The organism is Speluncibacter jeojiensis (assembly GCF_029589495.1).
In the GTDB taxonomy this organism is placed as follows: domain Bacteria; phylum Actinomycetota; class Actinomycetes; order Mycobacteriales; family Mycobacteriaceae; genus Speluncibacter; species Speluncibacter jeojiensis.
In genome coordinates this window covers 226,519-283,288 of the sequence record NZ_JAAIVF010000006.1, presented here as the reverse complement: position 1 = coordinate 283,288, position 56,770 = coordinate 226,519, and the positions used below count along the sequence as shown (strand labels likewise).

Sequence of the window (56,770 nt, the reverse complement as noted above, 5' to 3'; positions counted from 1 at the left end):
CGAGTTCGATGTCGACCTCGGTGGCGAAGTCGTTCGGCCCCTTGGGCACCGCGCTCGGGGCGCCGAGCCCACTCCGGAAGCGTCCGGCCGCGGCGTCGAGCAGGCCCGTGGCCACGGCCAGCAACTCACCCGGATCCGCCGGCAGATCCGTGGGGATCTGCCCGGAGATCTCCGGGGGGTCGATGGCCGGGCTCACGTGGCTGCCATTGCTCAGGCGGAGACCGCGGCCAGCGCCTCGGGCAGGGTGAACCGTCCCGCGTACAGGGCCTTGCCGACGATCGAACCCTCCACGCCCTGACCGGTCAGCCTGGCGATCGCGCGCAGATCGTCGATCGTGGACACGCCACCGGAGGCGATCACCGGTGCGTCGGTCGCCGCGCACACCTGCGCGAGCAGGTCGACGTTCGGTCCGGTCAGCGTGCCGTCCTTGGAGACGTCGGTGACCACGTAGCGGGCGCAGCCGTCGCGGTCGAGGCGCGCGAGCACCTCCCACAGGTCGCCGCCGTCGCTGACCCAGCCGCGGCCACGCAGCCGCCACTGCCCGTCGATGTTCTTCACGTCCAGGCCGACCGCGATCCGCTCGCCGTGCCGGGCGATGGCCCGCGCGCACCACTCGGGGTCCTCGATCGCCGCGGTGCCGAGGTTGACGCGCGCGCAGCCGGTCGCCAGCGCCGCCTCGAGCGAGTCGTCGTCGCGGATGCCGCCGGACAATTCCACCTTCACGTCCAGTTCGCCGACGACCTCGGCGAGCAGGTCGCGGTTGGACCCGCGGCCGAACGCCGCATCCAGGTCGACCAGGTGCACCCACTCGGCGCCGTCGTGCTGCCACTGCAGCGCGGCCTCACGGGGCGAACCGTAACCGGTCTCGCTCCCCGCCTCTCCTTGGACGAGACGGACCGCTTGTCCGTCGGCGACATCGACTGCAGGCAACAAAACCAGGCTCACGTGCACCAACCCTAATGGTCGCCGCGGCGAGGACGCGCCGCGGGTGCGGCACGGTTCACCGGGTGTGCCGCCGATCCCGTCACAGGCTCTGCACCCAGTTGCGCAGCAGTGCGGCCCCGGCGTCGCCGGACTTCTCCGGGTGGAACTGGGTGGCCGAGAGCGGACCGTTCTCCACCGCCGCCAGGAACGGGCCGCCGTGCTCCGACCAAGTCAGCTTCGGCGGGGTCAGCAGCTCGGACGGCTCCATCTCCCAGCGCTGCACCCCGTAGGAGTGCACGAAGTAGAACCGGGTGTCCGCATCCATGCCGGCGAACAGCACACTGTCCGCCGGCGGCTGCACGGTGTTCCAGCCCATGTGTGGCAGCACCGGCGCGCTGAGCTGCTCGACGGTCCCGGGCCACTCGCCGCAGCCCTCGGCCTCGATGCCGTGCTCGACGCCGCGATCGAACAGGATCTGCATGCCCACGCAGATGCCCAGCACCGGCCGCCCGCCCGCGAGGCGCTCGCCGATGATCCGTTCGCCGCGCACCGCCCGCAGGCCCTCCATGCAGGCGGCGAACGCGCCGACCCCGGGCACAACCAGCCCGTCGGTGGCCAACGCGACCCGCGCCTCGGAGGTGACCTGCACCTCCGCGCCGGCGCGGACCAGCGCCCGTTCCGCCGAGTGCAGGTTCCCCGAACCGTAGTCGAGGATCGCGACGGTCTTGCCGCTCATCGGCTGTACATCCCCTCTGCACGCATGCCCACCGGACACCTCCCGCGCACTAGATCACCCTCAAGATTCCGCCCGCGGCGGCGAGCACCGCCAGCGCGAGCAACACACCCGAAACGAACCTGTTGTTCTTCCACATCGAATAGGCACCGCCGATGAAGAAGCCCGCCAGGATGAACAGCCCGTAGACGAGGAAGTCGCTCACAGGCTGCCCTTGGTGGACGGGACGCCGCTCACGCGCGGGTCGATCTCGACCGCAGTGCGCAGGGCCCGGGCCACCGCCTTGAACTCGGCCTCGGTGATGTGGTGCTGGTCGCGTCCGTACAGCGTGCGCACGTGCAGCGCGATGCGAGCGTTGCTCGCCAGCGACTCGAACACGTGGCGGTTGATCACGGTCGCGTAGGGCACGCCCGGGTAGCCGCCGATCACCGCGTGCAGCATGTGCTCCGGCTCGCCGGTGTGCACGCAGTACGGCCGCCCGGACACGTCGACGGCCGCGTGTACCAGCGCCTCGTCCATCGGGATGTACGCGTCGCCGAACCGGCGGATGCCCTTCTTGTCGCCGAGGGCCTGCGCCAGCGCCTGGCCCAGCACGATCGCGGTGTCCTCGACGGTGTGGTGGGCCTCGATCTCGACGTCGCCCTTGGCCTGCACGGACAGGTCGAAGCCGGCGTGGCTGCCGAGCGCGGTGAGCATGTGGTCGAAGAACGGGATGCCAGTGGATACAGCGGTGTCGCCCTTACCGTCGAGGTTGAGTTCGACGACGATGCTCGACTCCTTGGTCGTGCGCTCCACCCGGGCGATGCGGCCGGTTCCCACGCCTGTCTCCGTCACTGACGCTCCTCCGATGTCGTGTTCGCCGATCCGCGTTCTGCCGATCCGTGCTCTGTCAGTTCCGTCGCCGCGAGCGCGGCGCTCACCCGCAGCAGTTCGTCGTTCTCCGCGGCCAGCCCGATCGTCGCACGCAGGTGCCCCTCGATGCCGACGTCGCGGATCAACACGCCCTCGTCGAGGTAGCACTGCCAGGTCGCGGCGGCGTCGGTGAACCTGCCGAACAGGATGAAGTTCGCGTCGCTGGGCACGACCGAGAAGCCGAGTTCGGACAGCCGCGCCGACACCCGGTCGCGCTGGGCAGCCAGTTCGTGCACGCTGCCGAGGGTCTCGTCGGCGTGGCGCAGCGCGGCACGCGCGGCCGCCTGGGTAACGACCGACAGGTGGTACGGCAGCCGCACCAGCAGCAGCGCCTCGATCACCGCGGGCGCCGCCGCCAGGTAGCCGAGCCGGCCGCCCGCGAACGCGAACGCCTTGCTCATGGTCCGGCTGACGACCAGTTTCGCCGGGTACTGCTCGATCAGTGCGACCGCGCTGGGCACCGAGGAGAACTCCGCGTAGGCCTCGTCGACGATGACGATCCCGCGGGCCGCGTCGAGGACCCGGCGCAGGTCGTCCAGCCCGATGCTGTGCCCGGTCGGATTGTTCGGGCTGGTCACGAACAGCACGTCGGGGTCGTGCTCGGCGATGAGCTCGGCGGCCCGGTCGACGTCGAGGGTGAAGTCGGCGCGCCGGGGCGTGGGCAGCCACTCGGTCTGCGTGCCCGACGCGAGGATCGGGTGCATCGAGTACGACGGCACGAAGCCCATCGCCGAGCGGCCCGGTCCACCGAACGCCTGCAGCAACTGCTGGAGCACCTCATTGGACCCGTTCGCCGCCCACACGTTGGACACGTCCAGCGCGACACCGGTCTGCAGGGTCAGATAGGCGGCCAGGTCGGTGCGCAGCGCCACCGCATCCCGGTCCGGGTAACGGTGCAGGTTGCGGGCGGCCTCGCGGACCGCCTCGGCGACGTCGGCGACGAGCGCCTCGCTCGGCGGGTGCGGGTTCTCGTTCGTGTTCAGCTGCACGGGGACCGTCAATTGCGGTGCACCGTAAGCGGATTGGCCGCGCAGGTTCTCCCGCAGCGGCAACTCGTCGATGCTCGTCCCCGCCCCGGGAACCGTCTTGGACTTGATCTCCCGAGGCGACATCGCGTGTGCCACGCCTACTCCCCCTGGCTCGACAGGTCCGCGCGCAGCGGCTCGAAGCGCAGTCGCACCGCCTCGCCGTGCGCGGGCAGGTCCTCGGCGTTCGCGAGCGCGATGACGTGACCGGAGACGTCGCGCAGCGCCTGCTCGCTGTAGTCGACGACGTGGATGCCGCGCAGGAACGTCTGCACGCTCAGGCCCGACGAGTGCCGCGCGCAGCCCGCCGTGGGCAGCACGTGATTCGACCCGGCGCAGTAGTCACCCAGGCTCACCGGCGCCCACGGCCCCACGAAGATGGCGCCGGCAGAGCGCACCTTTGCGGCGACCTCGGAGGCGTTCTCCGTCTGGATCTCCAGGTGCTCGGCGGCATACGCGTTGACCACGTCGAGCCCCTGCTCGATCGACGACACCAGCACGACCCCCGACTGGCTGCCGGCCAGCGCCGTCGCGACCCGCTGCTGGTGCTTGGTCAGCTCAAGCTGCGCGGTCAGCGCGTCGTCGACCGCGTCGGCGAGCTCGGCGGAGGTGGTCACCAGCACGGACGCGGCCATGACGTCGTGCTCGGCCTGGCTGATCAGATCGGCGGCGACGTGCACCGGATCGGCGGAGTGGTCCGCCAGGATCGCGATCTCGGTGGGGCCGGCCTCGGCGTCGATGCCGACCAGACCGCGGCACAGCCGCTTGGCCGCGGTGACGAAGATGTTGCCGGGGCCGGTGATCAGGTCAACCGGGGCCAGCTCGTCGGTGCCGTCGACCACCGCGGTGTCGGTGCCGCCGTAGGTGAGCAGCGCGACCGCCTGGGCGCCGCCGGCCGCCCACACCTCCTCCACGCCGAGCAGTTCGGCCGCGGCCAGGATCGTCGGGTGCGGCAGTCCGCCGAACTCGGCCTGCGGCGGCGAGGTCACCACCAGCGAGGCGACGCCGGCCTCCTGCGCGGGCACCACGTTCATCACGACCGACGACGGGTAGACGGCGTTGCCGCCGGGCACATACAGCCCGACGCGCTCGACCGGCACCCACCGTTCGGTGACGGTCCCGCCGGGGACCACCTCGGTCGCGGTGTCGGTGCGGCGCTGGTCGCGGTGCACCTTGCGGGTGCGTTCGATGGCGACCTCGAGTGCGGTGCGCACCTTCGGGTCGAGTTCGGCCAGCGCCTGGGTGCGGGCGCTGCGCGGCACCCGGACGGATGCCGGACGCACCTTGTCGAACTTCTCGCTGAGCTCGAGCACCGCCTCGGCGCCGCGCTCGCGGACCGCGTCCACCACCGGTTGGACCTGATGCAGCACGGCGTCCACATCCACTCCACCTCGTGGCAGCGCGGAGCGCAGCTCGGCCCTGGTGGGGGTGCCGGCGCGCAGGTCGATGCGGGCAAGCGTGGTGCGGGCGGGCATGAAGGTCCTCTCGAAGAGCCGACTCGGGGATCGCACAACAGTGGGATCGATCATTCGGGATCGATTATCCAGGATAGTTGCACCCCGGGCGGCCGTCGGCCCGCCGCGGCCCGCGTCACACCCCCGCCACCGCCGCCTTCAGCCGCCGTACCGTCGGGCGAGCCCGAGCAGGGTGTCGGTGATGCCGTGCGCATTCTTCTTCGGGAACCCCGCCAGTTCGAAGACCTTCGGCACCTTCGCTGTCGTGTAGTCCCAGACCTCGGTGACCTGGGTGCGGCCCGGGGACTGCTCGTCGAACTCCCACCGCCAGCGGTGCCCGAACGGGTGGCGCCATTCGATCACCCGGCCCTCGGTGAACTCGGTGACCGTGCTGGTGATCCGGTAGGGCGCGCCGTACATGCGCATCGCCACCGTGAACCTGTCGCCGGGGCCGAGCCGGTCGGGACCGGACACCGTCGACTTCACGGTCCCGGACCCGTCCAGTTCGCCGTGCCGCCGCGGGTCCGCCACGAGAGCGAACAGCTCGGCGGCCGGAGCGTCCACGACCACCCGGCGGGCGACCCGGCGTGGACCCAGGTCGACGGCGGTCACCTTCGTATCGGTCATGGGTCGACGCTACGTCCGGTCGGCGCCGCGCGGCGGTACTCGGCCAGTTCCGTCTCCAGTGCGGTCACCCGACGGTGCAGCGCCTGGATGCTGGCCATGCACACGCCGTTGACGTCGACCGTGGACATCGTGCGGTCCGACGATCCCAGCCCGAAGGTGGCGGCGAAGTCCTGTGCCATCGGGCCCAGGTGCCGCACCGACGGATGATCGAACCCGTACGACCAGACGCTGATCGGCAGTTCGGTCAGCCGCTGGAGCACCTCATCGGCGCCGGTCGGCACCGACGCGGCGCCGCGGACACCACGTCGATGGCCGACCGCCGACCGCACCCAGGCCAGCGGATGACGCGTGCACGCGGCGATCCCCGGATGCGCGGGCTCAGTTCGTGAGTCGACGGACATCGCGCTTGATCCGCACATCACTGAGCAGCAAGCCCAGCCCGAGCCCGGCGGCGCCCAATCCGATGCCGATGGCGCCTCCGCCCAGTCCCAACAACAGTCCCAGCATGATTCCTCCTCGTGGTCTCGCTCGCACCCTCCAGTTTCGTCCTTTTCCGCGATCTCGATAAGGGGCACGAGGGGGTCGATCCGCACCTCCCGGGTGGTCCCGTCCCCACCCTGGGGCCGGTGGCGACCGGCTCGGGTGCGACTGCGGCGGACCGGGGCGGGCATTGCCCCCGGCGGCACGCTCGGCGCACGATGGAACGGTGGACGGCGGCAGCGAGTCTCGACTGTGTTTCGCCGACGGCGCGGGCCATCAGCAGCGCCTGGACCTGTCGACCGATCACCCGCGGCTGACCGTCGGACGCTCGGACCGCTCCGATGTCGCGCTCACCTGGGACGAGGAGGTCTCCCGGCTGCACGCGGTGATCGAATGGATGAACACCCACTGGACGGTCGTCGACGACGGGCTCTCCCGCAACGGCACCTACGTCAACGGTGAGCGCATCGGCGGCCGGCGTCGGCTGCACCACGGTGACGCGATCCGGATCGGCACAACGTTGCTGACCTACCAGGCCTTCGGCGGTACCCCCGACGAGGCGACGCGCATCGCGGCGGAGATGCCGACGGTCCGCTCGCTCACCGACACCCAGCGGGCGGTGCTCGTCGCGCTGTGCCGTCCGTACAAGCACGGGGCGACGTTCGCGAACCCCGCGTCGAATCAGCACATCGCCGACGAGATGTTCCTCAGCGTGGATGCGATCAAGACGCACATGCGGACACTGTTCGCGAAGTTCGGGGTCGAGGACCTGCCGCAGAACCAGAAGCGGGTGCGGCTGGCCGAACGCGCGATGCACAGCGGGATCATCACCGACCGCGACCTGTGAGGCGACAGCGGGTGCGGGCTATACCGCGGCCAGATCGGCGGGCCGGATGCCGGCGCACCCCGGCGCCGGGCCGTTGGCAGCACCACCCACGCCGGCACCGACGCGGGCGACCAGTCCTGCCACGGCCCAGGCGACTTCTTCTGCGCGTTCCAGGATCACCGAATGACCCGCGCCGCTGATCCGGACGAGCTCGGCGCCGGGCAGCGCGGCCGCCATCGACGCGGAATGCTCGAACGGCGTCATCAGGTCGGCCGATCCGCACAGCACCAGCGCCGGGATTCCCGCGACGAGCGTGAGCGCGTGGCGCTCGTCGAAACCGATCAGCGAGCCGATGAACCCGGACATCGTCACCACCGAGGTCTCGTTGACCATGGCCGCGGCCAATGTGGCCACCCGGCCCGCGACCCGCTGGTTGCCGAAGGCCGCCACCCGGACCAGGGACGTGCCGAGCCTGCGGGTGGCCCGCTTCGAACGCTCCATCGTGCGCGGGGCCCGCTGCACCGCGGCACGGAACGCGGTGACCGCCGGGCTCAGCAGCAGCCGGCCCAGTCCACGATCGGCGACCCCGTCCGCCGCGCTGGCGATCATCCCGATCCCGACCACCCGGTCGCCGACGACCTCCGGATGCTGGTGCACGTACGACAGCACGGCCATGCCGCCCATCGAATGCCCGACGAGCACGACCTGCCGGTCGCCCGAGATCGTGCGGACCACTGCACCGAGGTCGCGTCCCAGCTGGTCGATGGTGTAGGTCGCGGTCGGCGCCGCACCCGATTCGCCGTGACCGCGCTGGTCGTAGAACACCATGCGAACCCCGTCGCCCCACAACCCGGCGAGGTGGGCACGCAGGAACGCCCACGACTCGGCCCGCAGGCAGTGCCCGTGCACGAACACGGCGACCACCGGGGCGCCTCTGTCGCCGAACTCCTGCACGGCCAGCGGGACACCGTCGTCGGCCGGCACCGTGCTGCGCCGCGGGACAGGGTCGAGGGTGCAACGGTTGCTCGTCATCTCGGCCTCCTGCGGGTGCGGACCTCATTGCGTACATCGACCAATCTGCCGAGAACGCAACCGCCCGACCAGCGACCCCAGCGGTGGGCGCACCGCCCCGGGGGTGGACGCGACCACCCCCAGGGTGTGGGTCAGCCGCGCCCGAGCACGCTGCCCCCGTTGATCTGCAGGATCTGCCCGGTCGTCCACCCCGCCTCCGGCGAGACCAGATAGGCGATGCCCGCGGCGACCTCGTCCGGGGTGCCGGCCCGGCCGAGCGGGATCTGCGCGACACGCGCCGACTCGACCTCGTCGGTGAGCCGGCCCGCCCAGAACCCGGTGTCGGGGACGAAGCCGGGCGCGACCACGTTCACGGTGATCTGCTGCGGCGCAAGCTGCTGGGCCAGGCCCATCGCCCAGCCGTGCAGCGCCGCCTTGGCCGCGCCGTACGGTCCCGCGCCGCGCAGTCCGGCGATCGAGCTGACCGCGACGATCCGTCCGGCGCGCGGCGTCAGGTGCGGCACCAGCGCCTCGGTGAGCAGCACGGCGGTGAGCACGTTGACGCGGAACGCCTCCTGGTAGGCGTCCGCCACCTCGGCCAGGCCGTGCGCCGAGCGGTTCGGGCTGCCACCGGCGTTGTTGACCAGCACGTCGACCGCACCGTCGGCGGCGAGTTCGCCCGCGAGCCTGTGCACCTGTGCGGGTTCGGTGAGGTCCGCGGTCGCGGTGGTCACCAGTTCGTCGCCGACGGCGTCGTTGATCTCCGCCGCGGTCGCCTCGAGCACCGGCGTGCGCCGGCCGACGATGACCACCCGGTCGCCGTCGACGGCAAGCCGTCGCGCCACCGCCCGGCCGATCCCGCTGCCGCCGCCGCTGACCACGATTCGTCGCGTCATGTCCCCTCCTCGGCCCTACCGTCTGCTCGTTCCCTGCTGCGCTGTCCCTGTCGGATCGGGCCGTAGCAGGGAAATCCGGCGGGTTCGAACGAGCCGCCGACACAGCGCGATCCGCCGTGCCATGCTGACGGAATGGTAGTGCTCGTCGAGGCGGTGCACCGATGCTGGCAGATCCGGAACTGAACCCGTCCGCGGTCGAACTCGGCCGTTTCCTCCCGTGGCCGCGCGACGATGTGTGGCGGGCGCTGACCGAACCCGACCTGCTCGAGCAGTGGCTGATGCGACCCACCGGGTTCGTGGTCGCCGTGGGGACGCACTTCGTGTTCGCGGTGCCGTCGCCGTCGCCGGGCGAGATCGCCTGCGAGGTGCTGGCGGTTCGCCCCGGCGAACGGCTGCTGGTCAGCTGGGTCGATTCCCGCGCCGACCAGCCGGACCCGTGGGTCCTCGACTGGACGCTCGGCGCGCAGGGTCGCGGAACCCGGTTCCTGTTGACACAAACCGGCTTCGACATCGACGATCGTCGCCAGAGGATGGCGCGCAACGCGCTCGAGCGCGGCTGGAAGACCAGCCTCGGTCGCCTGAGTGAGGTCCTCGACAGCGCCGACGGCTGACTGCCGCCGGCGGAAGGAGGCTCCGTGGCGTCACCGACGAACACCTACGTGTCCGCTGCGCACGCGTTCGCCGCGCTGGTGGACACCGTGCCCGAGAGCCTCCTGGACGGTCCGGGGCTGGGCGAATGGGACCTGCGCTCGCTCATCGGTCACGCCTCGCGGTCGCTGACGACAGTCCTGACCTATCTGGACACCACCGCCGACGCCGCAGACATCGACACCCCGGAGCAGTACTACGCCCGCGTCCGTGATGTCGCGGCGACGATGGGCAGCGCCGACATCGTCGAGCGCGGTCGGCGGGCCGGCATCGAACTCGGACCCGATCCTGCGGCCGCCGTGGACGATCTGGTGCAGGCGACGGTGAGCAAGCTCGCGTCGGCCGAGGACCGGTTGATCCGCGTGATCGGAGACCTCGGGATACCCCTGCACTCCTATCTGCCGACCCGGACCTTCGAACTCGCCGTCCACGGTCTCGACATCGCCACCGCGGCAGGCGTTCCCTTCACGCTTCCCGATGACGTGGCGGCGGACGCGTGCAGCCTGGCGGCGCGGATCGCGGTGGTCACCGGTGACAGTGCGACTGTGCTCAACGCACTGACGGGAAGGGCGCCGCTGCCCGCCTCGTTCTCGGTCGTATGAGCAGCGGAGGGCAGGGCGGCACCGATGTGATGTACGACCGGACCGGTCGTACCTACACATCGACCAGGCGTCCCGACCCACGCATCGCATCGGTGATCGATCAGGCGCTCGCCCAGATGGATTCGGTCGTGAACATCGGCGCGGGCGCGGGGTCCTACGAACCGCCGCAGACCGTCGTCGCCGTCGAGCCGAGCGCGGTGATGCTGGCCGCGCGACCGCAGGGCGCGGCCTCTGTGGTCCGGGCCGTCGCCCGAAGTCTTCCCCTTCGCACGGGCTCGGTCGACGCCGCGCTCGCCGTGCTCACGGTGCATCACTGGCGGGAGCTTCGGCGGGGGCTCGACGAGATGAAGCGCATCGCTCGTCGCCGCCTCGTGATACTGACTTGGGACCATGCGGTGACGAAGGACTTCTGGCTGCTCACCGAATACCTGCCGGCTGCAGCAGAAACCGACCGCCGGCTTGCCGTGGACCTTGGCCAGCTGATCGACCTGCTCGGCGACGCCTCGGTCGCGGGCTACACGGTCACGACGGTGCCCGTACCGCACGATTGCCTCGACGGCTTCGGCGCCGCCTACTGGCGCCGGCCACAGGCCTACCTCGAACCCCGAGTTCAGACCGGAATGTCGATGTTGGCCCTGACGCCGAACCACTTACTGCGGGACGGCCTCGAACGCTTGCGTGCCGACATCTCGTCCGGCGCATGGCAACTGCACCACGCGGACCTGCTCGATCGCCACAGCCTCGACGTCGGGTCTCGACTCGTCGTCGCGGACATCCGGCGACCGAACGCGAGACCCGCCACATTCGAACACCCTATCGACTTCGAACATGCGTTCGTGTAGCGTGTGGTCATGGGGATCGGGGAGATCAGGGGTGACGAGCAGACCGCCGCGCTGCTCGATACCGAACTGTGGCAGCTCAGTGACGCTCAGCTGATCGAAGCCATCCCCGCCGTCACCGAACAGATCCACCGATTGCAGGCGCTGCGGGTGAGCCTGGTCGGGGAGACCGACCACCGCCGTGTGGTCCCGGATCCGGCGCATCCCGCGCTCAAACACTGGCTGGCGAACACCCCGACCGGCATGCTGTCGGTGCCCGAAGCGTCCCGCATCGTGTCGCTCGCGCGGCTGCTGCGGAATCAGCCCGATCTTGCCGCCGCGTATGAGTCTGGTGGGTTGCGGGCCGATCTGGCCGTGTTGATCGGCGCGTTCTGCGAAACCCCACCCAAGAACATGCCGGAGGGCATCGTTCCGGAGATTCGGAAGCGGTTGATCGACGAGGTGTCCCACGGAGCCGGCGACGCCGCGACACTACGTAAATCGATCGCCGATCTGCGGGACGCGTTCGCGCAGACCCCGCCGGCGGAGGACACCGACCGTAACGAGTTCTGCGCCTCGCAAACCCTCAACGGCCGGGTTGTCATCAGGGGTGATGTGGATTCGGAGACCGGGGAGATGCTCCTGACGGCCCTGTCGAAACTCTCGGCACCCGTGCCGGGTCCGGGTGGGGAACCCGATCCGAGGCCGGCGCCATTGCGGCGGGCGGACGCGTTCACCGAAATGCTGCGCCGCTTCCACGACTGCGGTGCCGGACCGGTCGAGGGCGGCGAGAAACCACACCTGACGGTGCTGGTGAACATCCACGACCTCCACCACTGCGACGACGACGGCGATGGCGACGGGGAGGGTGGCTGCGAGTGTGGTCGCGGCGGCCACGGGCCTGGGTCGGGATCCGGCTCCGCCGGCGGCCTCGGTCCGCAGATGATGTGGACCGGCCCGCTCTCCCGCGCCTCGACGCGCCGGTTGGCGTGTGACTGCATCATCACCCCGATCATCATCAACGATGACGGCGTCCCATTGAAACTCGGCCGCAAAGACCGGTTGGTTCCCGCCTCGTTACGCCGGGCCTTGATCGTCCGTGACCGGTGTTGCGTGTTCCCCGGCTGCGGTAGGCCCGCCGCCTGGACAGACGCCCACCACATCGTCCACTGGGCCGACGGGGGTGAGACCGACCTGTCGAACACCGTCCTGCTCTGCCGCTACCACCACCGACTGATCCACCACAGCGAGTGGGAAGTATTCATCGGACCCGACCTTTGCCCGTGGTTCCGGCCGCCACGCTCCCGCGACCCCGACCGAAAACCCCTCCCCGCCCACGGCCGCACCGCCGCCTGAGCGGGAAACCGGATCGGCCAAGCACCCGCGCCGGAAAACCAAGCACCACAACCGAACACGCCGACCCCGCATCGCAAGCAGCGATGCGGGGCTGACGTGCACGGGAACCGACGTGGCGCGCCAGCGTGCGCGGGACCAATGCGGCAGGCCCAACGTGCGAGGAACCAACGCGCGCAGGATGGGGCTACTCCCCTAGTCCAGCACCGCCCGGCACCGCCCCGACCACACCCACCGTCCCCACGCGGCCACGACGAATCAGCTACGCCGAATCCGCTACGGCGCCATGTCAACCCATCCCGTGAAGCCCGACGGGTCATGCCGGCCGAGTGCCGCGTGTTCGTACAGGCCCCAGCCCTCCTGCCCGTTGCAGGTGGCCCTCGCCACGTGATCGAGCGTCGAATACGGCAGCATCTGAACGTAGTCCGGCGAGTTCAGGTCGGTCTCCGTCACCAGCGACCAGTCACGCCCCTTCCACTGTCCGTGGGTCCAGTCCGGATCGCCGCCGTAGCCGCAGCCGCGGTGCAGGTTGACGAACGTCTGCGGCTCGACGTCGACCACCAGCGGCTCGCCCCGCGGCGTGGTCAGGTGGATCCGCGCGCCCTTCGGCGTGCGCGTGCCGCTGATGTACGTGGTCTCGAATCGCGGCCAACCCAGTTGCTCCACCCGGCCGTCCTCGAACACCCGGGTGGCGTGGTTGAGCGTCCGGAACCCGTCCGGATCCTCCTGCGCGATGATCACCAGCATGTAGTCGTCGAAACGCAGCGGAACATACGTCCACCAGTGCCCCTCGCGCGGCTCGTCCGCGCGGCGGCCGGCCGGGTCCGGGTCACCGCTGGGCCGGATGCCCCAGGAGCGGTCCCGGCTGCCCAGCCACAGCGACGGATCGACGTCCATGTCCTCGCCGAACACCGACATCGTCCCGGACCACGTGCCGACCTGCGCGAACCGGGTCGCCTCCAGGATGGGCCGGGGACCCTCCATGTTGATGTGTAGTTCCTCGAGCACCGCCTCGAAGCTGCCTTCCCAGGTGATGTCGAACGACAACTGCTCGTGCTCGCAGATCACCCGCACCTTCTCGAGCGGCTCGATCACCTCGATCCGGTAGTCACCGACCTGCGACTCGGTGTCGCGCTCGTCATAGGCGTCCGAGAAGCGCACCGCGATCTGCTTGTCGCCCCGGCGGGCGGTCGCGAAGGCGTCCACCACACCGAGATTCGGGTAGACGCCGAAGCCGGTGACCAGGAACGTGCCGCCATCGCGGTTGTGCGCGTTGAAGTAGTTGCGGTCGTAGAAATTCCGGTCGCTGGTCGCGGTGCGCGCCATCGACAGCGGCGCCTGGTGGATCGGGTACTCGTCGAGCTTGTGCGGCTTCATCACTTCTCCCACTGGTAGGTTCCGTCGATCAGCTGAGTCAGCATGCGGTGGTGCATGACATATTCGTCGGGGTTCTCGTGCGCCTCGACCTCGCCGAAGCGGATCCGTCGCCGCTCGATCCGCGACATCACGATGCCGTGGCGCAGCGCCGCATAGGTCAGATAGAAATCGAGGTCGCACGCCTCGACGCCCGCCACCTCCTCGTACCGCCGGATCACATCGGCCGGCGTGAACATGTCGGGCAGCCCCGGCATCGAGAACTGCTCGGCGAGGTCCTGGAACTGGCGATGGAAGAAGAGGAACCAGCCCAGGTCCAGTTCCCGCGGGCAGAGCACCGCCGACTCCCAGTCCAGCACCGCGGCGGGCACGTCGCCGTCGTACATGATGTTGCCGATCCGCGCATCGCCCCAGCACAGCACGTCGGGCGAGGGGTCCTGCGGCCAGTGGGCCTCGAGCCAGTCGAAGGCTTTTTCCAGCACCGGAATCCGCAGCCCGTCGTCGCGGCGGGTCCATTCGTAGTAGGCGCGCTCGTTCTCGAAGTGCCGGCGCAGGCTCGTCCCCGGCTCGGACCCCGACCAGCCGGCCACCTTGCCGGCCGGATCGTCGACCGCGTGCACCCGGGCGAGCACATCCACCGCCGCGTCCTGGACACGGCGTCGCCCCGCGGCATCCATGTCGTAGAGCCAGCCGCCGAACACATACGGCGGATTGTCCACCGCGACAACGCCGTCGACGCGGGTCATCACCAAGAACGGCGTGCCCAGCGGTTCCGGCGAGTTCTCCACCCACAGCACCTGCGGAACCGGCACACTCGTGTGCTCCCCCACCGCCCGCATGACCTCGTACTGCAGTTTCAGGTCGTAGGCGGGAAACACCGGGAACGCCGAGGCCTCGGGCGTCAACCGCGCCACCAGTTCCGCGGTACGCGCCGTGCCGTCCTGCTCGACCCAGTCGACGTCGAAGAGCACCGAGATGCTCGACATGCCGGAATGTGTGGGCCTCACCAGATTGTGCACGCGCGGCGGCCGGTTCGTCTCCAGACGTGTCGCCAGCCAGTCCGCCAGCCTGCGACCGACCTCCTCCAGGCTCGTGTCGGTTGTGCGGATGACTTCTTCCACACCGTCGGGCATCGCGGTTCCGCCGGCCATGAGGCACCTCCTCGATAGATGGGTGGTCGACCCGGATCGGCGCGATCGGCCTCGCAGGCTCTGCACACGAACAAGATTGGACCTGACGGCCAAAGTTAGACTCAAAGTCTCGATTTTGGGCCGGATTCGCGAAGATCCACCGATACTTGTGATCACCGACAGCCCCGACTGTTCAGTGACACGGACCGAATCGGGGCCGCGACACACTCGGGCCCGACGACGGAAGATGAGGTCGATGAACAAGGACACCACCCTCGGCCGGCGCGAACTGAACAAGCGCCAGACCCGCGAGCGCCTGTTGAATGCAGCGCGGGAGGTGCTCGCCGCCGAAGGCCAGGGCGGCACGGTCGAAGAGATCGCCGAGCGCGCCGAGGTCTCCCGCGCCACGTTCTTCAACTACTTCCCCAGCAAGGACGACCTGCTCGCCGCGTTGTACGAGACCCACATGGACTCGTTGACGCGCGTCGTCGACGACCTGCTGGCCCGGGAGACGACGACGCAGGCCCGGATCGTCGGACTGTTCACCGATTTCGTCCGCGAGGCGGAGGCGCTCCCCGGGTATCTGCGCGCGATGACGCTCGAACTCGAACGCATCTCGACCTCACCGCAGGTGGTAGCCGCGCGCGGCGACCGGTTCACCGCGCAGATCGTGCGCATCGTCGATCTCGGGGTCCGGCGCGGCGAGGTGCGCACGGACCACCCGCCGCAGTTCCTCGCCCAGATGGTCTCGGCGATCTACCTGTCCACGATCCGCTACTGGCACCACGATCCCGCGTACGACTTCGTCGGAACCTTCGCCAAGGCCGGCCTGTTCGTGGCGGAGTCACTGGCGCCCGTGGAGAAATGACCTACTGCGCGGGGATCGCGGCGGTCTCGCCGGAGACGAGCACACACCGGGTGCGCGAGTAGATGGTGGGCATACAGCGGTTGCAGTGGATACACAGCGACTCGGTACGACTGTCCGCCTCGATGCGGGAGATCAGGTCCGGCTCCCGCAGCAGCGCCCGGCCCATCGCGACGAAGTCGAAACCCTCGGCCATCGCCCGGTCCATGTGCTCCTTCTCGGTGACACCGCCGAGCAGGACCAGCGGCATCGACAGCGCCGCGCGGAACTGGCGCGCGCTCTCGAGCAGATACATCGGCTCGTACGGATAGCTCTTCAGGAAGAACCGGCCGACCGCCCGCAGTCCCGCGCGCGTCGGCTGCGGGAACGCGGCGGCGAAGTCGCGCAGCGGCACCTCCCCACGGAACAGGTACATGGGGTTCTTCAGCGAGCTGCCGGCGGTGAGCTCGAGCGCATCGAGGACGCCGTCGCCCTCGAGCCACTGCGCCACCTGCAGGGACTCGTCCAGCCAGAACCCGCCGGGGGCACCGTCGTCCATGTTCAGTTTGGCGAGCACCGCGATCTCGTCGCCGATCTCGTCGCGGACCGCGCCCGCGACCTCACGCGCCACCCGGGCACGGTTGCGCAACGACCCGCCGTAGTCGTCGGACCGCTTGTTGATGCGCGGGCTCAAGAACGAACTCGCGAAGTAGTTGTGTCCGAAGTGGATCTCGACCGCATCGAAACCGGACTCGACGGCCAACCGCGCCGCGCGCGCGTGATCGGCGGTGACCCGGCGGATGTCGGACTTGGTGGCACCGCGCGTGAGCATCATGCTCAGCGGGCTGATCTGCGGACTCGGCGCCAGCGCGGTCTTGCGGTTGGACCTTGCGTTGGCGACCGGGCCGGCGTGCCCGATCTGCGCGGACGCCTTCGCGCCCTCCGCGTGCACGGCATCGGTCAGCCGCCGCAGCCCGGGGACCGCCTCGGGGCGCATGTAGATCTGGTGCCGGTCGGTGCGCCCCTCGGGCGAGGCGGCGCAGTACGCGACGGTCGTCATGCCCACCCCGCCGGCGGCCACGGACCGGTGGAACTCGATCAGGTCGTCGGTGACCAGCGCGTCGGGCGTGCGACCCTCGAAAGTCGCCGCCTTGATCGTCCTGTTGTGCAACGTGATCGGGCCCAGCCGGGCCGGATCGAAGATGTTCGCCACCGGAGGCGTTGTCACTGACGGCACTGTCGGCCCCTCTCACACACGCTGATCGTCACGCACGTAATCTGTGCCACAACCATACAGTTGAACGCCAGAGTGTCTAGTCGCCCTCGGGAGCGCTGGACCCACTCGGGCGACAGTTACAAGGAGTGGAAATGGGCAACGAGAACACCGCATTCGAGGGCAAGGTCGCACTGGTCACGGGTGCCGCGCGCGGGCAGGGGCGCTCACATGCGCTGGCGTTCGCCGAGCGCGGTGCGGACCTGGTGATCTGCGATCGGTGCGCCGACACCGCGGGTGTCGCCTACGCCCTCGGCACCCAGGAGGAGCTCGCCGAGACCGCCCGGCTGATCGAGGGCCTCGGCCGGAAGGTCATCTCGGCGAAGGTCGACACCCAGAACCGTCCGGCCCTCGAGCAGCTGGTGGCGCGCGCCGAGGAGGAGTTCGGCCATGTCGACATCGCCGTCGCCAACGCGGGGGTCTCCGGGATGTCGCCGATCACCGAGCACTCGCAGGCGGTGTGGGACGACGTCGTCGGCACCAACCTGACCGGCGTGTTCAACACCCTCGCCGCGGTCGCGCCGGGCATGGCGCAACGCGGATACGGGCGCATCGTGACCGTCTCGTCGATGCTGGGCCGTAGCTCGGCCCCGACCCAGGCCGCCTACACCGCGTCGAAGTGGGGCGTGATCGGCATGTCGAAGTCCGTCGCGCAGGAACTGGCGCACTCGGGCGTCACCGTCAACATCGTCGCCCCCGGCAACATCGACACCCCGATGGTCCGCAACGACAACCTGTTCCGCACGATCCGCCCGGACCTGGACGCCCCGACGTGGGACGACGTCGCACCGATCCTCGGCATGCTGCACGCGCAGCCCGTCGCGATCCTCGACCCCGCCGAGGTGACCCGTGCCGTGCTGTTCCTCACCGACGAGGCCAGCGCCCACATCACAGGCATCGTGATCCCGGTCGACGCCGGCGCCGCGACCCGCACCTCCGCCTGAGCCGATCCTCCGGTGGAGCCGGCGCGTGGCCCCGGCTCCACCCCGGGTCTACATGTCCGGGTCTACATGTCCGGGTCTACATGTCCAGGCCGAGGTCCAGCACGGTGGCCGAATGCGTCAGGGCCCCGACCGCGAGATAGTCGACGCCGGTGCGGGCGTAGTCCGCCGCCATGTCGAGCGTCAGGCCACCGGAGGACTCCAGCTTCGTCTGCGGCGACACCTTGTTGCGGCGCTGCACGGCGACCTGCGTCTGCCACACCGGGAAGTTGTCCAGCAGAACGGTTTCCGCGCGCTCGGCGAGCACCTCGTCGAGCTGCTCGAGGCTGTCGACCTCGACCTCGCAGGCGACCTGCGGCGCGACCGCCCGGACCGCCCGCAGCGCCGCGACCACCGAGCCGGCGGCGGCGACGTGGTTGTCCTTGATCAGCGCCTCGTCGCCGAGTCCCATCCGGTGGTTCACGCCGCCCCCGACACGGACCGCATACTTCTGCAGCCCGCGCATGCCGGGCAGCGTCTTGCGGCTGTCGCGGATGCGGCAGTCGGTTCCGGCGACGGCCGCGACCCACCGATGGGTCGCGGTCGCGATGCCGGACAGGTGGCAGACGAGGTTGAGCATGGTGCGCTCGGCGGTGAGCAGCCCGCGGGTCGGCGCCAGCACCGACAGCGCGACGTCTCCGGGTGCGAGCACCGTGCCGTCGGCGACCCGCTCGAGCACCTCGTAGCCGCCGGCGCCGATCACCTCGTCGAGCACCAGCAGACCGACATCGAGGCCCGCGACGACACCCGGTGCACGCGTGGCCATCACGGCCTTCGCGGACGCACCCTCGGGCACGGTGGCGTTCGAGGTGACATCCGGGCCATACCGCAGGTCCTCGTCGAGTGCGAGCCGCACCAGCGCATGCACCTCGTCGCGGTCGAGTGCCTCGGGCCAGTTCGTCTGGCTGCTCATCAACGTGCTCCTGTCAGTTCGGGGAGGACCAGTGCGCCGGTCTCGTCGCGCCGCACCTCGATGCTGTGCCGCCACGACTCGCGGGACCCGGGATGATCGCTGCGGGTGTGGCAGCCGCGACTCTCGGTGCGCACCCGCGCCGCCAACAGCAGGGCCGACGCGGCCACGGTCAGCGCGGCGTCCTCGAGTCCTGCGACGTCGGTCGGCATGTGGTGCGGTCCGGTCGCCAGCGTCTGCGCCAGTTCCGCTGCGGCCCGGTCGAGACCGTCGCCGTCGCGCACGACCGACGCGTGGGCGGCCATCAGCCGCTGCACCGCCGCGCGGTCCACGCGGGCCACCGGCCACGGGCGCACGTCGGTCACCTCGACCCGCAGGTCCGCCCGCTCGGCCGCCGCGATCCCAGCGCGTTCCCCGACGACCAGCCCTTCGAGCAAACTGTTGGAGGCCAAGCGGTTTGCGCCGTGCAGTCCGGTCCGGGCTACCTCACCGGCCGCGAACAGACCGGGCACCCCCGTGCGTCCGGAGGTGTCGGTCACGACGCCGCCGCAGGCGTAGTGCGCGGCCGGCGCCACCGGGATCAACTGCGTCGCGGGGTCGATCCCTGCGGCCAGGCAGGAGGCGGTCACGGTCGGGAACCGCCGCGCGAATCCGTCCAGCCCGCGCGCATCGAGGTGGACGTGGTCGGTGCCGAGTTCGGTCATGCGCGCCGCGATGGCGCGCGAGACCACGTCCCGCGGGGCGAGGTCGCCGCGCGGGTGTACACCCTCGGTGACCGACCGGCCCGCGGAGTCGACCAGCCGGGCACCCTCGCCGCGGACCGCCTCGCTGACCAGCGGGCGTCGGCCTACCCCGCCCGGCGCGAACAGCACGGTCGGGTGGAACTGGACGAACTCGAGATCGGCCACCGCGGCCCCGGCGTCGAGGGCCAGCGCGACGCCGTCGGCGGTCGCCCCGGACGGATTGGTGCTGCACGAGTACAGCTGACCCATCCCGCCGGTCGCCAGCAGCACGGCCGGGGTGTGGATGACTCCGAAGCCCTTGTCGGACAGCACGATCAGCCCGGACACACCGTTGCGGTCGGTGACGATGCGGGCCGCAGCGGCACCGAACAGCACCGGCAGGCCGGCCGCGCCGAGCGCGCGCTGAACCTCGGCGCCGGTCGCGTCGCCGCCGGCGTGGATGATCCGGCGGGTGCTGTGTCCGCCCTCGCGGGTGCGTTCGACCCGGCCGTCCCGTCCACGGTCGAACACCGCGCCGAGGTCGACCAGCGCCGACACCGCCTCGCGTCCGCCGGCGACGATCGAGCGCACCGCCGTCTCGTCGCACAGCCCGGCCCCGGCCACACAGGTGTCCTCGACGTGCGAGTCGACCGAGTCCGCCTGCAGGTCACCGACGACGGCGATGCCGCCCTGCGCGTACTGCGTGGCGGTGTCGGTCGGGCCGCCCTTGCTGACGGTGAGCACACTCAGACCGCGCAGCGACGCCGCCCGCGCAGCGGTCAGCCCGGCCACGCCGCCGCCGACCACCACCAGGTCCGCCCGCGCTTCCCACGCCACCGCCGCCGGCGAGGCGGTCCGGTACGCGGCGCCGCGCGTCATTACTCGCCGCCGCCCGGGTTACCGATCTCGATCATCCGCTGCACCGACCGGCGCGCCCGCTCGGCGACGTCGGGTGCGACATCGACCTCGTCCTTGCCCTCGATCAGGCAGCGCAGCAGCGCGGCCGGGGTGATCATCTTCATGTAGGGGCAGGACGCGCGGTCGTTGACCGCCTGGAAGTCGATGCCCGGGGCGGCGTTGCGCAGCTGGTGCAGCATGCCGACCTCGGTGGCGACGAGCACCTGGCGTGCGCCGGTCGACTTGGCCGCCTCGATCATGCCGCCGGTGGACAGGATCTTGACCTTGTCCTCGGGCACAAAGCCCTCACCGGCGAGGTAGAGCGCCGAGGTCGCGCAGCCGCACTCGGGGTGCACGAACAGGTCCGCGTCGGGGTGGGCCTTGGCCCGGGCCGTCAGCTCGTCTCCGTTGATGCCCGCGTGCACGTGGCACTCACCGGCCCAGATGTGCATGTTCTCGCGGCCGGTGACCCGCTTGACGTGGGCGCCGAGGAACTGGTCGGGCAGGAACAGCACCTCGCGGTCCGGGTCGATCGACGCGACCACGTCGACCGCGTTCGACGACGTGCAGCAGATGTCGGTGAGGCCCTTGACCTCCGCGGTGGTGTTCACATAGGACACGACGACGGCGTCCGGGAACTCGTCCTTCCACGCCCGCAGGTCGTCCGCGGTGATCGAGTCGGCGAGCGAGCACCCGGCCCGCTGATCCGGGATCAGCACGGTCTTGTCCGGGCTGAGGATCTTCGCGGTCTCGGCCATGAAGTGCACGCCGCAGAACACGATGGTGTCCTCCGGGGCCTCGGCGGCGATCCGCGAGAGCGCCAGGGAGTCGCCGACGTGGTCGGCCACGTCCTGGATCTCCGGCAGCTGATAGTTGTGCGCGAGTAGCGTGGCGCCGCGTTCGTCGGCGAGCCGACGGACCTCCTCGGCCCACTCGGGAGTGCCGGCGACACCGGAGTATCCGCCCTCCCCGTCCTGGATCTGCTGGTGCAGCTCGGACATCGTCATCTGCGGACTCGCCATGACAGTTCTCCTCGTTCGAGTTTTCGACTTATAATCGAAAACATGAGACATGGTAACACCCGCCACGAAGTGCTCGTCGCGGTGTTCCAGGTTCGCGACGGGGAGCTGTGCGTGCTGCTGTGGCAGCGGGCGATGGAACCCGAGCTCGGGACCTGGTCCCTGCCCGGCGGGCAACTCGGCGACGAGGAGGACCTGCCCACCTCCGCGCGCCGTCAGCTCGCCGAGAAGGTCGACGTCCGCGAGATCACCCACCTCGAGCAGCTGTCGGTGTTCTCCGACCCGCACCGCATCCCCGGCCCGCGCACCATCGCGTCGACGTTCCTCGGACTGGTCCCCTGCACCTCGGACCCGCACCTGCCACCGGACACCGCCTGGCATCCGGTCGCCGCGCTGCCGGCGATGTCCTTCGACCACGCCACAGTGGTCGCCCACGCCCGCACCCGGCTGGCGGCGAAGCTGTCGTACACCAACATCGCGTTCGCGCTGGCGCCGGACGAGTTCTCCATGTCCACCTTGCGCGAGTTGTACTGCGCCGCACTGGGACACAGCGTGGACGCGACGAACCTGCAGCGCGTGCTGGGCCGGCGCAAGGTGATCACCCCGACCGGCACGACCGCACCGTCAGGTCGCAGCGGCGGCCGTCCGGCCGCGCTCTACCGGTTCACCGAGTCACGGCTGCGGGTGACCGACGAGTTCGCCGCCCTGCGGCCGCCCGCCTGAGTCCGGGCCGGGGCCGTCGATACCGGAGCCGCCCGAGGCGGGACCTGCCGAGTCGGGACCTGCCGGGGCCCGGTACTCCTGATCGCCTGCGCCGAGCCCGTCCCACGGGCTGAGCACGGCGGCGAGCAGCACGACCACCCCCGCGCCCAGCGCCTGACCGATCAGCGCGACCCACCCGCCGCACCAGGTCAGCAGCGGGCTCAGCCAGTCCGGTCCGACCACGCGGATCTCGCTCAGCCGCAGCGACGGCGGGATCGCGACGACCTGGCCCAGATCGAAGTCGCCGCCCACCGGGAACCGATGTGTGGCGAGCGAGACGCCCACCTCCTCGGCCAGCCAGGCACCGAGCAGACAGCCGAGCACCAGCCCGACCACCATGAGCGGGCCGCGCGCGCTGCGCCACAGCCAGGCGACCGCGCCGCACAACACGCCGAGCGCGAGCGACATGAACGCGAACATCCCGATCGCGTCGAACCGGTGGGTGCTCTCGTTCATCAGCGAGATCGCGCCGTCGTGCCCGATCAGCACGTGCTCGGGCGGCGCGAGCAGCCCCCACACCACGCCGAGCAGGGCGCCGGCCAGCGCCGATCCGATGCCGATGAGCGCGGGCGCGCGCACGATCCGCAACACGCGCCGGGGCCCCTTCTCGATCTCACCTGTCACGTCGATACACACTAGAGCCTGCGCGGGTACGCCGATCCGCGACACAGAGACGAAGCACCACGACGACCCACGGGGCGCCGGCCGATCGACACGAACAGTGACGGCCTGCTCACCGACGACCGAGCAGCACCGAGTCGACGACACCGTGCCGGGAGCACTTGGCCCACCAGCCGTCCGGCACCACCTGCACGATCATCCGGCGCCCGCACTGTCCGCAGTAGCGCGGCGGCTCGAGACCGAGCTGCGCGGAGGTCGGCGACAACCGGCCCGAGGCGCCGGCATCGAGCTCGATGCCCGTGTACACGTTGAACCGCACGTTCTCTTCCGAGAGCGGCCCACCGGTGCGGACGGCCAGTTCCATGGCCTGGTCCACGGCTGCCTCGCGCATCACAGGGTGGAGTTCAGGGCCTTGATCGGCATCTCGAGCTCGCCGAGCAGGTCCAGGTCGGTCTCGGCGGGGCGGCCGAGCGTGGTCAGGTAGTTGCCGACGATGACCGCGTTGATGCCGCCGAGGATGCCCTGCTTGGCGCCGAGGTCGCCGAGGGTGATCTCGCGGCCGCCCGCGAAGCGCAGGATCGTGCGCGGCAGCGCCAGGCGGAACGCGGCGACCGCCTTGAGCGCCTCGCTCGCCGGCAGCACCTCGAGGTCGCCGAACGGCGTGCCCGGGCGAGGGTTGAGGAAGTTCAGCGGCACCTCGTCGGGCTCGAGTTCGGCGAGGTTCGCGGCGAACTCGGCGCGCTGCTCGAGCGTCTCGCCCATGCCGAGGATGCCGCCGCAGCACACCTCCATCCCCGCCTCGCGGACCATCTTCAGCGTGCCCCAGCGCTCCTCCCAGGTGTGGGTGGTCACCACATTCGGGAAGTGCGAGCGGGAGGTCTCGAGGTTGTGGTTGTACCGGTGCACGCCCATCGCGGCGAGCTGGTCGACCTGCTCCTGGGTGAGCATGCCCAGCGAGCACGCGACCTGGATGTCGACCTCGTTGCGGATGGCCTCGATCCCTGCGGCGACCTGCGCCATCAGCCGGGCGTCGGGTCCGCGCACGGCGGCGACGATGCAGAACTCGGTGGCGCCGGTCTTGGCGGTCTGCTTGGCAGCCTCGACCAGGCTCGGGATGTCCAGCCAGGCGGAGCGGACCGGCGACTCGAACAGCCCGGACTGCGAGCAGAAGTGACAGTCCTCCGGGCAGCCGCCCGTCTTGAGGGAGATGATGCCCTCGACCTCGACCTCGGGGCCGCACCACTTCATGCGGACGTCGTGCGCGAGCGCGAGCAGTTCCTCGAGCCGGTCGTCGGGCAGTTGCAGAACCTGGAGGATCTGGTCCTGGATCAGCGCCTCGCCGCGCTCGAGGACCTGTTCGCGCGCGGTCGCGAGGATGTCGGTGCTGACGGCGGTCTGGGTCACTGCTGCTCCTTGGGGGCTGAACTGTGGCTGGGGGGCACGGGTGCGGCGCCCTGTGCCGTACGGCATCTTCCGACGTCACACACCGCGCATGCACCTCGCACGACACCCGGGGGCTGCGAGGTGCATGCGCGGCATGCGAGGTCCGGGTCGATGCCGACAACTCTCGACTTGAACACCGTCCAAGTTGAACGGCGTTCAGGTTAGGGTTGGGACGAATTCGCTGTCAACACCGGCGAGCTGAGAAGCTGGTTGGACCGACGTTCTTCGTCACACAATGTTCTTCGTCGTTCTTCGTCACCCATGTTCTTCGCCCGGCAAAGGAGCCCACCGTGCAGTTGCGACGCGCAGACGTCCTGGCCGGCGCCATCGCGATCCTCGACGAGTACGGCCTCGCCGACCTGACGATGCGGCGCCTGGCCACCTCGCTGGGCGTGCAACCGGGCGCGCTGTACTGGCATTTCCCCAACAAACAGTCGCTGCTCGGGGCGGTCGCCGACGAGATCCTGCGACCGATGGACGCACCGGTCGACGCCGCCGACTGGGCCGACAGGTTCCGGACGCTGTCCACCCGCATGCGCGACGCGCTGCTCTCCCACCGCGACGGCGCAGAACTGGTCGCCGCCGCCTACGCATCCCGGCTGACAACCAGCGGAGCGCGCGAGGCCCTGGCCCGGGCGGGGACCGACGCCGGGCTCGCCGGCGCCGAGGCCGACCTGGCCGCCGACACGATCCTCTACTACATCCTCGGTCACTCGATGGACGAGCAGTCCCGCATCCAGATGGACTCGCACGGCGCACTGACCGACGACGCGTCGCCGCTGTTCGAGAGCCCCGACGCCGCCTCCCGATTCGAGTTCGGCCTGGGCCTGTTCATCGCCGGGGTCAGCGCGACGCTGCGCGAGCACCAGCACCGCTGATCCCCCGCGAGACACCCGCCGGCGCCGTATCGGGCCGGTCGCGGACCCGACCGACCCGTGGCAGCCCCGACCCGACACGCCTACCGTTGAGGTGAAGGTTTTCGCGGTGATGGCTGGTGGCGCGAGATGGCAGTGTTCGGGGTGTTGGCGCTCGTCGTCGGACTGCTGCTGATCATCGTCGAGACCCACGTGCCGACGATCGGCATCGCCGGCACCGTCGGCGCGCTGTCCGTCGCGTCGGGCGCGGCCCTGTTGCTCTTCTCCGGCGGGTTCGGCCCGTCGGTCGCGCTCCCGGTGGCCGCGGGGGCCGCCGTGGTCGGCGGCGGCCTCGCCGCGGTCGCCGGACCGAAGGTGCTGCGGGCCCGGCGCGCCCCGGTCCGGTCCGGCCCCCAATCGCTGATCGGCACGTCCGGCACGGTGCGCAGTTGGCGCGGCACGGAGGGTCAGATCGAGACCGCCGGCGGATTGTGGCGTGCGCGAATCGAGTTCGGCTACGACGCCGATCCCCCGCTGTCGGCCGGCGAGCGCGTCGTGGTGGAGAGGCTGCACGGGCTCACGCTCGGCGTGCGGCGCCGCGAACCCTGGGAGGTGGAGCCATGACCGCCGTCGTCATCGTCATCGTCGTCGTCGCGTTCCTCGCGCTGGCGCTCCCGGCGAGTTCGGTGCGGATCCTGCGCGAGTACGAGCGCGCCGTGATCTTCCGGATGGGGCGGCTGCTCACCTCCAAAGGGCCCGGCGTGGTGCTGCTCATCCCCGCCGTCGACCGGATGGTGCGGGTGAGCCTGCGCACGGTCACGCTGAACATCCCCGCCCAGGAGGTCATCACCCGCGACAACGTGCCCGCGAAGGTCACCGCGGTCGCCTACTTCCGGGTGATCGACGCGGACCGGTCGGTCGTCGAGGTCGAGGACTTCCTCGACGCCACCGCGCAGATCGCTCAGACGACGCTGCGTTCGGTGCTCGGCCGTGCCGACCTCGACACGCTGCTGGCCGAACGCGAGCGGGTCAACGAGGACCTGCAGAAGGTCATCGACCTGCAGACCGAGCCGTGGGGCGTCAAGGTGACCACCGTCGAGGTAAAGGACGTGGAGATCCCCGCGAACATGCAGCGCGCGATCGCCCGGCAGGCCGAGGCCGAGCGGGAGCGGCGGGCGAAGATCATCAACGCGGAGGGCGAGTTCCAGGCGTCGGCGAAGCTGGCCCAGGCGGCCGACGTGATCAGCGCCAACCCGACGACGCTCCAGTTGCGCTACCTGCAGACCCTGCTCGAGGTGGGCGGCGAGCACAACTCGACGGTGATCTTCCCGCTGCCGATCGACATGATCCGCGCGTTCATCAAGCCCGACTGACAGGCCCGCTTCCCCGGTCCCCGACTGACAGGGAACTGACAGCGCGAGGGCGTTGATCCGTCGACAGTTGTAAATCTACAATTCTTGTGTGACTACAACGATTGCGCCGGCGGCGCCGACCGAGCGCCGCAAGACGATCATCCTCGCGACCTGCTGCCTGAGCCTGCTCATCGTCTCGATGGACGCGACCATCGTGAACGTGGCGCTGCCGGCGATCCGCAGCGACCTGCACGCCTCGGTGTCGCAGTTGCAGTGGGTCATCGACATCTACACGCTGGTCCTCGCCAGCCTGCTGCTGCTCTCCGGCGCCACCGCCGACCGGTTCGGGCGCCGCCGCACGTTCCAGATCGGGCTCGCGGTCTTCGCCGCCGGATCGCTGCTGTGCAGCCTGTCGAACAGCGTCGAGATGCTCATCGCCGCCCGGTTATTCCAGGCGATCGGCGGGTCGATGCTCAACCCTGTCGCCATGTCGATCATCACCCAGGTGTTCCCGGGCCGGCGCGAACGCGCCCGGGCCGTCGGTGTCTGGGGCGCGGTGGTCGGCATCTCGATGGCGCTCGGCCCGATGCTCGGCGGGGTGCTGATCGACACCGTCGGCTGGCGGTCGGTGTTCTGGATCAACCTGCCGGTGTGCGCGGCGGCGATCACGCTGACCGCGATCTTCGTGCCCGAGTCGCGCTCGTCGGTGGTGCGCACCCTCGACCCGGTCGGGCAGGCGCTGGGCATCGTCGCCATGGCAGCGCTCGTGTACGGGCTGATCGAGGGCCCGTCGATGGGCTGGAGCTCGGCGCGGACGCTGACCATCTTCGCGGTCGCGCTGGCCGCCGTCGTCGCGTTCATCGTGTTCGAGGGCCGGCACCACGACCCGTTCATCGACCTGCGTTTCTTCCGCAGCGTGCCGTTCAGTTCCGCCACCGTGATCGCGGTCATCGCGTTCGCCGGCTACGGCGCGTTCCTGTTCATAATGTCGCTGTACCTGCAGGAGGTCCGGGGACTGAGCGCCATCGGCACCGGGTTGCTGTACCTGCCGCTGGCCGTCGCGACACTGGTGTGCTCGCCGCTGTCCGGCCGCGCGGTCGGCCGCTTCGGGATCGCGCCCTCGCTGATCGTGGCCGGGCTGGTCATGTCGGTCGCCGGGCTGCTGCTGACCTTGCTCGGCACCGGCACCTCGCTCGGATTGCTGGCCGTGATGTCCGGCGTGTTCGGCATCGGGTTCGGGCTGGTCAACGCGCCCATCACGACGGCGGCGGTCAGCGGGATGCCGGTCGACCGGGCCGGCGCGGCCTCGGCGGTCGCGTCCACCAGCCGCCAGGTCGGGGTGAGCATCGGTGTGGCACTGTGCGGCAGCGTCGTCGGCACCGCGATGGCCGGTCACATCGGCACGGGTTTCGCCGACTCGACGCACCCGCTGTGGTGGATGGTCGTCGCCATCGGCCTGGTCATCGCCGCGCTCGGCGTGGTGTCGAGGTCGGCGTGGGCGCACCGCAGCACCGCCGCGGTCGCCGAACTGCTCGACGAACCCGAGTTCGCCCCGGCGGCCGCGGGAGGTGCCGGCCGTGCCTGATCGATACGTGCCTGATGACCGCACACCCGACCCGCACCTGGCCGACGAGGCCTGGCGCCTGATGAGTTCACTGGTGATGGACAACCGCGACACCTGGCGGCGCACGGTGACCGAACGGACCGGGTTGCCGTTCAGCAGGATCCGGGTGTTGCGCCGGCTCAAGGCGGGGCCGCTGTCGATGAAGGACCTCGCGGCCGCCGCCACCATCGACGCCCCGGCGGCGACGGTCGCGGTCAACGACCTAGAGGCACGCGGCTACGTCGTGCGCGAGGTGAACCCGGCCAACCGCCGGTGCAAGAACGTCACGCTGACCGCGTCCGGGCAGGAGTTGCTCGCAACCCTGCACGCCCTCGACGACCCGGCACCGGCGCCGCTGGCCGCGCTCGACAGCACCGACCTCGCCGCACTGAACACGATCCTCGGCAAGCTCGCCCACGACCGCGCGCTGCCCTGAGACCGGCGGCGCCACCGGGACCGACGCCGGGCCGGCCGCTCAGGACCGTCGTCGGAAGAGCTTGTCGCCCAGCCACACCAGCGGGTCGTAGCGGTGGCCGGCGACGCGCTCCTTCATCGGGATGATCGCGTTGTCGGTGATGTGGATGCCCTCCGGGCAGACCTCGGTGCAGCACTTGGTGATGTTGCAGTAGCCCAGGCCCATGTCGTCCTGCCCCAGGTCGCGCCGGTCGGCGACGTCGAGCGGATGCATCTCGAGTTCGGCGAGCCGGATGAAGAACCGCGGCCCGGCGTAGGCCTGCTTGTTGTCCTCGTGATCGCGGATCACGTGACAGACGTTCTGACACAGGAAGCACTCGATGCACTTGCGGAACTCCTGGGACCTCTCGACGTCGACCTGCTGCATCCGGTACTCGCCGGGTTCGAGCCCCGGCGGCGGCGTGAACGACGGGATCTCGCGGGCCTTCACGTAATTGAACGACACGTCGGTGACCAGGTCTCGGATCACCGGGAACGTCCGCATCGGCGTGACGGTGACGGTCTCGTCCTCCGTGAACGTCGACATGCGGGTCATGCACATGAGCCGGGGTCTGCCGTTGACCTCGGCCGAGCAGGATCCGCACTTGCCGGCCTTGCAGTTCCACCGGACCGCGAGGTCCGAGGCCTGGGTGGCCTGGATGCGGTGGATGATGTCGAGCACGACCTCGCCCTCGTTGACCTCCACCGTGTAGTCCTGCAGCGCCCCGCCGTCGGCGTCGCCGCGCCACACCTTGAACTTCGCGTCGTACGCCATCTCACGCCTTCCTTCCCGGGTGCTCGGCGAGTTCGTCGTCGGTGTAGTACTTCTGCAGCTCTTCGATCTCGAACAGCGCCAACAGGTCCGGACGCATGGGCTGCTGCGGTTCGGCGTCGACGGTGACGTCGGGCACGACCGGGTCGCCGCCGGCGAGGTGGCAGACCAGCAAGGTGCCGCGCCACGCGCTGACCATGTCCGGGTGGTCGTCGCGGGTGTGACCGCCGCGCGATTCGGTCCGCATCAGCGCCGACCGGGCGACGCACTCGCAGACCAGCAGCATGTTGCGCAGATCGAGCGCCAGGTGCCAGCCCGGGTTGAACTGCCGATGCCCCTCGACGGTCACCCGGTGGATGCGGCCGCGGATCTCGTCGAGGCGCACCAGCGCACGCTCCATCTCGTCGGCGTGCCGGATGATCCCGACCAGGTCGTGCATGGACTGCTGCAACTCCATGTGCAGCGAGTACGGGTTCTCCTGCGCTGCCGGATCATCCGGCGGGTCGAACGGTGCCAGGGCGATCCGTGCCGCCGCGGCGATGTCGTCGGGTGACACCTGCGGACGCTGCGCGAGCGACTGCACGTAGTCGGACGCACCCAGCCCCGCGCGCCGGCCGAACACCAGCAGGTCCGAGAGCGAGTTGCCGCCGAGCCGGTTCGACCCGTGCATACCGCCGCTGCACTCCCCTGCCGCGAACAGTCCCGGCACACAGGAGGACCCGGTGTCCGGGTCGACCTCGATCCCACCCATCACGTAGTGGCAGGTCGGCCCGACCTCCATCATCTCCTTGGTGATGTCGACGTCGGCGAGTTCCTTGAACTGGTGGTGCATCGACGGCAGCCGCCGCTGGATCTCCTCGGCCGGCATCCGGGAGGCGATGTCGAGGAACACCCCGCCGTGCGGAGAGTCCCGGCCCGCCTTGACCTCCGAATTGATCGCCCGCGCGACCTCGTCGCGGGGCAGCAGATCCGGGGTGCGGCGGGCGCTGTCGTTGTCCTCGAGCCACTGGTCGGCCTCGTCCTCGGTCTCGGCGTACTGACCCTTGAACACCGCCGGGATGTAGTCGAACATGAACCGCTTGCCCTCGGCGTTCTTGAGCACCCCGCCGTCGCCGCGCACGCCCTCGGTGACCAGGATGCCCTTCACGCTCGGCGGCCACACCATACCGGTCGGGTGGAACTGGATGAACTCCATGTTGATCAGGTTCGCGCCGGCGCGCAACGCGAGTGCGTGACCGTCGCCGGTGTACTCCCACGAGTTCGACGTCACCTTGTAGGACTTGCCGATACCGCCGGTCGCCATCACCACCGCGGGGGACTCGAACAGCACGAACCGGCCCGACTCGCGCCAGTAGCCGAACGCGCCGGCGATCGCGCCGGACGAATCCTTGAGCAGCTCGGTGATCGTGCACTCGGCGAACACCTTGATCCGCGACTCGTAGTCACCGGTCTGCGCGTGGTCCTCCTGTTGCAGCGAGACGATCTTCTGCTGCATGGTGCGGATGATCTCCAGGCCGGTGCGGTCGCCGACGTGGGCCAGCCTCGGATAGGTGTGGCCGCCGAAATTGCGCTGGTTGATCCGGCCGTCCGGGGTCCGGTCGAACAGCGCGCCATAGGACTCGAGTTCCCACACCCGGTCCGGGGCCTCCTTGGCGTGCAGTTCGACCATCCGCCAGTTGTTGAGGAACTTGCCGCCGCGCATGGTGTCGCCGAAGTGCACCTGCCAGCTGTCCTTGGACGCGACGTTGCCCATCGCCGCCGCGCAGCCCCCCTCGGCCATCACGGTGTGCGCCTTGCCGAACAGCGACTTGCACACGACCGCCACCGACAGTCCCCGCTGCCGGGCCTCGATGACCGCGCGCAGGCCGGCGCCGCCGGCCCCGATCACCACCACGTCGTATGTGTGCCGCTCGACCTCGACCAAAGCCACGCACCTCCGCGCTCGTCCGGGAGCCGACGGTCGGCCCACCGGTACCTGTCCCGCGCGTCAGTTCACGAAGCGCGGGTCCGAGATGGTCCCACTCGCCACCAGCATGATGTACAGATCGGTGAGGATGAGGGTGTACAGCGTGATCCACGCGAACATCATGTGCCGGGTGTTGATGACGCTGACCCACGTCCAGACCCGGTAACGGACAGGATGTTTCGAGAAGTGCTTGAGCCGACCGCCGGTGACGTGCCGGCACGAGTGGCACGAGAGCGTGTACAGCCACAACAGGATCACGTTGGCGACGATGATGATGTTGCCCAGGCCGAACCCGAATCCGCCGGTGGAACCGTGGAACGAGACCACCGCGTCGTAGGTGTTGATCCCCGAGATGATCACCGCGATGTAGAAGAAGTAGCGATGCGCGTTCTGCACGATCAGCGGCAGCCGCGACTCCCCGCCGTAGGTGCGATGCGGCTCGGCCACGGCGCAGGCAGGCGGGGACAGCCAGAACGAGCGGTAGTAGGCCTTCCGGTAGTAGTAGCAGGTCAGGCGGAAGCACAGCAGGAACGGCAACGACATGAACGCCAACGGGATCCACATCGGGACGGTGCCGAAGTGCACCCCGAGGTGGCTGGACCCGGGCGCGCAGGAAGCACTCAGGCACGGCGAATAGAACGGCGACAGGTAGTGATAGCTGTCCACCCAGTAGGCGCTGCGCACGAACGACCGCACCGTCGCGTAGACGACGAAGATCATCAGCCCGACGAAGGTGGCCGCCGGCTGCAGCCACCAGCGGTCCCCGCGCAGTGTGCGCGCGGCGATGGCGGCGCGGCCGGGAGCCCCCACTCCCGACTCGGCGCCCGCCGGGGACGGGCCGCCCGGCGCGGTATCCGCCGGCGCGCTCACCGGTGCTCGTGCGGATGCCCGCCGACACCTTCGTCGTCGGCTCCCTGCCAGAGCGCCTGCTCGTAGGGGGTGTCCGGGATCTTCACGCGCTCACCGGACTCGTAGACGGTGCGCGGCGGCGACTGGTCGAGGTCGCCGGCGTCGATGCCCAGCCGCTCGACGTCGTTGGCCAGCCGGCGCACTGCGGAGGCGTCGCCGTAAAGGGTGCGGAGCGAGCCGACGCACTGTCGCAGGTGCCCGATCGTCCGCTGGAGGTCCGTCATCTCGGTGGTGGTCATCGATTCCTCCAAGTCGCTGCGCGCTGCGCGGAACGAACCGTCGGGGCCGATACCCTCTTGCCGACCGACCTCGCGGAGTGGTCCATATCACAGTACGGCAGTTCGGGTCCGTCCGGCGAAGGATCGAGCGGGCGTTCTCGGGACCGCCGACCAGGTCAGACGAGCGAGGCGAGCCAGGCACGGTCGAACCAGCCCGGCGCCTGCGCGGTGAACCGCGCGCGGTCGAGCGACCCGACACCGGCCGGGATGCGCCCGACCAGGTCGACCCCGGTCACCGACGGCAGGTCGTCGAGGTTGCACCGCATCGCCAGGTCCGGCTCGTCGGGCCATGAGCCCAGCACGATGCCTGCACATCGGACGCCGGCCGACCGCAGCGCCTCGACGGTGAGCGCGCAGTGGTTGAGCGTGCCCAGCGCGGGGTCGGCCACCAGCAGCACCGGCGCGCCGAGGTCGACGGCGACGTCGCGCAGCGTGAACCCATCGGCACCGAGCCGGACCAGCAGCCCGCCCGCCCCCTCGACCAGCGCGAGGTCGTGGTCGCGGCCCAGTTGCCGGGCGGCGCCGACCACCTGGGTGCGAGTCAACTCGGCCATCCCGGCACGCCGCGCTGCAGTGTCCGGCGCGAGCGGTTCCGGGTAGCGGGCGAGCTCGACGGTCGCGGCGATCCCCGACGGGCCCACGCCCACCAGTCGCTGCACCACGGCGAGGTCGCCGCCGACGCCCGGCGCCTCGCCGGTCTGTGCGGGCTTGCACACCGCCACCGAGGCGCCGCTCGCGCGCGCCGCCGCGGCCAGCGCCGCGGTGGCGATCGTCTTGCCGACGTCGGTGGAGGTGCCGGTGACGAGCAGCGCGCTCATGCGGGCACCCCGGTGGCGGCCCGGGCCTGGGACAGCACGTCGGTGAGCACGGCCTCGACGGTGGCCATCTCGTCGGCGCCGAGGTTCGCCCGCGCGGTCAGCCGCAGGCGCGAGGTGCCCGCCGGGACCGACGGCGGACGGAAGCAGCCGACGTGCAGGCCGCGCTCGAGGCAGGCGACGGAGGCGTCGTAGGCACGTTGCGGGTCGCCGAGGACCACCGACACGACGGCGGACTCGGGCACCACGTCCAATCCGGACATGCGCGCGAGGTCGGCGGCGCGCGCAAGCACCGCCCCCGCCCGCTGCGGCTCGCGGCGCAGCACGCCGAGCGCGGCACGGGCGGCGCCGACTGCCGCGGGGGCCAATCCGGTGTCGAAGATGAACGTCCGTGCCACGTCGATCAGGTGTGCGCGTACCCGCGCACCTGCGAGCACCACACCACCTTGCGCGGCAAGCGATTTGGACAGCGTGGCGGTGACCACGACGTCGTGCTGCCCGGCGAGCCCCTGCTCGTGCACCCACCCGCGGCCGCCGTCCCCGCGCACACCGATGGCGTGAGCCTCGTCGACCACCAGCAGCGCGCCGTGCTCGCGGCACACACGGTGCAGGTCATGCAGCGGAGCGAGGTCGCCGTCGGCACTGAAGACCGAGTCGGTCAGCACCAGCGCCCGGCGTTCGGATCGGGCGGCGAGCGCGGCGGCGACGGCGGCGGTGTCGGCGTGTGGCGTGACGACCACCCGCGCCCGGGACAACCGGCAGGCGTCGACCAGCGAGGCGTGGCAGCCGGCGTCGGAGACGATCAGCGTGTCGCGGTCCGACAGCGCGGTGACCACGCCGAGGTTCGCGGCGTAGCCGCTGGCGAAGACCAGACCGGATTCGGCGCCGACGAACTCGGCCAGTTCCGCCTCGAGCAGTTCGTGCTCGGTGGTGGTGCCGGTGACCAGTCGCGAACCGGTCGAACCGGCCCCCCAGCGGCGCAGCGCGGCGGTCGCGCCGTCGATCACCTCGGGGTGACGCACCAGGCCCAGATAGTCGTTGGATGCGAGGTCGATGGCCGCGGCGACCGGGGTCCGCGGGCGCAGTGCCCGTCGCAGTCCGGCGGCACGGCGCTGCTCGGCGCGCTCGTCCAGCCAGCCGAGTACGTCCCTGGGCAATGCGTCACGATCGGTTCCCACGACAGGCACGATACGCGAACTTGAACACCGTTCAAGCTCGCCCCCGCCCTCGGGCCCCGCCGCTTTGGGTGCGCCCGCTACCCCGCGGTCCCGGCGGCCGCGACCATGCCGGCGGCGATCCGGTCCACCTCGTCGCCGGTGCAGATGTACGGCGGCATCGCGTAGATCAGATTGCGGAACGGCCGCAGCCACACCCCCGCAGACACCGCCGCCCCGGTCGCAGCCGCCATGTCCACCGGCTCGGTCAGGTCGATCACGCCGATCCCGCCGAGCACGCGCACCTCCCGAACCCCGGGCAGCTCGGCGGCCGGCGCGAGTCCGGCAGTCAGCCCCGTCTCCAGCGCCGCGACCTCGGCCCGCCAGTCGCGCGAGAGCAGCAGTTCGACCGCGGCGACCGCGATCGCGCAGGCCAGCGGATTGGCCATGAACGTCGGCCCGTGCATCAGCCCGCCGGCCTCGCCCGCGCTGATCACCTCCGCGACCCGGTCGGTGCACAGCGTCGCCGCCAGCGTCAGGTAGCCGCCGGTCAGCGCCTTGCCCACGCACATCACGTCGGGCCGCACGCCGGCGTGGTCGGCCGCGAACAGTTCGCCGGTACGCCCGAAGCCGGTGGCGATCTCGTCGAAGACCAGCAGCACCTCGTGCTCGTCGCACAGCCGACGCAGAGCCCGCAGGTACTCCGGGTGGTGGAAGCGCATGCCGCCCGCACCCTGCACGACCGGCTCGACGATCACCGCGGCCAGCTCGTCGCCGTGCTCGGCCATCGCCGCCGCCAGCTCCTCGACGTAGGCCGGGTCGAACTGTCGCGGCGGCGCCGAGACGAACACCTGCGGGGCGAGCACCTCGGACCACAGCGAGTGCATGCCGCCGTCCGGGTCGCAGACGCTCATCGCCTCGAAGGTGTCCCCGTGATACCCCCCGCGCCAGGTCATCATCCGGTGCTTGCCGGGCCGGCCGAGGCTGCGCCAGTACTGCAGGCACATCTTGATCGCAACCTCCACGGACACCGAACCGGAGTCGGCGAAGAACACCTTCTCCAGGCCCTCCGGGGTCAGCTGCACCAGCAGTTCGGCGAGCCGGGCGGCCGGTTCGTGGGTGAGCCCGCCGAACATCACGTGGCTCATCCGGTCGAGCTGGGCACGGGCGGCCGCGTCGAGCACCGGGTTGCGGTACCCGTGGATCGCCGCCCACCACGAACTCATCCCGTCGACCAGTTCGGTGCCGTCGGCCAGCGTCAGCCGCGCGCCGCGGGCGCTCGCGACGACCAGCGGCGCCGGCGCGGAGGGGAAGGCGCCGTAGGGATGCCAGATGTGACCGGCATCGATCGCGGCGATGCGCTCGGCCGTCAGGCACCCGGGGCTCAGAGGCTCGGGGTGCACGTGCGCTGCTTCGGGCTGCTGGGCTTCCACGGCATCGGAGACTATCCCCGGCCCGTCGCATCCCTGCCCCAGCCCCGTCTCGGCGCTGTCCCATCCGGGCGTCCCGGTCCGCGACACCGGCCCTGGACAGGAACACGTTCTCGTGAGTGACTACCATCACAATCGAGTCGAATGAGAACACGTTCCATGCGGGTGCGCCCGTCAGCAGACGGTCCGACCAGCACGGTTCCGAAAGGGATGATGATGCAGTTCAACCTGGCCGACATCGTCGAAACCGTCGCGTCCGCGGTCCCTGACCGCATCGCGCTGACGTACGAGGGCGAGAACTTCACCTATGCACACCTGGACGCCGAGGCGAACAAGGTCGCCCAGATGTTCGCGCGGGCGGGACTCGGCCACGGGGACCACGTGGCGCTGTTCCTCAAGAACAGCGTCGAGCACGTCACCAGCATCCTCGGCCTGATCAAGATCCGCGCCGTGCCGATCAACGTCAACTACCGGTACACCCCCGCGGAACTCGAGTACATCTTCACCAACTCCGATTCGGCCGCCGTCGTCGTCGAACTGCCCGAGCACCAGGACACGCTCGCTGCGCTGCTCGGCAGCTGTCCGCTGGTGCGGACGATCGTGGTCATCGGCGAGACCACCGCGGCGCTGGCCGCGGCCGCCGCCGAGCGGTCCGTGACGGTGGTGTCCTTTGCCGACGCCCACAACCTGCCCGCGACCGCCGAGTTCGAGACCCGCAGCGGCGACGACATGTACGTGCTCTACACCGGCGGCACCACCGGATACCCGAAGGGCGTCATGTGGCGGCACGACGACTTCTTCCGCAAGCCGCTCTCGGGCGGCAACCCGTACGGCCAGGACCAGCGCCAGGACCTCGCCGAGATCGCCGCCGCCGCCAAGGAATTCCCCGACATGGCGTTCCTCATCGCCGCGCCGCTGATGCACGGCGCCGCGCTGTATTCGCTGTTCACGTTCTTCACCCTCGGCGCCCGCGTGGTGCTCATGCGCGACTTCGACCCCGCAAAGATCGTCTCGGCGATCGAGACCGAACGGCTGCAGGTCATCCTGATCGTGGGCGACGGCATGGGCCTGCCGCTGGTCGACGAGATGGAACGCCGCCAGGGTGAGATCGACCTGAGCTCGCTGTACTCGATCACCAACGGCGGCGCGATCTGGTCGGTGAGCGTGCGCAACCGAATGCTGGCGGTCAAGCCGGACCTGTTGCTGCGCGACAACTTCGGGGCCTCCGAGTCCGGCAACGACGGCGCATTCTCCGTCGACGAGCAGGGCAACCTGCGGATGGCCTCGTCACCGATCCTGACCCTCGTCGACGAGTCGCTCGAGCCGATCACGCCGGGCTCCGACCAGATCGGGTACATCGCCCGCGTGGGCAACGTGCCGCTCGGCTACTACGGCGACGAGGAGAAGACCGCCCGCACGTTCCCGACCCGCGCGGACGGCACCCGGCTGTCGGTCCTCGGCGACATGGGCCGGATCGAGGCGGACGGCACGCTGGTGTTCCTCGGGCGCGGGTCGCAGTGCATCAACACCGGCGGAGAGAAGGTCTTCGCCGAGGAGGTCGAGGCCGCGCTGCACGCACACCCGGCGATCTGCGACGCGCTGGTGGTCGGGGCGCCCGACGAGCGCATGGGCCAGCGGGTCGCGGCGGTGATCGCGACCTACCCCGACGCGACCGACCCGACCCTGGCGGACGTCCAGGAGCACTGCCGACAGACGTTGGCCGGGTACAAGATCCCCCGCTCGATGGTGATCGTGGACGAGGTCAAGCGCACGCCGGCCGGTAAGGCCGACTACCGCTGGGCCAAGGAGGTCGCGACGGCCTGACGGGTGCTGGACGAGGTGGTGACCGAGTTCGAGTGTCGCAGTCACCACCTCGTCGTCGCTGGACGACGCGTTCGGGACCACCGCAAGATCAAGTGACAATTCGACCTGCTGTACGTTCCCGGCACGCTCGGCGCGTGGGCTCGGACCGTCCTCTGCACCAGTCGAGCCAACTCCAATGAGACGGCTCAGGCTCGGCAATCGGTGAGTCGACCTATTTCAGCGGGTTGTACGTCGCCTCCGATGGAACGCTGCAAGTTGTGAATCCGGACATCGATGAATCGAGCCTGGATCCTCAGTGCGCTTGCTGCACATACACGTTCAACGGCATCCGATTCACAAGACCCGCTCCGTCAGGTACGTCACCGAACTAGCTGTTGCGGGTCATGACCCCGTGGGTGCTACCGCACTTCACGACGCCCGACGGCGAACCGAACGCCCCTGGTGCGAGAACTCAGCCCCTACGAGCCATCGTGGCGGCCCAGCCCTCCGGCATCGTTCCGCCGGCCAGGAAGTCCTCGAGGTCCGCGCTCGCCTCGACGTCGAGCACCGCGTCGGCCTGCGGGTAGAGGATCAGCTCCTCCTTGCCGTTGTGCTCCTGTAGTTCGCCGACGAGTTCCCGGCACAGGGTCTCGACCGCAGTCGCGTCGCCCCCGTCGAGTTCCGCCAGTCTGACGTCGAGGTCGGCCATCGTCTGCCACATCTGGCCGTGTTCCTTGAGCATGACCATGACCGGCCCCATCATTCCGGCCGCCTTGAGCGGCGGGAAGAGGAACTCCTCCTCCAGGTAGATGTGCCGGCGCAGCGACACCATCGCGCGGCCGAGCGCATCGATCCGCGTCTCCCCCGCACCGATCGCGGTCACGAACTTCTCGACATCCCCGTCGATCTCGCGATGCTCGCGCTCGAGCGCTGCTCCCAACGTCTGATCCGCCATCGTTCCTCCGACTGGTGATTTTTCACGGAATGTACCGGTGCAAACAGACACTATCCCGCGATGCGGCTCGTCCTCAACAGTGACGCGCCCGCCTCCCGCCGGGCCGGGCGGCCGCACCCGCGGGCGAACCCGGGACATCCGCGGGTGCGCGGGGCGATCATGATGAACGGGACCTGATTCGTTCTCGCGGGAGGTAGCCCGACATGACTGCACCGACACATCGCCTCGGCTGGCTCGGCACCGGACGAATGGGCGTCGCGATGGCGTCGCGCCTGCTCGCCGCGGGAAACGAGTTGACCGTGTGGAACCGCACCCGCGCCAAGACCGCGCCGCTCGCCGACGCGGGTGCGCGAGTCGCCGATGCGGCCGGCGATCTCGGCGTCTGCGACATCGTGTTCACGTGCGTCTCCGCGTCGGCCGATCTGATCGAGGTGGTCGAACTGCTGGTCGCCGCGAACGCCCGACCCGATCTGATCGTGGACTGCTCGACGGTGTCGGCGCAGGCCTCGGCCCAGGTGCGGTCCCGCACCGCCGAGGTGGGGGTCGGGTTCCTGGCCGCGCCGGTCAGCGGCAACCCCGCGATGGTGTCCGCCGGCGACGGGAGCTTCGTCGCGTCCGGCCCCGAGGACGCCTTCGCACTCGCGCGGCCGTACCTCGAACAGATCGGCAGGTCCGCCGTGCGGGTGGGCGAGGCGGAGCAGAGCCGGCTGGTCAAGCTGTGCCACAACCTGTTCCTGGGCGTGGTCGCGCAGGCGTGGATCGAGGTGACCACGCTGGCGGAGAAGGGCGGGGTCCCGCGCGCGGACTTCCTGGAGTTCCTCAACGGCACCGTGCTGGCCTCGGACTGGATCCGCCGTCGCTCGGCCGACCTGATCACCGAGAACTGGTCGCCGACGTTCACGATGGCCTTGCTGCGCAAGGACTTCGACCTCGGCCTGGGCGAAGCCCGCGCGGTCGGGTCCCCGATGCAGCTCGCCGCGACGGTGCACGAGCAGATCCAGTCCGCGATCGGCGCCGGCCTCACCGAACACGACTTTCTGGCGTTGTACCTGGAGCAGGCGCGCGCCGCCGGGTTGCGCGGTTGACCGTGCGCGCGCTGACCGCCACCTACCGGCTGCAGTTGCGCGCGCACGGGATGACGCTCGACGCCGCCGCCGATCTGGTCGACTACCTCGACACGCTCGGCGTCTCGCACCTGTACGTCTCCCCCGTGCTGACCGCGGTGGCCGGCTCTGCCCACGGCTACGACGTCACCGATCCGACCGCCGTGGATCCGGCGCTCGGCGGACGAGAAGCTTTGGTGCGGCTGTCCAATCGGCTTCGGGAACGGTCGATGGGCCTGATCGTCGACATCGTGCCGAACCACCTCGGTGTCGCGCGGCCGCGGCAGAACCGGTGGTGGTGGGACGTGCTGCGCCACGGCCGCGACTCGCCGTACGCGCACTGGTTCGACCTGGACTGGGCTGCCGGGGACGGCCGGTTGCTGCTCCCCGCGCTCGACGGGGACAGGTCCGACCTGCGAATCGACCGCACCGGCCCCGAACCGCTGCTGGCGGTGGGCACCCTGCGGTTCCCGACCATCCCCGGCACCGACACGGGCACCGCCGAGCAGGTCCACCGGCGGCAGCCGTACCGGCTCGTCGACTGGCGCGAACACCGTTGCGGCTACCGGAGATTCCTCGACGTCAACGAGTTGGCCGCGCTGCGGCAGGAGGATCCGGCCGTCTTCGACGCCACCCACGCGCAGCTCGCGACCTGGGTGCGCGACGATCTGATCGACGGCGTGCGGGTCGATCACGTCGACGGGCTTAGCGACCCCGCCGGCTACCTGACGCGGCTGCGTGCGCTGCTGGGCAGGGACCGCAGGCTGTTCGTGGAGAAGATCCTCGCGCCCGGCGAAACCCTCGACCCGTCGTGGCCGGTGGACGGCACCACCGGATACGACGCCCTGCGCACCGTCGGCGGCGTGTTCGTCGACCCGGCCGGCGAGCCGGGGCTGACCGCTCTGTCGCACGACCTCCCCGGCACCGGCGGCCCCTACGCTGACGCACATGCACGCTGGTACCGCGACCTGTGCGTGGATCGCGCGCGAAAGGTGCTGGGCACGAGCCTGTCCCCCGACGTGAACCGGCTGTTGCGCCGATGCGGACGGGCGGACGAGCGCGCCGGCTCCGCGCTGATCGAGGTTGTCGGCGCGTCCACCGTGACCGATTCCCTCGCCGACGCCGTCGACCGGGTCGGCCGCGACCACCCCGAACTGGACGGTCCGCTGACCGAACTCGCGGCGGCGCTCGTCACCGACGGGTCCGCCGCGACCGAGGTGCGCCGGCTGTGTGTCGGCGCCGGCGCGAAGGGCGTCGAGGACGGCGCCTTCTACGTCACGACCCGGCTGGCATCACTGGCCGAGCTCGGCGGCGCCCCGGACCGCTTCGGCGTCACCGCCGCCGAGTTCCACCTGGACCAGGCCGGGCGCGCCCGCCGGCATCCGCTGACGATGACCACACTGTCCACCCACGACACCAAGCGGGGCGAGGACGTGCGCGCCCGCATCGGCGTGCTCTCGCAGTTCCCGCAGCTGTGGTCACGGTGCGTCACCGAGTGGGAACAGCTCGCGCCCAGCCCCGAGCACGGAATCGGCACGCTGCTGTGGCAGACCATGTTCGGGACCTGGCCCACCGACGGTGAGATCACCGGCGAGTACCGGTCGCGACTGCACGCCTTTGCCCGAAAAGCGGGGCGCGAGACGGCGACCCATTCCTCGTGGGAGCGCGTCGATGTCGCCTTCGAGACACTGGTCGAGCACTGGCTCGACGCGGTGCTGGGCGGTCCGGTCGCCGGGTCGATGACGGTGCTGGTCCGCGACCTCGAACCGCACACCCGCGCGGACTCGGTGGGCCAGAAGCTGCTCCAGCTGTGCGGGCCCGGAGTGCCGGATGTCTACCAGGGCACCGAGCTGTGGGAGGACTCACTGGTCGACCCCGACAACCGCCGCGCCGTCGACTTCGACCGTCGGCGCGAACTCGTGCGTGAACTGCGGGTGATCGGTCCGGGTCATCCGGCGGTGAAGCTGTGGGTGACACGCACCGCGCTGCGCCTGCGCCGCGAACGCCCGGACAGCTTCGTCCGCGGCACCTACCGCCCGCTTGTCGCGACCGGCCCGCACGCCACCGAGTTGATCGGCTTCGCGCGCGGCGCGCCGGGCCTGTCCCCCGACGTCATCGCGCTGGCCACCCGGCACACGCTGCGGCGCGGCGACCGGCCGTGGGGCGCGACGGCGGTGGCGCTGCCGCCCGGGACGTGGACCGATCGGCTCACCGACGTGCCGTACACCGGCCGTCTGCTGGCCCGCGAGCTGACACTGCCGGTGGCGCTGTTGGTCCGGGAGTGAGCGCCAGGCGAAGGTCCCCGAGAGGACGACTTTCCCGCAGATCGGCACATCCCTCTGGTGCTTCCGCGCAAACTCAGTAGCCTGTGCAAGAGAACAGGTTCTATTTTGCACGGTACGAGAGGTCAGCGGCAGTGACAACAGCACAACGTTTCGACGGCAAGGTCGTCTTCATCACCGGTGCGGCGCGTGGCCAGGGCCGCGCCGAGGCGGTCCGGTTCGCGGAGGAGGGCGCCAACATCATCGCGCTCGACGCCTGCGCCGAATTCACCTCCACCTCCTACCCGGGCGCCACCGAGGCCGACCTGGCCGAGACCGTGCGTCTGGTCGAGGCGACCGGACGAAAGATCGTCGCCGCGAAGGCCGATGTACGCGACTTCGACGCGGTCTCGAAGGTGCTCTCGGACGGGATCGCCCAGTTCGGCCGTCTCGACGTGGTGATCGCCAACGCCGGCATCTGCTCCGGGAAGCTGTCCTGGGAGGTCACCCTCGAACAGTGGCGCGAGACCGTCGACGTCAACCTGACCGGTGTGTTCCACACCGCGAAGGCGGCCATCCCCTACCTGATCGAGCAGGGCGAGGGCGGCGCGATGGTGTTCACCAGCTCGGTGTCCGGGCTCAAGGGCACGCCGTTCACCGCGCACTACGCGGCCACCAAGCACGGCATCACCGGTCTGGCAAAGGCCATGGCGAACGAACTCGGCGAGCACAAGATCCGGGTCAACACCGTGCACCCCGCGGGCGTCGAGACCGGGATGAACATGGGCCCGGACATGCAGCCGCTCTTCGAGCGGTTCGCCCACACCCTCGGCCCGATCTACATGAACTCGCTGCCGTACGCGATCGCGCAGCCCGAGGACATCGCCGGCGTCGTCGCGTGGGTGTGCTCGGACGAGGCCCAGTACCTCACCGGCGTCCAGGTTCCCGTCGACTTCGGCAACCTGAACCGCTGATCTCCGCCCGCGGCCGCGCGAGGGACGTCACCGCTCCTCGCGCGGCCGCAGCATGATCGCCGACAGCACCGCGACCGCCGCCAGGATGACGCCGGTCAGCAGCGCCGCCACGTGCATGCCGCCGACGAAGGCATGGTTCGCGGAGGCGACCAGCGCGTCCCCGGTCTGCTCGGCGACCATCATCGCGCCGCCGAGGGTGTCCCTCGCCGCGTCGGCCTGGCCCGCGGTCAGCCCGGCGACGTCGAGCCCGCCGCGGAACATCGCCATCACGATGCTGCCGAGCACCGCGACACCGAGCGCGATGCCCAGTTCGCTCGCCGTCTCCGAGACCGCCGACGCCGCGCCGGCCCGCTCCGGTTCGACCGCGCTGACCACCAGGTCAGAGGTGAGCGTCAAGGCGAGCCCCACACCGAGACCGATCAGCAGCGAGCCGACCAGGAACCACGACAGTCCCCCGTCCGCCCGCAGGCCGACCAGCACCAGCGCGCCCGCCGCGGCGACCCCGAGTGACACGCTGAGCACTACGCGGGCGCCCCAGCGGCCCACCAGCGGCGCCACCAGCAGCGCGGACACCACCGACGCCAGCATCTCCGGCAGCATCAGCAGCCCTGCCTCGAGCGGCCGGTAGCCGAGCACCAGCTGCAGGTACTGCGACCCGAAGAACATCACCCCGGCGAGCGCGAACACCGACAGCAGGTTGGTCAGCACCGCGGTCGAGAACGCGGGCCGACGGAACAGCGTCACGTCCAGCAGCGGCGCGGCGAGCCGCCGTTGCCTCCGCACGAACGCCCACCCCGCGACCAGCCCGACCAGCGCGAACGCGGCACGGCTCCATGAGAAGCCGTGCATCGCAATCTCCTTGATCGCGTAGACGATCGGGACCATCGCGACCATTGACAGCCCGGCGCTGATCAGGTCGAACCGGCCGGGGTTCGGGTCGCGCGACTCCGGGATCACCCACGGCGCCAGCGTCACCAGTACCACCATCACCGGCAGGTTGATCAGGAACACCGAGCCCCACCAGAAGTGCTCGAGCAACCAACCGCCGACCAGCGGGCCGGCCGCGGCGCCGCCGCCCCACATCGCACCCCACACGCCGATGGCCATGGTGCGCTGGTGCCGGTCGCGGAACATCGACCGGATCAACCCGAGCGTCGAGGGCATCAGCGTCGCGCCGGCGACGCCCTGCAACGCCCGCGCCGCGATCAGCATCGTCGGATCGGTTGCGGACGCGGCCAGCACCGAGGCCAGTCCGAAGCCGGTGGAGCCGATCATCAGCAGGCGGCGGCGGCCGATCCGGTCGCCGAGCGTGCCCATGGTCACCAGCAGCGCCGCCAGCACGAACGAGTAGATGTCGATCACCCACAGCAGCTGGGTGCTCGTCGGGGCGAGGTCCTCGCTCATGAACGGGATCGCCACGTCGAGGACCGTGCCGTCGACAGCGACCAGCAACACGGCGAGCGACAGCACCGCCAAACCGGCCCAGTCTCGCACGGTCGCCCGAACGGGTGGGTCCTGATACAGCACATCGGACGCAGCCGTCTGCGGTGCCACGGCCTGCCGCGTCACGGACTTCTGCGCAACGGCCTTCTGCGCGGCCGATTCGGAGGACACGATTCGCTCCCGTTCACTGTCAATCCATACCGTCCAGCCGGTACAGTCACGCGCCCGAGTCTAGCAAAACCGTCCAGCCGGTACAGTGAATTTCATGGCCGCACAATCCACCCGTGATCGCATCCTGGACGCTCTCGAGGGCCTGCTGCTGGAGTCGTCCCCCGCCCAGGTCACGCTCGAGGCGGTCGCCGCCGCGGCGGGCGTGTCGAAGGGCGGCCTGCTCTATCACTTCCCCAGCAAGGAGGCGCTGCTCGCCGGCATGGTGCGACGCCTCGGCGAGCGCGCCGACAAGCAGTTGGCCGACGCGGTGGCCGGCGGCCGGTCGATCTCCGAGTTCTATCTGGAATCGTTCGGACCCGAGGACATCGCCGAGATGCCGCTGTACCGCTCGGCGTTGGCCGCGCTGCGTAGTGTCGACGGCCGGCACGACGAGGTCCAGCAGGCGGTCACCGAGGTGATGCGGTCGTGGGATTCCGGCCTGCAGGCCGAGATCGACGATCCGGTGCAGGCCGAGATCGTGCGACTCGTCGGCGACGGCATCTTCCTGGCCGGCCTGCTCGGGCTGCCGCAGCCTGACCCCGACCTGCACCGCCAGGTCGTCGCGCGACTGCTCGGGCGCTGACCGGCCCGTGCGTTGGTTGTGGGCCCCCACCTCTCAACTCACGCACGGGTCACTCGAAAGCCTACGTCAGATAGCGGTACGCCGGCGAGCCCGGCACCAGCCGCTCGACCTGCATCGGCGACCGGTCCATCCGGGTGAGCAGATCCGAGAGACCTTCGGCCGCACCGAGTTCGACGCCGACCAGCGCCGCACCGGTTTCGCGGTTGTTGCGCTTGACGTACTCGAACAGCGTGATGTCGTCGTCGGGCCCCAGCACCTCGTCGAGAAACCGGCGCAGCGCCCCGGGCTCCTGCGGGAAGTCGACAAGGAAATAGTGCTTGAGCCCCAGGTGCACCAGCGACCGCTCGAGGATCTCCCCGTAGCGGGAGACGTCGTTGTTGCCCCCGGAGATCATGCACACGACCGTTGCGCCGGACGGGATCTCGATGTTGCTCAGCGCGGTGACGGCCAGCGCCCCGGCGGGCTCGGCGATGATCCCCTCGTTCTGGTACAGCCCGAGCATCTCGGTGCACACCGCGCCCTCGTCGACCTGGGTCATGCCGATGCCGTTGGAAGCGCCGGGCAGCGCCGAGGTGACCAGCGGCAGCGACGAGTGCGAGATCGCGCCGGCACCGGCGGCCCGCATCACGGCGTACGGCAGGTCACCGATCCGGCGCACCGCCGCACCGTCGACGAACGGGTCCAGGTCTGTGAGCGTGACCGGACCGCCGGCGGCCAGCGCGGCCGTCATCGACGCCGCGCCGGCGGGTTCGACCCCGACGATCGTCGCCGCGGGCGCGTGCTCACGCAGATAGGTGGTGACCCCGGCGATCAGCCCGCCGCCGCCGACGGGCACCACGACGATGTCGGGAGCCGTGCCGAGCTGCTCGAGGATCTCGGCGGCGACGGTGCCCTGCCCGGCGGCCGTGCGCGCGTCGTCGAACGGCGGTACCCGGGTCCCGCCCGTACGCTGCGCGTCCTCGGCGGCCGCGGCGGAGGCGGCGTCGAACGTCTCCCCCACCATCACCAATTCGACGCGGTCCCCGCCGTGCACCATGATGCGGTCGCGCTTCTGCTTCGGCGTGTTGACCGGGACGTAGATCCGCCCGTCGATGCCGAGCGTCCGGCACGCGTACGCGACACCCTGTGCGTGGTTGCCCGCGCTGGCGGTGACCACCCCGGCCCGCCGCTCGGCGTCGCCGAGCTGCGCCATCAGGTTGAACGCGCCGCGCAGCTTGTAGGAGCGCACGACCTGCAGGTCTTCGCGCTTGAGGAACACGTTCGCGCCCGTCGCGGCCGACAGCCGCTCGCAATGCTGCAGCGGGGTGCGGGTGATGATCCCGGAAATTCGCTCCGCCGCGGCATCGATGTCGGCCGCGGTCAGCGGGGCCGTCGTTGGCGTGGAATCATCCGAAGCTTTCACAGCATTCCATCCTGTCACCCCAGGTGAGCGGGTTGCCAGCCGGGTCCGCCGGGGCCCTGCGGTGGGTGTGCCGACGATCTCAGGGCCGGGGGACGTTGCGCAGGTTGGTCTTCGCCATCTTCATGGCCTCGCCGACCCCGCCGTTCATCACCATCTTCGACACCGCCAGCGCGAACCCGCGGACCTGCCCGCCGGTGATCGTCGGGGGGATCGACAGCGCGGCGGGGTCGGTGACGAGGTCGATCAGCGCCGGGCCGTCGTGGTCGAAGCCCGCGCGCAGTGCCGACTCGACGTCCTCGGGCCGCTCGACCCGGCGCGAGTAGACGCCCAGGGCCGCGGCGACCGCCGCATAGTCGACCGGCGGCACGTCGACCCCGAAATCCGGCAGTCCGTCGACGAGCATCTCCAACTTGACCATGCCGAGCGTCGAGTTGTTGAACACGACGATCTTCACCGGCAGCTTGTACATCGCCACCGTCACCAGCTCGCCCAGCAGCATCGACAGCCCGCCGTCCCCGGAGACCGACACCACCTGCCTTCCCGGACAGGCGAACTGGGCCCCGATCGCGTGCGGCAACGCGTTCGCCATGGATCCGTGCACCGCCGACGCCAACATTCGGCGGGCGCCGTTCGGGTTGAGGTAGCGCGCGCTCCACACGTTGCACATGCCGGTGTCCGCGGTGAAGATCGCGTCCTGCGCCGCGACGTCGTCGAGGATCGAGGCCGCGTACTCCGGATGGATCGGCGTGCGCTGCCCGACCGGATCTGTGTAGGCGCCGACGACCTTGTTCATCAGGTCGTCGTGTTTGGCGAGCATGCCGTCGAGGAAGCGGCGGTCGGTCTTGGCGCGCACCAGCGGCAGCACGCGGTCGAGCACGGCACCGACGTCCCCGTGCACCGGCACGTCGACCTGCGTGCGCCGACCGATGCGCTCGGCCGCGATGTCGATCTGCGCGGTGCGCACGCCGTCCGGCAGGAACTGCTCGTAGGGGAAGTCGGTGCCGACCAGCACCAGCAGGTCGGCGCCGTGCATGCCCGCGTGCGCCGCGCCGTACCCCAGCAGCCCGGTCATGCCGACGTCGTACGGGTTGTCGTGCTGGATCCATTCCTTGCCGCGCAGCGTGTGACCGATCGGCGCGCCGATCTTCTCGGCCAGCGCCAGCAACTGCTCGCGGCCGCCGCGCGCACCGGCGCCGGCGAACAACGCGACCTTCTCGGCGTCGTCGATCGCCTCGGCGAGGGCCCGCACGTCCGCCTCGGCGGGCACCAGCGTCGCCGGATGTGCGGTGACCAGTCGCGGCGCGCTGCCCTGGGCGGGCTCGGCCGCGATGTCACCGGGCAGGGTCACGACCGCGACCCCGCCGCGGGCGAGGGCCTGCGTCATCGCCGCGTGCACCATCCGCGGCGACTGCGCGGGCGTCCCGATCACCTCGCTGTAGACCGAGCATTCGGCGAACAGCCGGTCCGGGTGGGTCTCCTGGAAGTAGCCGGAGCCGATCTCGACGCTGGGGATCTGCGAGGCGATCGCCAGCACCGGAGCACCCGAGCGTTGCGCGTCGTACAACCCGTTGATCAGGTGCAGGTTGCCCGGGCCGCACGACCCCGCGCAGACCGCGAGGCGGCCGGTGATCTGCGCCTCGGCCGCGGCCGCGAACGCTGCCGCCTCCTCGTGGCGCACGTGCACCCAGTCGATCCCGCCGGCGGCCGACCCGCCGGTGCGGCGCACCGCGTCGACGACCGGGTTGAGGCTGTCGCCGACGATGCCGTAGATCCGGCGCACCCCCGCCGCGACGAGTTGACCGACCAATTGATCTGCGACGCTTCTCGCCATGGCCTCAGCCTAGGGTCGGCGACCGGGTGCCGTCGGGCGAACGCGGGCGCTACCCGCCGAGGCAGCTCGGCCCGAGCAGCGCCTTGAGGTCGCCCATCAGCGCCGACGTCGGGTTGACACGCAACCGGTCGTCCAGCTTGAGCGTGGTGATCCGCTCGCCGCTGATCAGCCGCAGGTGCACGTCGGATGTGCCGGGGTGCCGCGCCAGCACCTGCTTGAGCGCACCCACCTTGTCCGGCGTGCACAGCCTCGTCGGCATGGTCACCGCCACCGGCGCGGCCACACCGATCGACGAGAGATCCGGAACCGCAAGGTCGTTCGCGATCAGCGACACCTTGTCGTCGCGAACCGCGACGCGTGCCTTGACCAGCACCACCGCATCCTCGGCGACGTCGCCGCCGAGCACCGAATACGCCTGCGGGAAGAACAGCACCTCGATGCCGCCGGTGAGGTCCTCGAGTTGCGCGGACGCCCAGGGCATTCCGTTCTTGTTCACCCGGCGGTTGACCGACGCCAGGATGCCGCCGACGGTGACCTGTGCGCCGTCCTTGACGTCGCCCTCGAGGATCGCCGGGATGTGGGTGTCGGACTGCGCCGCGAGCACGTGCTCGACACCGTTGAGCGGATGCCCGGACACGTACAGCCCGAGCATCTCGCGCTCGAGCGCCAACCGGTGCTTGGTCTCCCACTCCTCGTCGGGGACCTTGACCTCGAACACCGAGGACAGGTCGTCGTCGCCACCGCCCCCGCCGAACAGGTCGAACTGGCCCATCGCCTCGGCCTTCTTGGTGCCCATCACCGCGTCGATGGCATCGGAGTGCACCAGCAGCAGGCCCTTGCGGGGATGCCCGAGCGAGTCGAACCCGCCCGCCTTGATCAGCGACTCGATCGGCTTCTTGCCGCATCCGGCCGCGTCGACCTTGTCCAGGTAGTCGGAGAAGCTGGCGTACTTCCCCTTCTCCTTGCGGCCCGCGATGATCGAGGCGACCACGTTGGTACCCACATTGCGGACAGCACCCAGACCGAAGCGGATGTCGTTGCCCACCGAGGCGAAGTACAGGCCTGACTCGTTCACGTCCGGTGGCATCACCGTGATGCCCAGGTGCCGGCAGTCGGCCAGGTAGACCGCGGCCTTGTCCTTGTCGTCACCGACGGAGGTGAGCAGCGCGGCCATGTACTCGGCCGGATAGTTGGCCTTGAAGAAGGCCGTCCAGAACGAGACGAGCCCGTAACCGGCGGCGTGCGATTTGTTGAACGCATAGCCGGCGAACGGCAGGACGGTGTCCCACAGCGCCGTGATCGCCGCCTGCGAGAATCCGTTGTCCTTCATGCCCTCCGCGAAGCCGTCGTACGCCTCGTCGAGGATCTCCTTCTTCTTCTTACCCATCGCGCGTCGCAGCAGGTCGGCCTGACCGAGCGAATACCCGGCGACCTTCTGCGCGATCTGCATGATCTGCTCTTGGTAGACGATCAGACCGAAGGTGTCCTTGAGGATCTCGCGCAGCGGCTCCTCGAGTTCCGGGTGGATCGGCTTGACCTCTTGCCGGCCGTTCTTGCGATCGGCGTAGTCGTTGTGGGCGTTCATGCCCATCGGGCCCGGCCGGTACAGCGCGAGCACGGCCACGATGTCCTCGAACCCGGTCGGCTGCATGCGGCGCAGCAGGTCGCGCATCGCGCTGCCGTCAAGCTGGAACACGCCCAGCGTGTCGCCGCGGGCGAGCAGCTCGTAGGTGGCCGGGTCCTCCAGTGGCAGCGTGTCCAGATCCAGGTCGATGCCGCGGTTGGCCTTGAGGTTGTCGATCGCGTCACCGAGGACGGTCAGGTTGCGCAGACCGAGGAAGTCCATCTTGAGCAGGCCGATGGCCTCACACGACGGATAGTCCCAGCCGGTGATGATGGCGCCGTCCTGGGCGCGCTTCCACACCGGGATCGCGTCGGTGAGCGGCTCGCACGACATGATCACCGCGCAGGCATGCACACCGGCGTTGCGGATCAGGCCTTCGAGGCCCAGCGCGGTGTCGTAGATCTTCTTCGCATCCGGATCGGTCTCGATCAGCGCCCGGACCTCGGCGGCCTCCTTGTACCGCTCGTGCTCGGGATCGGTGATGCCCGACACCGAGATGTCCTTCGCCATGATCGGCGGCGGCAGCGCCTTGGTGATCCGGTCGGCGATGGCGTAACCGGGCTGGCCGAACTGCACCCGCGCGGAATCCTTGATCGCGGCCTTCGTCTTGATGGTGCCGAAGGTGATGACCTGGGCGACCCGGTCGCTGCCCCACTTGTCGGCGGCGTAGCGGACCATCTCGCCGCGGCGACGGTCGTCGAAGTCGATGTCGATGTCGGGCATCGACACACGCTCGGGGTTGAGGAACCGCTCGAACAGCAGGCCGTGCGGGATCGGGTCGATGTTGGTGATGCCCATCGCATAGGCGACCAGCGAACCGGCCGCCGAACCACGACCCGGGCCCACCCGGATACCGACCTCCAGCGCGTGGCTGATCAGGTCGCCGACGACGAGGAAGTAGGCCGGGAAGCCCATCTGGACGATGACGTCGAGTTCGTAGTTCGCGCGGGTGATGTACTCGCCCGGCACCCCGTCCGGGAACCGGCGGCGCAGACCCTTTTCCACCTCGGCACGCAGCCACGAATCCTGGGTGTGCCCCTCGGGGACCGGGAAGATCGGCATCCGGTCGCGGTGCTTCCACACGTCCTCGTACGACTGCACCCGCTCGCCGATGAGCAGCGTGTTGTCGCAGGCTCCGGGCACCGCGTCGTCCCAGATCTCGCGCATCTCGGCGGCAGACTTGAGGTAGTAGCCGTCACCGTCGAACTTGAACCGGGTCGGGTCCGAGAGCGTCTTACCGGTCTGGATGCACAGCAGCGCCTCGTGATTGTGCGAGAAGTCCTTGGTGACGTAGTGGCAGTCATTGGTGGCCAGCGGCGGGATCCCGAGCTTGGCCGAGATGTCGAGCAGCCCGTCGCGCACGCGACGCTCGATGGACAGCCCGTGGTCCATCACCTCGAGGAAGAAGTTGTCGGGGCCGAAGATCTCCTGCCACTTCGCGGCGGCCTCGAGTGCCTCGCGGTCGTGACCGAGCCGCAGCCTGGTCTGCACCTCGCCCGACGGGCAACCGGTGGTCGCGATGATGCCCTCGGCGTACTCGGCGATGAGCTCGGCGTCCATGCGCGCCCACTTGCCCAGCTGCCCCTCGATCGACGCCAGCGAGGAGAGTTTGAACAGGTTGCGCAGACCGGTGGCGTTCTCCGCCACCATCGTCATGTGCGTGTAGGCGCCCGAGCCGGAGACGTCGTCGGACTTCTGGCTCGGGTCGCCCCACTTGACGCGCTTGGTGTCGAACCGCGACCCGGGCGCGATGTAGGCCTCGATGCCGATGATCGGCTTGATGTCGTGCTTCTTGGCCTGGTTGTAGAACTCGCTCGCGCCGTACATGTTGCCGTGGTCGGTCATGCCGACCGCGGTCATCCCGAGCCGCTGGGCCTCTTTGAACATCGGGCCGACCTTCGCCGCACCGTCGAGCATCGAGTACTCGGTGTGGTTGTGCAGATGTACGAAGGAGTCGGTCACGCCCACGAGTGTAGGCGGGGGGTCCGACGGTCCCGGCGACCCCACGCCCGCTCCACCGAGCCGCACCCGCATCCTGCAGGGACCGACCCACCAGCCGTTGCCTCACCGGTGAGATACCGATGAGCGAGCGGTGAGACGGCGGGTGGAGAAGCCGCCGGGAACGGCGTCAGAACTGCACCTGCGGCGGCGCCTGCTGCCCCTCCGGCGCCTGGTAGAAGTCACGCTTGTGCACCCCGGCCGGCCCGGCGAAGAACATCCACGGGATGGTGACGACCTTCTGGTTCAGCGTGGACACCGCGTCGTTGTAGTACTGCCGCGCGAAGGCCAGCTGGTTCTCTGTGTCGGTGAGCTGCTGCTGCAGTTGCAGGAAGTTCGTCGACGCCTTCAGGTCCGGGTAGTTCTCCGCGACGGCCAGCACGTTCACGATCGCCTTGTCGAGCGCCTGCTGCGCCTGGGCCTTGTCCTCGACGCTGCCGGACTTCGCCGCCGAGGTCGCGTTCGCGCGGGCGGCGGTGACGGCCTCGAACACCGACTTCTCGTGGGCCGCATAACCCTTGACGGTGTTGACGAGGTTCGGCACGAGGTCGGCGCGGCGGGTCAGCTGGACGTCGATGCCCCCGAGCGCCTCTTGCGCCTTGACGTCGAGTTTGCGCAGCGAGTTGAAGCCGCTGATGCCGAACGCGACGAGCGCGATCACCACCACGACGATCACAATGATCACGATCGCGGTCATGTCTGCAACCTGCTTTCTGTCGGAGTTGCGTGTCTTTTCCTCGGCGTCGCGTGTGGTTCCGCCGATCCCGTCGATCGAGCGCCCGTCACCAGGAACCACCACCCCCGCCGCCGCCACCGCCCCAGCCGCCTCCGCCACTCCAGCTCGACCCTCCCGAGCCGGACGAGGAGGAGCGTTGCGCGGCCTGGTAGGCGCCGATCGACGAGGACAACGCGGAGTCGAACGCGTCGAATCCGCCGCCCGAGTACAGCCCGGCCGCGCCGCCGTAGTACGCGGCGGGGAACCAGAGGGGCACGGGGGCCTCCTGCCCGGTCGCGGTGCGGTACTTGGCCGCCCACTTGTCGGCGACCCCGAACGCCACGGCATAGGGCACGTAGGCGATGAACAGGTCCTTGCGTGCGGCGTAGTCGAACCGGTCCTCGCTCGACGGCGTCGACAGCAGCCGCTCGAATCCGCCGGCCCGCGACCACACCTGCCGACCGGCGGCGGTCCGCCGGGTGCCGACGCCGGTGGCCAGCAGCCCGACACCACCGATCACGAAGGCGGCGAACGGCAGTCCCCACATGGTCACGCCCAGCAGTCCGACGAAACCGACGACGGCCAGCACTGCTGCGCCGACGACCAGTGCCCGGCCCACCCATTCCTCGGTGGACGAGACGACCAGCCCCTCGGTGCGCGACCAGGATCGCGCGGTGGACTCGACATACTGCTTGGCCTTGAGAAGCGTCTGCCCGGCGGCCTTGCCGCCATCGGCTGCGAACGCGCTGCCGGCGGTGGTCACCCCGAGGGTCTCCCCGACACGGCGGGTGACCGGGTCCGCCGTGGCCCACCGGTCAGTCGTGGCCTTGCCGGTGATCGTCCAGCTCTTCGCGTCGGTCGCGGTGAGGTCGACCAGCCCCCGCTCGGCCATGTGCAGCAGCGTCGCCACCAGCGCGTGGCCACCGACCGACTCCTTGACGATGTACACCGTCTGCGCGGGACCGAGCCCCTCGGGCGGGGTGTACATCACCGGCAACCCGGGTGGAGCCTCCCGGGAGCGGCGCTCCCACAGGTAGCCGGCTGTCAGCGTGATCGCCGAAAGCACCGCGACCAGCACGACCACCGGCACCGACCGTCCCAGGACCTTGTCGAACCGCACCGTCCAGGGCACGGTCTCGTGCGGCGGCAGCGGGACGTGTAGATCCGCGCGCAGAGTGACCGGGTTGCGCGGCGGCAGGTCGGTGGCGGTGACCGTGACGTGGTCGGTCCCGGCGCCCTCGATCGCGCACGGATGCTCACCGGATGCGCTTGCCGCGCACTGCACCAGCCCGGTGGCGCCGGGCAGGTCGACGGCCACGTGGGCGCTGCGGATCGGCATCTCCCAGAAGCCGACCACGTTCCAGAAGAACGACGCGGTCGGCGGCGTCGCGTTCTGGCCCGCGCGGGCGCTGAAGTCGCCCTGCGCCCCCGACGGCCTCGCCAGCACGTTGTCGATGGTGTAGCTGATCACGTAGGTGTGCACGCCGGCCGGGACAGTGCGGTCCGGGTCGCCGATCCGCGCCACACGCAGGCTGCGCCCCTGCTTCCACGAGTAGCTGACCGGAACGGACGCACCGTCCATGGTGATGCCGGTGACGGTCGGCAGGATGCGCGCGTGCGGGTCGGTCGGGTCGGCGGCCGGGAAGTAGCGGAAGATGCCGTGCCGACCGGCGGGCAGGTCGACCACCAGCGTCTCGGTCGCCTCGAGGTGACCGTCGGGGGCCACCTGATACGTGGCGTCGTAGTCGGTGACGACGGAGGGATCGGTGGACGGCTGCACCGAGCCGGCACCGAAGGTGCCCTCGGCGAGCGGCCACAGCAGCCCGATGCCGGTCAGCACGACGAGCACGATCGACGCGATCAGCCTCTTCACCCAGCACCCCCTCCCCGCCTGTCGGCCGAATGACAGTTCACCCTAGGCGATCGGTACGACAACGTGTGATCGGGCCGACAACGCCGCATCGGTTGCGGTGCAGGCTACGTCGCGTGACCGGAATCGGAAGGGTCGCGGCGCGCATCGTCCACGAGGTCGACGGTCGCCTTCAGCCCCAGTCCCGGGTGCGCCTCGCGCAGCATCTTGACCGCGGCGACGCGGCCACCCGTGGACTCGACCACGGCCAGAACGTCATCGGGCAGCACGATCGCGGGGGTCGGTGCCGAGGAACCGGCGGCGGTCCCGCGCTTGCGCAGGCCCACCACGCATTCCCGCCCGAGGACCACCATCACGACCACCCACATGACGAGATACAGCGTGTTCCACATGCCGGGGTCGTCGACGGCGCCGACAACGGCCTGCGGCCCGACCGTCACCGCCATGCCGAGGAACATCGCACCGGCCAACCACGGCTCGCACCGCCTGACCCGGGACCCCCACGTCGTCGCCATCGCGCCAGTGTCGCACGGTGCGCCGACCACGATCGGAACTCTGGACCGCGCGTTCACACCCCGAACGCGGGCGGGTACTCGATCACCCCGGTCGGCACCGGACGGGTGGGGTCCAGGCTCAGCACCCGCATGGCCTCGTCCGGAACGTCGAATCCCGGGGCTATGCCCCATTCGGAGGCCCGCACGAAGCCGAACCGCGGGTAGTAGTCGGGATGACCGAGCACGGTGACGAGGTTCTCGCCCAGTTCCCGCGCCGCCTCGAGACCGGCCCGGATGGCGGCGGCGCCCGCACCCGTGCGTTGATGCTCCGGGAGCACCGCGCACGGGCCGAGCACCAGTGCGGGCCGGCCGCCGACCCGGCACCTGCTCAGCAGCGCGTGCGCGACGACCTTCCCGTCGTCGTCGGTGGCGACCGTCGACAACCCGGCGATCCACGCGTCGGGGTCGGCGCGCAGCGCGTCGACCAGTTCGGCCTCGGCCGTCGTCGGGAAGGCCGCGGCGTTGACCCGGTGGATCTGCTCGCGGTCGGATGCGGTCTCGGGGCGGGTGTGCCACGGCGCCACGGAATGTCCTCTCGGTCGGCTGGTTCGCGACCACCCTAGGAGCGGCCCCGGCGATCCGTCGACCGAATTGTCCGCGGGCCCGGGGAGCCGCGCCGGCTGCTCAGGGCACGGGGCCGTCGTCGGGCAGCGGCACCACGTAGTCGGTCTGGGCGGGGAGCAACGGCACCAACGAGAAGTGCCCGTACACCGCGTCCGCGGGCAGGGCCTCGACCGCACGGACACCCGGCACCGCCTGGATCCGGGCGAGCACCGGGACCGGGGCCCGCACGAGCAGGCCGATGATGCACGCACAATCCGACTGCAGTTGTGCGGCGGAATAGTCGTCCACCCGCTGCGCGCGATCGGAATCGGCGAGCGCGGCGCGCACCTGGTCCGCCGCCACCCCCCCTGCGGTGTCCAACTGCCCGACCGGATCGCCCGCGGCGGTCTGCACCGCGACCACCGGGGTCTGCACCCGCGGCAGCTGAACTTGGAAGAGCGCCTTCGAGATCCGCGCACCCGACGCCGCGGCGGCCGCCTGCGCCGAGCCCTGTCCGGTGTCGAACGACACCAGCGCCCAGTGCGGATCGGCGTTGTCCGTCACCAGCGACTGGCGGGCCCGCGCCTGGTAGTGGGCCACCGACTCCCCGGAGTCCGGGCCGAGCCGGTCGGTGTTGACGGCGAGATGCCGAACCGGATTCGCCAGGCCCATCCCGACGACGACCGCTGCCGCGCCGACGACCGCGATGACGATCGGCAGCCACCGCCAGATGGCCGCCCGGGTGCGATCACGCACTGCGCAGGACGTCCAGTGCGTGTTGCAGATCCGCCGGATACTCGCTGGTGATCTGCACCCACCGGCCGTCCGCGGGGTGCGCGAATCCGAGCGACCGCGCGTGCAGCCACTGCCGCTCAAGACCGAGACGCGCGGCGAGCGTGGGATCCGCGCCGTAGGTCAGGTCGCCGGCGCACGGGTGCCGCAGCGCCGAGAAGTGCACGCGGATCTGGTGTGTGCGACCGGTTTCCAGGTGGACGTCGAGCAGGCTCGCCGCCGGGAACGCCTCGACGGTG

General features: G+C 70.2%; 57 protein-coding genes (2 of these 57 running past the window's edge). 18 read left to right on the top strand and 39 right to left on the bottom strand.

Features of this window, described 5'->3' with window-relative positions; all coding sequences use genetic code 11:
* The 10 genes from G4X40_RS18330 to G4X40_RS18285 form a co-directional block, all read right to left on the bottom strand.
* Positions 1-196, bottom strand: the start of a protein-coding gene (locus G4X40_RS18330) for an inositol monophosphatase family protein (RefSeq protein WP_277834584.1). The gene continues 698 nt to the left of window position 1, outside the view; 196 of the gene's 894 nt are visible here — the first part of the coding sequence; the start codon lies at positions 194-196; its stop codon lies beyond the left edge, outside the window.
* Positions 197-210: 14 nt separating this feature from the next.
* The gene (gene priA / locus G4X40_RS18325; RefSeq protein WP_277834582.1) at positions 211-945 is read right to left on the bottom strand and encodes a bifunctional 1-(5-phosphoribosyl)-5-((5-phosphoribosylamino)methylideneamino)imidazole-4-carboxamide isomerase/phosphoribosylanthranilate isomerase PriA; all 735 of its coding nucleotides are present in this window, start codon (positions 943-945) and stop codon (positions 211-213) included.
* Positions 946-1,024: 79 nt separating this feature from the next.
* Complete coding sequence (hisH, locus tag G4X40_RS18320) at positions 1,025-1,660, bottom strand: imidazole glycerol phosphate synthase subunit HisH (protein WP_277834581.1); 636 nt, start codon at positions 1,658-1,660, stop codon at positions 1,025-1,027.
* A gap of 49 nt (positions 1,661-1,709) precedes the next feature.
* The gene (locus G4X40_RS18315; protein WP_277834579.1) at positions 1,710-1,862 is read right to left on the bottom strand and encodes a hypothetical protein; all 153 of its coding nucleotides are present in this window, start codon (positions 1,860-1,862) and stop codon (positions 1,710-1,712) included.
* Positions 1,859-2,491 carry an imidazoleglycerol-phosphate dehydratase HisB gene (gene hisB / locus G4X40_RS18310; RefSeq protein ID WP_277834578.1) on the bottom strand — a complete coding sequence of 211 codons (633 nt, stop codon included), beginning with the start codon at positions 2,489-2,491 and terminating at the stop codon, positions 1,859-1,861. The genes G4X40_RS18315 and hisB overlap by 4 nt, the downstream gene beginning before the upstream one ends.
* Complete coding sequence (locus G4X40_RS18305; RefSeq protein WP_408642251.1) at positions 2,488-3,681, bottom strand: histidinol-phosphate transaminase; 1,194 nt, start codon at positions 3,679-3,681, stop codon at positions 2,488-2,490. The genes hisB and G4X40_RS18305 overlap by 4 nt, the downstream gene beginning before the upstream one ends.
* 14 nt (positions 3,682-3,695) lie before the next feature.
* The gene (hisD, locus tag G4X40_RS18300; RefSeq protein ID WP_277834577.1) at positions 3,696-5,069 is read right to left on the bottom strand and encodes a histidinol dehydrogenase; all 1,374 of its coding nucleotides are present in this window, start codon (positions 5,067-5,069) and stop codon (positions 3,696-3,698) included.
* A 138-nt stretch (positions 5,070-5,207) separates the two neighbouring features.
* Positions 5,208-5,675 carry an SRPBCC family protein gene (locus G4X40_RS18295; protein WP_277834575.1) on the bottom strand — a complete coding sequence of 156 codons (468 nt, stop codon included), beginning with the start codon at positions 5,673-5,675 and terminating at the stop codon, positions 5,208-5,210.
* Positions 5,672-6,076, bottom strand: coding sequence for a tail fiber domain-containing protein (locus G4X40_RS18290; RefSeq protein ID WP_277834573.1), 405 nt, complete (start codon positions 6,074-6,076; stop codon positions 5,672-5,674). The genes G4X40_RS18295 and G4X40_RS18290 overlap by 4 nt, the downstream gene beginning before the upstream one ends.
* Entirely contained in the window at positions 6,054-6,182 is a 129-nt protein-coding gene (locus tag G4X40_RS18285) for a hypothetical protein (protein WP_277834571.1), read from the bottom strand. Before G4X40_RS18285 ends, G4X40_RS18290 begins: the two co-directional genes overlap by 23 nt.
* A 199-nt stretch (positions 6,183-6,381) precedes the next feature.
* On the opposite strand from G4X40_RS18285, the gene G4X40_RS18280 reads away from it, so the two are divergent.
* A complete protein-coding gene (locus G4X40_RS18280) occupies positions 6,382-7,002 on the top strand; it encodes an FHA domain-containing protein (protein WP_277834570.1) in 621 nt (206 codons plus the stop codon).
* Between the two features lie 18 nt (positions 7,003-7,020).
* On the opposite strand, the gene G4X40_RS18275 is transcribed toward G4X40_RS18280, so the two are convergent.
* Positions 7,021-8,013: an alpha/beta fold hydrolase gene (locus tag G4X40_RS18275; protein ID WP_277834569.1), complete on the bottom strand. Its 993-nt coding sequence runs from the start codon at positions 8,011-8,013 to the stop codon at positions 7,021-7,023.
* Between the two features lie 131 nt (positions 8,014-8,144).
* Entirely contained in the window at positions 8,145-8,888 is a 744-nt protein-coding gene (locus G4X40_RS18270) for an SDR family NAD(P)-dependent oxidoreductase (protein ID WP_277834567.1), read from the bottom strand.
* Between the two features lie 161 nt (positions 8,889-9,049).
* On the opposite strand from G4X40_RS18270, the gene G4X40_RS18265 reads away from it, so the two are divergent.
* The 4 genes from G4X40_RS18265 to G4X40_RS18250 are packed head-to-tail and all read left to right on the top strand — an operon-like array spanning position 9,050 to position 12,312.
* Positions 9,050-9,499 (top strand): SRPBCC family protein, encoded by a 450-nt coding sequence (locus G4X40_RS18265; protein ID WP_277834566.1) that lies wholly within the window; start codon positions 9,050-9,052, stop codon positions 9,497-9,499.
* 24 nt (positions 9,500-9,523) lie between these two features.
* Positions 9,524-10,138 carry a maleylpyruvate isomerase N-terminal domain-containing protein gene (locus G4X40_RS18260; protein WP_277834565.1) on the top strand — a complete coding sequence of 205 codons (615 nt, stop codon included), beginning with the start codon at positions 9,524-9,526 and terminating at the stop codon, positions 10,136-10,138.
* On the top strand, positions 10,135-10,980 hold the full coding sequence (locus G4X40_RS18255) for a class I SAM-dependent methyltransferase (protein WP_277834564.1): 846 nt from the start codon (positions 10,135-10,137) through the stop codon (positions 10,978-10,980). The genes G4X40_RS18260 and G4X40_RS18255 overlap by 4 nt, the downstream gene beginning before the upstream one ends.
* Positions 10,981-10,989: 9 nt before the next feature.
* Positions 10,990-12,312 (top strand): HNH endonuclease signature motif containing protein, encoded by a 1,323-nt coding sequence (locus G4X40_RS18250; protein WP_277834563.1) that lies wholly within the window; start codon positions 10,990-10,992, stop codon positions 12,310-12,312.
* A gap of 273 nt (positions 12,313-12,585) precedes the next feature.
* On the opposite strand, the gene G4X40_RS18245 is transcribed toward G4X40_RS18250, so the two are convergent.
* A complete protein-coding gene (locus G4X40_RS18245; protein ID WP_277834562.1) occupies positions 12,586-13,686 on the bottom strand; it encodes a DUF7064 domain-containing protein in 1,101 nt (366 codons plus the stop codon).
* Positions 13,686-14,834 carry a phosphotransferase family protein gene (locus tag G4X40_RS18240; protein WP_277834560.1) on the bottom strand — a complete coding sequence of 383 codons (1,149 nt, stop codon included), beginning with the start codon at positions 14,832-14,834 and terminating at the stop codon, positions 13,686-13,688. Before G4X40_RS18240 ends, G4X40_RS18245 begins: the two co-directional genes overlap by 1 nt.
* Positions 14,835-15,069: 235 nt before the next feature.
* On the opposite strand from G4X40_RS18240, the gene G4X40_RS18235 reads away from it, so the two are divergent.
* On the top strand, positions 15,070-15,681 hold the full coding sequence (locus tag G4X40_RS18235; protein ID WP_277834559.1) for a TetR/AcrR family transcriptional regulator: 612 nt from the start codon (positions 15,070-15,072) through the stop codon (positions 15,679-15,681).
* A 1-nt stretch (position 15,682) separates the two neighbouring features.
* Here the strand turns inward: G4X40_RS18235 and G4X40_RS18230 are convergent, their stop codons facing one another.
* A complete protein-coding gene (locus tag G4X40_RS18230) occupies positions 15,683-16,885 on the bottom strand; it encodes an NADH:flavin oxidoreductase (RefSeq protein WP_277834557.1) in 1,203 nt (400 codons plus the stop codon).
* Positions 16,886-17,025: 140 nt separating this feature from the next.
* Between G4X40_RS18230 and G4X40_RS18225 the strand changes: the two genes are divergently transcribed.
* Positions 17,026-17,874, top strand: a complete 849-nt coding sequence (locus G4X40_RS18225) for a mycofactocin-coupled SDR family oxidoreductase (protein WP_277834555.1) — start codon at positions 17,026-17,028, stop codon at positions 17,872-17,874.
* Positions 17,875-17,950: 76 nt separating this feature from the next.
* On the opposite strand, the gene nadC is transcribed toward G4X40_RS18225, so the two are convergent.
* The 3 genes from nadC to nadA are packed head-to-tail and all read right to left on the bottom strand — an operon-like array spanning position 17,951 to position 21,461.
* The gene (gene nadC / locus G4X40_RS18220) at positions 17,951-18,823 is read right to left on the bottom strand and encodes a carboxylating nicotinate-nucleotide diphosphorylase (protein ID WP_277834553.1); all 873 of its coding nucleotides are present in this window, start codon (positions 18,821-18,823) and stop codon (positions 17,951-17,953) included.
* Positions 18,823-20,421 (bottom strand): L-aspartate oxidase, encoded by a 1,599-nt coding sequence (locus tag G4X40_RS18215; protein ID WP_277834551.1) that lies wholly within the window; start codon positions 20,419-20,421, stop codon positions 18,823-18,825. Before G4X40_RS18215 ends, nadC begins: the two co-directional genes overlap by 1 nt.
* Positions 20,421-21,461 (bottom strand): quinolinate synthase NadA, encoded by a 1,041-nt coding sequence (gene nadA, locus G4X40_RS18210; protein WP_408642243.1) that lies wholly within the window; start codon positions 21,459-21,461, stop codon positions 20,421-20,423. Before nadA ends, G4X40_RS18215 begins: the two co-directional genes overlap by 1 nt.
* Positions 21,462-21,503: 42 nt before the next feature.
* Between nadA and G4X40_RS18205 the strand changes: the two genes are divergently transcribed.
* Complete coding sequence (locus tag G4X40_RS18205; protein ID WP_277834550.1) at positions 21,504-22,181, top strand: NUDIX hydrolase; 678 nt, start codon at positions 21,504-21,506, stop codon at positions 22,179-22,181.
* Here the strand turns inward: G4X40_RS18205 and G4X40_RS18200 are convergent.
* The 3 genes from G4X40_RS18200 to bioB all read right to left on the bottom strand — a co-directional run bounded on the left by G4X40_RS18200 (position 22,131) and on the right by bioB (position 24,245).
* Complete coding sequence (locus G4X40_RS18200) at positions 22,131-22,844, bottom strand: DUF2567 domain-containing protein (protein ID WP_277834549.1); 714 nt, start codon at positions 22,842-22,844, stop codon at positions 22,131-22,133. The genes G4X40_RS18205 and G4X40_RS18200 overlap by 51 nt on opposite strands.
* Before the next feature lie 109 nt (positions 22,845-22,953).
* Positions 22,954-23,205: a biotin synthase auxiliary protein BsaP gene (bsaP, locus tag G4X40_RS18195; protein WP_277834714.1), complete on the bottom strand. Its 252-nt coding sequence runs from the start codon at positions 23,203-23,205 to the stop codon at positions 22,954-22,956.
* Positions 23,206-23,231: 26 nt separating this feature from the next.
* A complete protein-coding gene (gene bioB, locus G4X40_RS18190) occupies positions 23,232-24,245 on the bottom strand; it encodes a biotin synthase BioB (protein WP_277834548.1) in 1,014 nt (337 codons plus the stop codon).
* Between the two features lie 329 nt (positions 24,246-24,574).
* Between bioB and G4X40_RS18185 the strand changes: the two genes are divergently transcribed.
* From G4X40_RS18185 to G4X40_RS18165, 5 genes are all read left to right on the top strand, one after another.
* Positions 24,575-25,162, top strand: a complete 588-nt coding sequence (locus tag G4X40_RS18185) for a TetR/AcrR family transcriptional regulator C-terminal domain-containing protein (protein ID WP_277834547.1) — start codon at positions 24,575-24,577, stop codon at positions 25,160-25,162.
* A gap of 126 nt (positions 25,163-25,288) precedes the next feature.
* Positions 25,289-25,762, top strand: coding sequence for an NfeD family protein (locus G4X40_RS18180; RefSeq protein WP_277834545.1), 474 nt, complete (start codon positions 25,289-25,291; stop codon positions 25,760-25,762).
* On the top strand, positions 25,759-26,511 hold the full coding sequence (locus G4X40_RS18175) for a slipin family protein (RefSeq protein WP_277834544.1): 753 nt from the start codon (positions 25,759-25,761) through the stop codon (positions 26,509-26,511). The genes G4X40_RS18180 and G4X40_RS18175 overlap by 4 nt, the downstream gene beginning before the upstream one ends.
* An 88-nt stretch (positions 26,512-26,599) precedes the next feature.
* Complete coding sequence (locus tag G4X40_RS18170) at positions 26,600-28,075, top strand: MFS transporter (RefSeq protein WP_277834543.1); 1,476 nt, start codon at positions 26,600-26,602, stop codon at positions 28,073-28,075.
* Positions 28,076-28,136: 61 nt separating this feature from the next.
* Positions 28,137-28,529: a MarR family winged helix-turn-helix transcriptional regulator gene (locus G4X40_RS18165; RefSeq protein WP_277834713.1), complete on the top strand. Its 393-nt coding sequence runs from the start codon at positions 28,137-28,139 to the stop codon at positions 28,527-28,529.
* Positions 28,530-28,568: 39 nt separating this feature from the next.
* On the opposite strand, the gene G4X40_RS18160 is transcribed toward G4X40_RS18165, so the two are convergent.
* From G4X40_RS18160 to G4X40_RS18130, 7 genes are all read right to left on the bottom strand, one after another.
* A complete protein-coding gene (locus tag G4X40_RS18160; protein WP_277834541.1) occupies positions 28,569-29,321 on the bottom strand; it encodes a succinate dehydrogenase/fumarate reductase iron-sulfur subunit in 753 nt (250 codons plus the stop codon).
* Between the two features lies 1 nt (position 29,322).
* Entirely contained in the window at positions 29,323-31,242 is a 1,920-nt protein-coding gene (locus tag G4X40_RS18155) for a fumarate reductase/succinate dehydrogenase flavoprotein subunit (RefSeq protein ID WP_277834712.1), read from the bottom strand.
* 63 nt (positions 31,243-31,305) lie between these two features.
* Positions 31,306-32,094 carry a hypothetical protein gene (locus tag G4X40_RS18150; protein ID WP_456299997.1) on the bottom strand — a complete coding sequence of 263 codons (789 nt, stop codon included), beginning with the start codon at positions 32,092-32,094 and terminating at the stop codon, positions 31,306-31,308.
* 56 nt (positions 32,095-32,150) lie between these two features.
* Positions 32,151-32,432 carry a hypothetical protein gene (locus G4X40_RS18145; protein WP_277834538.1) on the bottom strand — a complete coding sequence of 94 codons (282 nt, stop codon included), beginning with the start codon at positions 32,430-32,432 and terminating at the stop codon, positions 32,151-32,153.
* Between the two features lie 155 nt (positions 32,433-32,587).
* Positions 32,588-33,289, bottom strand: a complete 702-nt coding sequence (gene bioD / locus G4X40_RS18140; protein ID WP_277834537.1) for a dethiobiotin synthase — start codon at positions 33,287-33,289, stop codon at positions 32,588-32,590.
* Positions 33,286-34,473, bottom strand: a complete 1,188-nt coding sequence (locus tag G4X40_RS18135; RefSeq protein WP_408642242.1) for an 8-amino-7-oxononanoate synthase — start codon at positions 34,471-34,473, stop codon at positions 33,286-33,288. The genes bioD and G4X40_RS18135 overlap by 4 nt, the downstream gene beginning before the upstream one ends.
* A 68-nt stretch (positions 34,474-34,541) precedes the next feature.
* The gene (locus G4X40_RS18130; protein ID WP_408642250.1) at positions 34,542-35,813 is read right to left on the bottom strand and encodes an adenosylmethionine--8-amino-7-oxononanoate transaminase; all 1,272 of its coding nucleotides are present in this window, start codon (positions 35,811-35,813) and stop codon (positions 34,542-34,544) included.
* Positions 35,814-36,086: 273 nt separating this feature from the next.
* Here G4X40_RS18130 and G4X40_RS18125 point away from each other — a divergent pair, with 273 nt between their 5' ends.
* The gene (locus G4X40_RS18125) at positions 36,087-37,694 is read left to right on the top strand and encodes an AMP-binding protein (protein ID WP_277834708.1); all 1,608 of its coding nucleotides are present in this window, start codon (positions 36,087-36,089) and stop codon (positions 37,692-37,694) included.
* 451 nt (positions 37,695-38,145) lie between these two features.
* On the opposite strand, the gene G4X40_RS18120 is transcribed toward G4X40_RS18125, so the two are convergent.
* Positions 38,146-38,628, bottom strand: coding sequence for a hemerythrin domain-containing protein (locus tag G4X40_RS18120; RefSeq protein WP_277834536.1), 483 nt, complete (start codon positions 38,626-38,628; stop codon positions 38,146-38,148).
* Between the two features lie 203 nt (positions 38,629-38,831).
* Between G4X40_RS18120 and G4X40_RS18115 the strand changes: the two genes are divergently transcribed.
* The 3 genes from G4X40_RS18115 to G4X40_RS18105 all read left to right on the top strand — a co-directional run bounded on the left by G4X40_RS18115 (position 38,832) and on the right by G4X40_RS18105 (position 42,966).
* Positions 38,832-39,713, top strand: a complete 882-nt coding sequence (locus tag G4X40_RS18115; protein ID WP_277834534.1) for an NAD(P)-dependent oxidoreductase — start codon at positions 38,832-38,834, stop codon at positions 39,711-39,713.
* Between the two features lie 2 nt (positions 39,714-39,715).
* Positions 39,716-42,016: a malto-oligosyltrehalose synthase gene (gene treY / locus G4X40_RS18110; protein ID WP_277834706.1), complete on the top strand. Its 2,301-nt coding sequence runs from the start codon at positions 39,716-39,718 to the stop codon at positions 42,014-42,016.
* Between the two features lie 131 nt (positions 42,017-42,147).
* Positions 42,148-42,966 (top strand): mycofactocin-coupled SDR family oxidoreductase, encoded by an 819-nt coding sequence (locus G4X40_RS18105; protein ID WP_277834533.1) that lies wholly within the window; start codon positions 42,148-42,150, stop codon positions 42,964-42,966.
* A 27-nt stretch (positions 42,967-42,993) separates the two neighbouring features.
* Here G4X40_RS18105 and G4X40_RS18100 read toward each other — a convergent pair whose 3' ends face one another.
* Positions 42,994-44,520 carry an MFS transporter gene (locus G4X40_RS18100; RefSeq protein ID WP_408642249.1) on the bottom strand — a complete coding sequence of 509 codons (1,527 nt, stop codon included), beginning with the start codon at positions 44,518-44,520 and terminating at the stop codon, positions 42,994-42,996.
* Between the two features lie 154 nt (positions 44,521-44,674).
* Here G4X40_RS18100 and G4X40_RS18095 point away from each other — a divergent pair, with 154 nt between their 5' ends.
* Entirely contained in the window at positions 44,675-45,202 is a 528-nt protein-coding gene (locus tag G4X40_RS18095; RefSeq protein WP_277834531.1) for a TetR/AcrR family transcriptional regulator, read from the top strand.
* Positions 45,203-45,263: 61 nt separating this feature from the next.
* Here the strand turns inward: G4X40_RS18095 and ilvA are convergent, their stop codons facing one another.
* From ilvA to G4X40_RS18050, 9 genes are all read right to left on the bottom strand, one after another.
* Entirely contained in the window at positions 45,264-46,604 is a 1,341-nt protein-coding gene (gene ilvA, locus G4X40_RS18090; RefSeq protein WP_277834529.1) for a threonine ammonia-lyase IlvA, read from the bottom strand.
* A 79-nt stretch (positions 46,605-46,683) separates the two neighbouring features.
* Positions 46,684-48,435, bottom strand: coding sequence for a pyruvate dehydrogenase (locus G4X40_RS18085; protein ID WP_277834527.1), 1,752 nt, complete (start codon positions 48,433-48,435; stop codon positions 46,684-46,686).
* Between the two features lie 49 nt (positions 48,436-48,484).
* Positions 48,485-52,021 carry a DNA polymerase III subunit alpha gene (dnaE, locus tag G4X40_RS18080; protein WP_277834526.1) on the bottom strand — a complete coding sequence of 1,179 codons (3,537 nt, stop codon included), beginning with the start codon at positions 52,019-52,021 and terminating at the stop codon, positions 48,485-48,487.
* A 166-nt stretch (positions 52,022-52,187) separates the two neighbouring features.
* A complete protein-coding gene (locus G4X40_RS18075; RefSeq protein ID WP_277834524.1) occupies positions 52,188-52,754 on the bottom strand; it encodes a LemA family protein in 567 nt (188 codons plus the stop codon).
* 85 nt (positions 52,755-52,839) lie between these two features.
* A complete protein-coding gene (locus G4X40_RS18070) occupies positions 52,840-54,645 on the bottom strand; it encodes a DUF2207 domain-containing protein (protein WP_277834523.1) in 1,806 nt (601 codons plus the stop codon).
* Positions 54,646-54,749: 104 nt separating this feature from the next.
* The gene (locus G4X40_RS18065; protein WP_277834522.1) at positions 54,750-55,157 is read right to left on the bottom strand and encodes a hypothetical protein; all 408 of its coding nucleotides are present in this window, start codon (positions 55,155-55,157) and stop codon (positions 54,750-54,752) included.
* Positions 55,158-55,210: 53 nt separating this feature from the next.
* A complete protein-coding gene (locus tag G4X40_RS18060; RefSeq protein WP_277834521.1) occupies positions 55,211-55,720 on the bottom strand; it encodes a GNAT family N-acetyltransferase in 510 nt (169 codons plus the stop codon).
* A gap of 100 nt (positions 55,721-55,820) precedes the next feature.
* Complete coding sequence (locus G4X40_RS18055) at positions 55,821-56,495, bottom strand: hypothetical protein (RefSeq protein ID WP_277834520.1); 675 nt, start codon at positions 56,493-56,495, stop codon at positions 55,821-55,823.
* A protein-coding gene (locus tag G4X40_RS18050) for an RluA family pseudouridine synthase (protein ID WP_277834519.1) crosses the window boundary here: on the bottom strand, positions 56,488-56,770 show its end. 644 nt of this gene lie beyond the right edge of the window; the window shows 283 of its 927 coding nt (coding positions 645-927); its start codon lies off the right edge, out of view; its stop codon occupies positions 56,488-56,490. Before G4X40_RS18050 ends, G4X40_RS18055 begins: the two co-directional genes overlap by 8 nt.

Bases quoted from the DNA above. Each gene is read 5' to 3' on its own strand.
- G4X40_RS18085 (WP_277834527.1), bottom strand. From the start codon at position 48,435: ATGGCGAGAAGCGTCGCAGATCAATTGGTCGGTCAACTCGTCGCGGCG.
- G4X40_RS18175 (WP_277834544.1), top strand. From the start codon at position 25,759: ATGACCGCCGTCGTCATCGTCATCGTCGTCGTCGCGTTCCTCGCGCTG.
- hisH (WP_277834581.1), bottom strand. From the start codon at position 1,660: ATGAGCGGCAAGACCGTCGCGATCCTCGACTACGGTTCGGGGAACCTG.
- G4X40_RS18165 (WP_277834713.1), top strand. From the start codon at position 28,137: ATGAGTTCACTGGTGATGGACAACCGCGACACCTGGCGGCGCACGGTG.
- G4X40_RS18215 (WP_277834551.1), bottom strand. From the start codon at position 20,421: ATGACGCGCGGCGCCGCGTACCGGACCGCCTCGCCGGCGGCGGTGGCG.
- G4X40_RS18285 (WP_277834571.1), bottom strand. From the start codon at position 6,182: ATGCTGGGACTGTTGTTGGGACTGGGCGGAGGCGCCATCGGCATCGGA.
- G4X40_RS18265 (WP_277834566.1), top strand. From the start codon at position 9,050: ATGCTGGCAGATCCGGAACTGAACCCGTCCGCGGTCGAACTCGGCCGT.
- G4X40_RS18095 (WP_277834531.1), top strand. From the start codon at position 44,675: ATGGCCGCACAATCCACCCGTGATCGCATCCTGGACGCTCTCGAGGGC.
- G4X40_RS18145 (WP_277834538.1), bottom strand. From the start codon at position 32,432: ATGACCACCACCGAGATGACGGACCTCCAGCGGACGATCGGGCACCTG.
- G4X40_RS18160 (WP_277834541.1), bottom strand. From the start codon at position 29,321: ATGGCGTACGACGCGAAGTTCAAGGTGTGGCGCGGCGACGCCGACGGC.
- G4X40_RS18245 (WP_277834562.1), bottom strand. From the start codon at position 13,686: ATGAAGCCGCACAAGCTCGACGAGTACCCGATCCACCAGGCGCCGCTG.
- G4X40_RS18240 (WP_277834560.1), bottom strand. From the start codon at position 14,834: ATGGCCGGCGGAACCGCGATGCCCGACGGTGTGGAAGAAGTCATCCGC.
- nadA (WP_408642243.1), bottom strand. From the start codon at position 21,461: ATGGCGAGTCCGCAGATGACGATGTCCGAGCTGCACCAGCAGATCCAG.
- G4X40_RS18125 (WP_277834708.1), top strand. From the start codon at position 36,087: ATGCAGTTCAACCTGGCCGACATCGTCGAAACCGTCGCGTCCGCGGTC.
- G4X40_RS18115 (WP_277834534.1), top strand. From the start codon at position 38,832: ATGACTGCACCGACACATCGCCTCGGCTGGCTCGGCACCGGACGAATG.
- G4X40_RS18075 (WP_277834524.1), bottom strand. From the start codon at position 52,754: ATGACCGCGATCGTGATCATTGTGATCGTCGTGGTGGTGATCGCGCTC.
- bsaP (WP_277834714.1), bottom strand. From the start codon at position 23,205: ATGGAACTGGCCGTCCGCACCGGTGGGCCGCTCTCGGAAGAGAACGTG.
- hisD (WP_277834577.1), bottom strand. From the start codon at position 5,069: ATGCCCGCCCGCACCACGCTTGCCCGCATCGACCTGCGCGCCGGCACC.
- G4X40_RS18225 (WP_277834555.1), top strand. From the start codon at position 17,026: ATGGGCAACGAGAACACCGCATTCGAGGGCAAGGTCGCACTGGTCACG.
- G4X40_RS18305 (WP_408642251.1), bottom strand. From the start codon at position 3,681: ATGTCGCCTCGGGAGATCAAGTCCAAGACGGTTCCCGGGGCGGGGACG.
- G4X40_RS18120 (WP_277834536.1), bottom strand. From the start codon at position 38,628: ATGGCGGATCAGACGTTGGGAGCAGCGCTCGAGCGCGAGCATCGCGAG.
- G4X40_RS18235 (WP_277834559.1), top strand. From the start codon at position 15,070: ATGAACAAGGACACCACCCTCGGCCGGCGCGAACTGAACAAGCGCCAG.
- G4X40_RS18205 (WP_277834550.1), top strand. From the start codon at position 21,504: ATGAGACATGGTAACACCCGCCACGAAGTGCTCGTCGCGGTGTTCCAG.
- G4X40_RS18255 (WP_277834564.1), top strand. From the start codon at position 10,135: ATGAGCAGCGGAGGGCAGGGCGGCACCGATGTGATGTACGACCGGACC.
- nadC (WP_277834553.1), bottom strand. From the start codon at position 18,823: ATGAGCAGCCAGACGAACTGGCCCGAGGCACTCGACCGCGACGAGGTG.
- G4X40_RS18065 (WP_277834522.1), bottom strand. From the start codon at position 55,157: ATGGCGACGACGTGGGGGTCCCGGGTCAGGCGGTGCGAGCCGTGGTTG.
- G4X40_RS18180 (WP_277834545.1), top strand. From the start codon at position 25,289: ATGGCAGTGTTCGGGGTGTTGGCGCTCGTCGTCGGACTGCTGCTGATC.
- bioD (WP_277834537.1), bottom strand. From the start codon at position 33,289: ATGAGCGCGCTGCTCGTCACCGGCACCTCCACCGACGTCGGCAAGACG.
- G4X40_RS18295 (WP_277834575.1), bottom strand. From the start codon at position 5,675: ATGACCGATACGAAGGTGACCGCCGTCGACCTGGGTCCACGCCGGGTC.
- G4X40_RS18290 (WP_277834573.1), bottom strand. From the start codon at position 6,076: ATGTCCGTCGACTCACGAACTGAGCCCGCGCATCCGGGGATCGCCGCG.
- G4X40_RS18250 (WP_277834563.1), top strand. From the start codon at position 10,990: ATGGGGATCGGGGAGATCAGGGGTGACGAGCAGACCGCCGCGCTGCTC.
- G4X40_RS18270 (WP_277834567.1), bottom strand. From the start codon at position 8,888: ATGACGCGACGAATCGTGGTCAGCGGCGGCGGCAGCGGGATCGGCCGG.
- G4X40_RS18275 (WP_277834569.1), bottom strand. From the start codon at position 8,013: ATGACGAGCAACCGTTGCACCCTCGACCCTGTCCCGCGGCGCAGCACG.